This window comes from Rhodococcus oxybenzonivorans (genome assembly GCF_003130705.1).
Taxonomy (GTDB): domain Bacteria; phylum Actinomycetota; class Actinomycetes; order Mycobacteriales; family Mycobacteriaceae; genus Rhodococcus_F; species Rhodococcus_F oxybenzonivorans.
This window is the reverse complement of record NZ_CP021354.1, coordinates 514009-567300: the sequence shown is the minus strand read 5'-3', so window position 1 is coordinate 567300 and position 53292 is coordinate 514009. Positions and strand designations below refer to the sequence as shown.

General features: G+C 65.8%; 62 protein-coding genes and 5 tRNA genes (1 of these 67 only partly in view). 35 read left to right on the top strand and 32 right to left on the bottom strand.

Translation table 11 applies throughout. The features are described from left to right. The 4 genes from CBI38_RS02865 to CBI38_RS02850 all read left to right on the top strand — a co-directional run. A protein-coding gene (locus CBI38_RS02865) for a hypothetical protein (protein WP_109326210.1) crosses the window boundary here: on the top strand, positions 1-210 show its 3' end. Its footprint begins 285 nt before the window's first position; only the last 210 of its 495 coding nucleotides appear in the window; its start codon lies off the left edge, out of view; the stop codon is at positions 208-210. Positions 211-270: 60 nt separating this feature from the next. Continuing rightward, positions 271-358 (top strand) — tRNA-Ser (locus CBI38_RS02860). 145 nt (positions 359-503) lie between these two features. After that, positions 504-1460: an alpha/beta hydrolase gene (locus CBI38_RS02855; protein ID WP_109326209.1), complete on the top strand. Its 957-nt coding sequence runs from the start codon at positions 504-506 to the stop codon at positions 1458-1460. Between the two features lie 164 nt (positions 1461-1624). After that, on the top strand, positions 1625-2275 hold the full coding sequence (locus tag CBI38_RS02850) for a YoaK family protein (protein WP_109334818.1): 651 nt from the start codon (positions 1625-1627) through the stop codon (positions 2273-2275). Here the strand turns inward: CBI38_RS02850 and CBI38_RS02845 are convergent. Next, the gene (locus CBI38_RS02845; protein ID WP_109326208.1) at positions 2250-2765 is read right to left on the bottom strand and encodes a COG4315 family predicted lipoprotein; all 516 of its coding nucleotides are present in this window, start codon (positions 2763-2765) and stop codon (positions 2250-2252) included. The genes CBI38_RS02850 and CBI38_RS02845 overlap by 26 nt on opposite strands. 157 nt (positions 2766-2922) lie before the next feature. Here CBI38_RS02845 and CBI38_RS02840 point away from each other — a divergent pair, with 157 nt between their 5' ends. Genes CBI38_RS02840 through CBI38_RS02830 form a run of 3 tightly spaced genes read left to right on the top strand, consistent with a single transcriptional unit; the run spans position 2923 to position 5867 of the window. Next, positions 2923-3732, top strand: a complete 810-nt coding sequence (locus CBI38_RS02840) for a helix-turn-helix domain-containing protein (protein ID WP_109334817.1) — start codon at positions 2923-2925, stop codon at positions 3730-3732. Further along, complete coding sequence (locus tag CBI38_RS02835) at positions 3729-4289, top strand: TIGR03086 family metal-binding protein (RefSeq protein ID WP_109326207.1); 561 nt, start codon at positions 3729-3731, stop codon at positions 4287-4289. Before CBI38_RS02840 ends, CBI38_RS02835 begins: the two co-directional genes overlap by 4 nt. Before the next feature lie 39 nt (positions 4290-4328). Beyond that, positions 4329-5867 (top strand): metallophosphoesterase, encoded by a 1539-nt coding sequence (locus tag CBI38_RS02830; protein ID WP_109326206.1) that lies wholly within the window; start codon positions 4329-4331, stop codon positions 5865-5867. A gap of 66 nt (positions 5868-5933) precedes the next feature. Here CBI38_RS02830 and CBI38_RS02825 read toward each other — a convergent pair whose 3' ends face one another. Further along, positions 5934-6506: a winged helix-turn-helix transcriptional regulator gene (locus CBI38_RS02825; RefSeq protein ID WP_230990068.1), complete on the bottom strand. Its 573-nt coding sequence runs from the start codon at positions 6504-6506 to the stop codon at positions 5934-5936. Further along, on the bottom strand, positions 6442-6846 hold the full coding sequence (locus CBI38_RS02820; RefSeq protein ID WP_109326205.1) for an alpha/beta fold hydrolase: 405 nt from the start codon (positions 6844-6846) through the stop codon (positions 6442-6444). Before CBI38_RS02820 ends, CBI38_RS02825 begins: the two co-directional genes overlap by 65 nt. 76 nt (positions 6847-6922) lie before the next feature. Here CBI38_RS02820 and CBI38_RS02815 point away from each other — a divergent pair, with 76 nt between their 5' ends. Beyond that, entirely contained in the window at positions 6923-7537 is a 615-nt protein-coding gene (locus tag CBI38_RS02815) for a TetR/AcrR family transcriptional regulator (RefSeq protein WP_109326204.1), read from the top strand. A gap of 16 nt (positions 7538-7553) precedes the next feature. Beyond that, a complete protein-coding gene (gluQRS, locus tag CBI38_RS02810) occupies positions 7554-8528 on the top strand; it encodes a tRNA glutamyl-Q(34) synthetase GluQRS (protein ID WP_109326203.1) in 975 nt (324 codons plus the stop codon). On the opposite strand, the gene CBI38_RS02805 is transcribed toward gluQRS, so the two are convergent. Continuing rightward, positions 8494-9093, bottom strand: a complete 600-nt coding sequence (locus tag CBI38_RS02805; protein ID WP_109334815.1) for a DUF4190 domain-containing protein — start codon at positions 9091-9093, stop codon at positions 8494-8496. The genes gluQRS and CBI38_RS02805 overlap by 35 nt on opposite strands. A 207-nt stretch (positions 9094-9300) precedes the next feature. Here CBI38_RS02805 and CBI38_RS40515 point away from each other — a divergent pair, with 207 nt between their 5' ends. The 3 genes from CBI38_RS40515 (at position 9301) to CBI38_RS02790 (ending at position 11914) form a co-directional block, all read left to right on the top strand. Next, a complete protein-coding gene (locus CBI38_RS40515) occupies positions 9301-10293 on the top strand; it encodes a DUF2189 domain-containing protein (protein ID WP_204164867.1) in 993 nt (330 codons plus the stop codon). A gap of 156 nt (positions 10294-10449) precedes the next feature. After that, positions 10450-11058 (top strand): RDD family protein, encoded by a 609-nt coding sequence (locus tag CBI38_RS02795; RefSeq protein ID WP_109326199.1) that lies wholly within the window; start codon positions 10450-10452, stop codon positions 11056-11058. Between the two features lie 121 nt (positions 11059-11179). Then, positions 11180-11914: a queuosine precursor transporter gene (locus CBI38_RS02790; RefSeq protein ID WP_109326198.1), complete on the top strand. Its 735-nt coding sequence runs from the start codon at positions 11180-11182 to the stop codon at positions 11912-11914. Here CBI38_RS02790 and tgt read toward each other — a convergent pair. After that, a complete protein-coding gene (gene tgt / locus CBI38_RS02785; protein ID WP_109334813.1) occupies positions 11896-13158 on the bottom strand; it encodes a tRNA guanosine(34) transglycosylase Tgt in 1263 nt (420 codons plus the stop codon). The genes CBI38_RS02790 and tgt overlap by 19 nt on opposite strands. Before the next feature lie 146 nt (positions 13159-13304). Here tgt and CBI38_RS02780 point away from each other — a divergent pair, with 146 nt between their 5' ends. Further along, complete coding sequence (locus CBI38_RS02780) at positions 13305-14171, top strand: cyclopropane mycolic acid synthase family methyltransferase (RefSeq protein WP_109326197.1); 867 nt, start codon at positions 13305-13307, stop codon at positions 14169-14171. A gap of 9 nt (positions 14172-14180) precedes the next feature. On the opposite strand, the gene CBI38_RS02775 is transcribed toward CBI38_RS02780, so the two are convergent. The 4 genes from CBI38_RS02775 to CBI38_RS02760 all read right to left on the bottom strand — a co-directional run bounded on the left by CBI38_RS02775 (position 14181) and on the right by CBI38_RS02760 (position 20965). Continuing rightward, entirely contained in the window at positions 14181-16136 is a 1956-nt protein-coding gene (locus tag CBI38_RS02775; RefSeq protein WP_109326196.1) for an ABC transporter ATP-binding protein, read from the bottom strand. After that, positions 16133-17866: an ABC transporter ATP-binding protein gene (locus tag CBI38_RS02770; protein WP_109326195.1), complete on the bottom strand. Its 1734-nt coding sequence runs from the start codon at positions 17864-17866 to the stop codon at positions 16133-16135. The genes CBI38_RS02775 and CBI38_RS02770 overlap by 4 nt, the downstream gene beginning before the upstream one ends. 93 nt (positions 17867-17959) lie before the next feature. Then, entirely contained in the window at positions 17960-20314 is a 2355-nt protein-coding gene (locus tag CBI38_RS02765) for an MMPL family transporter (protein ID WP_109326194.1), read from the bottom strand. Between the two features lie 48 nt (positions 20315-20362). Then, positions 20363-20965, bottom strand: a complete 603-nt coding sequence (locus CBI38_RS02760; RefSeq protein WP_109326193.1) for a TetR/AcrR family transcriptional regulator — start codon at positions 20963-20965, stop codon at positions 20363-20365. A gap of 120 nt (positions 20966-21085) precedes the next feature. Here CBI38_RS02760 and CBI38_RS02755 point away from each other — a divergent pair, with 120 nt between their 5' ends. Further along, positions 21086-21901 (top strand): methyltransferase domain-containing protein, encoded by an 816-nt coding sequence (locus CBI38_RS02755; protein WP_109326192.1) that lies wholly within the window; start codon positions 21086-21088, stop codon positions 21899-21901. A 10-nt stretch (positions 21902-21911) separates the two neighbouring features. Here CBI38_RS02755 and CBI38_RS02750 read toward each other — a convergent pair whose 3' ends face one another. Further along, positions 21912-22409: an RrF2 family transcriptional regulator gene (locus tag CBI38_RS02750; protein WP_109326191.1), complete on the bottom strand. Its 498-nt coding sequence runs from the start codon at positions 22407-22409 to the stop codon at positions 21912-21914. A 110-nt stretch (positions 22410-22519) separates the two neighbouring features. Between CBI38_RS02750 and CBI38_RS02745 the strand changes: the two genes are divergently transcribed. Then, positions 22520-23488: a sterol desaturase family protein gene (locus CBI38_RS02745; protein WP_109326190.1), complete on the top strand. Its 969-nt coding sequence runs from the start codon at positions 22520-22522 to the stop codon at positions 23486-23488. Here CBI38_RS02745 and CBI38_RS02740 read toward each other — a convergent pair. The 5 genes from CBI38_RS02740 to CBI38_RS02720 all read right to left on the bottom strand — a co-directional run bounded on the left by CBI38_RS02740 (position 23420) and on the right by CBI38_RS02720 (position 27026). Further along, positions 23420-24106, bottom strand: coding sequence for a YceI family protein (locus CBI38_RS02740; RefSeq protein WP_109326188.1), 687 nt, complete (start codon positions 24104-24106; stop codon positions 23420-23422). The genes CBI38_RS02745 and CBI38_RS02740 overlap by 69 nt on opposite strands. 135 nt (positions 24107-24241) lie before the next feature. Further along, positions 24242-24829: a DUF3618 domain-containing protein gene (locus CBI38_RS02735; protein WP_109326187.1), complete on the bottom strand. Its 588-nt coding sequence runs from the start codon at positions 24827-24829 to the stop codon at positions 24242-24244. Next, a complete protein-coding gene (locus CBI38_RS02730; protein WP_109326186.1) occupies positions 24826-25251 on the bottom strand; it encodes a phage holin family protein in 426 nt (141 codons plus the stop codon). The genes CBI38_RS02735 and CBI38_RS02730 overlap by 4 nt, the downstream gene beginning before the upstream one ends. Next, positions 25248-26147: a hypothetical protein gene (locus CBI38_RS02725; protein ID WP_204164866.1), complete on the bottom strand. Its 900-nt coding sequence runs from the start codon at positions 26145-26147 to the stop codon at positions 25248-25250. Before CBI38_RS02725 ends, CBI38_RS02730 begins: the two co-directional genes overlap by 4 nt. A 213-nt stretch (positions 26148-26360) precedes the next feature. Then, a complete protein-coding gene (locus tag CBI38_RS02720) occupies positions 26361-27026 on the bottom strand; it encodes a TetR/AcrR family transcriptional regulator (RefSeq protein ID WP_109326181.1) in 666 nt (221 codons plus the stop codon). Between the two features lie 210 nt (positions 27027-27236). Here CBI38_RS02720 and CBI38_RS02715 point away from each other — a divergent pair, with 210 nt between their 5' ends. After that, complete coding sequence (locus CBI38_RS02715; protein WP_109326180.1) at positions 27237-28175, top strand: metal-dependent hydrolase; 939 nt, start codon at positions 27237-27239, stop codon at positions 28173-28175. Continuing rightward, positions 28175-29332, top strand: coding sequence for a hypothetical protein (locus tag CBI38_RS02710; RefSeq protein WP_109326179.1), 1158 nt, complete (start codon positions 28175-28177; stop codon positions 29330-29332). The genes CBI38_RS02715 and CBI38_RS02710 overlap by 1 nt, the downstream gene beginning before the upstream one ends. 53 nt (positions 29333-29385) lie before the next feature. Here the strand turns inward: CBI38_RS02710 and CBI38_RS02705 are convergent. From CBI38_RS02705 to CBI38_RS02690, 4 genes are all read right to left on the bottom strand, one after another. After that, positions 29386-29476: transfer RNA gene (locus CBI38_RS02705), tRNA-Ser, on the bottom strand. Between the two features lie 56 nt (positions 29477-29532). Beyond that, entirely contained in the window at positions 29533-29724 is a 192-nt protein-coding gene (locus tag CBI38_RS02700; RefSeq protein WP_109326171.1) for a CsbD family protein, read from the bottom strand. 138 nt (positions 29725-29862) lie between these two features. Then, positions 29863-30321, bottom strand: coding sequence for a nucleoside deaminase (locus CBI38_RS02695; protein WP_109326169.1), 459 nt, complete (start codon positions 30319-30321; stop codon positions 29863-29865). 10 nt (positions 30322-30331) lie between these two features. Next, positions 30332-30871: a tRNA adenosine deaminase-associated protein gene (locus tag CBI38_RS02690; protein ID WP_109326167.1), complete on the bottom strand. Its 540-nt coding sequence runs from the start codon at positions 30869-30871 to the stop codon at positions 30332-30334. A 49-nt stretch (positions 30872-30920) separates the two neighbouring features. On the opposite strand from CBI38_RS02690, the gene CBI38_RS02685 reads away from it, so the two are divergent. Beyond that, positions 30921-31889 (top strand): prephenate dehydrogenase, encoded by a 969-nt coding sequence (locus tag CBI38_RS02685; RefSeq protein WP_109326166.1) that lies wholly within the window; start codon positions 30921-30923, stop codon positions 31887-31889. Between the two features lie 49 nt (positions 31890-31938). Here CBI38_RS02685 and CBI38_RS02680 read toward each other — a convergent pair whose 3' ends face one another. Both CBI38_RS02680 and CBI38_RS02675 read right to left on the bottom strand, forming a co-directional pair. Beyond that, complete coding sequence (locus tag CBI38_RS02680; RefSeq protein ID WP_109326165.1) at positions 31939-32526, bottom strand: putative glycolipid-binding domain-containing protein; 588 nt, start codon at positions 32524-32526, stop codon at positions 31939-31941. After that, positions 32523-33617, bottom strand: a complete 1095-nt coding sequence (locus CBI38_RS02675; protein ID WP_109326164.1) for a hypothetical protein — start codon at positions 33615-33617, stop codon at positions 32523-32525. The genes CBI38_RS02680 and CBI38_RS02675 overlap by 4 nt, the downstream gene beginning before the upstream one ends. A 180-nt stretch (positions 33618-33797) precedes the next feature. Here CBI38_RS02675 and CBI38_RS02670 point away from each other — a divergent pair, with 180 nt between their 5' ends. The 5 genes from CBI38_RS02670 to CBI38_RS02650 all read left to right on the top strand — a co-directional run bounded on the left by CBI38_RS02670 (position 33798) and on the right by CBI38_RS02650 (position 36789). Then, on the top strand, positions 33798-34943 hold the full coding sequence (locus CBI38_RS02670; protein ID WP_109326161.1) for a DNA cytosine methyltransferase: 1146 nt from the start codon (positions 33798-33800) through the stop codon (positions 34941-34943). A 19-nt stretch (positions 34944-34962) separates the two neighbouring features. Further along, complete coding sequence (locus CBI38_RS02665; RefSeq protein ID WP_109326160.1) at positions 34963-35376, top strand: very short patch repair endonuclease; 414 nt, start codon at positions 34963-34965, stop codon at positions 35374-35376. A 108-nt stretch (positions 35377-35484) separates the two neighbouring features. Beyond that, positions 35485-35751, top strand: coding sequence for a hypothetical protein (locus tag CBI38_RS02660; protein WP_230990067.1), 267 nt, complete (start codon positions 35485-35487; stop codon positions 35749-35751). Positions 35752-35817: 66 nt separating this feature from the next. Continuing rightward, positions 35818-36474: a class I SAM-dependent methyltransferase gene (locus CBI38_RS02655; RefSeq protein WP_109326159.1), complete on the top strand. Its 657-nt coding sequence runs from the start codon at positions 35818-35820 to the stop codon at positions 36472-36474. Between the two features lie 57 nt (positions 36475-36531). After that, positions 36532-36789, top strand: coding sequence for a nitroreductase/quinone reductase family protein (locus tag CBI38_RS02650; RefSeq protein WP_230990066.1), 258 nt, complete (start codon positions 36532-36534; stop codon positions 36787-36789). Positions 36790-36825: 36 nt separating this feature from the next. Here CBI38_RS02650 and CBI38_RS02645 read toward each other — a convergent pair whose 3' ends face one another. The 4 genes from CBI38_RS02645 to CBI38_RS38795 all read right to left on the bottom strand — a co-directional run bounded on the left by CBI38_RS02645 (position 36826) and on the right by CBI38_RS38795 (position 40913). After that, positions 36826-37632: an NmrA family NAD(P)-binding protein gene (locus CBI38_RS02645; protein WP_109326151.1), complete on the bottom strand. Its 807-nt coding sequence runs from the start codon at positions 37630-37632 to the stop codon at positions 36826-36828. A 59-nt stretch (positions 37633-37691) separates the two neighbouring features. Beyond that, the gene (locus tag CBI38_RS02640; protein ID WP_109326150.1) at positions 37692-38999 is read right to left on the bottom strand and encodes a serine hydrolase domain-containing protein; all 1308 of its coding nucleotides are present in this window, start codon (positions 38997-38999) and stop codon (positions 37692-37694) included. A gap of 105 nt (positions 39000-39104) precedes the next feature. Further along, positions 39105-40673, bottom strand: a complete 1569-nt coding sequence (locus tag CBI38_RS02635) for an MFS transporter (RefSeq protein ID WP_109326144.1) — start codon at positions 40671-40673, stop codon at positions 39105-39107. Between the two features lie 3 nt (positions 40674-40676). Then, positions 40677-40913, bottom strand: a complete 237-nt coding sequence (locus CBI38_RS38795) for a hypothetical protein (RefSeq protein ID WP_230990065.1) — start codon at positions 40911-40913, stop codon at positions 40677-40679. Positions 40914-41066: 153 nt separating this feature from the next. Here CBI38_RS38795 and CBI38_RS02625 point away from each other — a divergent pair, with 153 nt between their 5' ends. Then, complete coding sequence (locus CBI38_RS02625) at positions 41067-41495, top strand: DUF6325 family protein (protein ID WP_109326143.1); 429 nt, start codon at positions 41067-41069, stop codon at positions 41493-41495. A gap of 24 nt (positions 41496-41519) precedes the next feature. After that, positions 41520-41852 (top strand): SHOCT domain-containing protein, encoded by a 333-nt coding sequence (locus CBI38_RS02620; RefSeq protein ID WP_109326142.1) that lies wholly within the window; start codon positions 41520-41522, stop codon positions 41850-41852. A gap of 9 nt (positions 41853-41861) precedes the next feature. Here CBI38_RS02620 and CBI38_RS02615 read toward each other — a convergent pair whose 3' ends face one another. Next, positions 41862-42767, bottom strand: coding sequence for a LysR family transcriptional regulator (locus tag CBI38_RS02615; protein WP_109326141.1), 906 nt, complete (start codon positions 42765-42767; stop codon positions 41862-41864). 115 nt (positions 42768-42882) lie between these two features. Between CBI38_RS02615 and CBI38_RS02610 the strand changes: the two genes are divergently transcribed. Continuing rightward, positions 42883-43227 carry a YybH family protein gene (locus CBI38_RS02610; protein ID WP_109334811.1) on the top strand — a complete coding sequence of 115 codons (345 nt, stop codon included), beginning with the start codon at positions 42883-42885 and terminating at the stop codon, positions 43225-43227. 67 nt (positions 43228-43294) lie between these two features. Here CBI38_RS02610 and CBI38_RS02605 read toward each other — a convergent pair. The 3 genes from CBI38_RS02605 to CBI38_RS02595 all read right to left on the bottom strand — a co-directional run bounded on the left by CBI38_RS02605 (position 43295) and on the right by CBI38_RS02595 (position 44318). Then, positions 43295-43367 (bottom strand) — tRNA-Arg (locus tag CBI38_RS02605). A gap of 40 nt (positions 43368-43407) precedes the next feature. After that, positions 43408-43499, bottom strand: a tRNA-Ser gene (locus tag CBI38_RS02600). Positions 43500-43592: 93 nt separating this feature from the next. Beyond that, positions 43593-44318 (bottom strand): dienelactone hydrolase family protein, encoded by a 726-nt coding sequence (locus CBI38_RS02595; RefSeq protein WP_109326140.1) that lies wholly within the window; start codon positions 44316-44318, stop codon positions 43593-43595. A 60-nt stretch (positions 44319-44378) separates the two neighbouring features. On the opposite strand from CBI38_RS02595, the gene hisC reads away from it, so the two are divergent. Both hisC and CBI38_RS02585 read left to right on the top strand, forming a co-directional pair. Further along, positions 44379-45455, top strand: a complete 1077-nt coding sequence (gene hisC, locus CBI38_RS02590; RefSeq protein WP_109326139.1) for a histidinol-phosphate transaminase — start codon at positions 44379-44381, stop codon at positions 45453-45455. Between the two features lie 90 nt (positions 45456-45545). After that, on the top strand, positions 45546-47243 hold the full coding sequence (locus tag CBI38_RS02585; RefSeq protein ID WP_109326138.1) for a bifunctional metallophosphatase/5'-nucleotidase: 1698 nt from the start codon (positions 45546-45548) through the stop codon (positions 47241-47243). Here CBI38_RS02585 and CBI38_RS02580 read toward each other — a convergent pair whose 3' ends face one another. Further along, the gene (locus tag CBI38_RS02580; RefSeq protein ID WP_109326137.1) at positions 47244-48251 is read right to left on the bottom strand and encodes an alpha/beta hydrolase; all 1008 of its coding nucleotides are present in this window, start codon (positions 48249-48251) and stop codon (positions 47244-47246) included. A gap of 219 nt (positions 48252-48470) precedes the next feature. Between CBI38_RS02580 and CBI38_RS02575 the strand changes: the two genes are divergently transcribed. The 7 genes from CBI38_RS02575 (at position 48471) to CBI38_RS02545 (ending at position 52506) form a co-directional block, all read left to right on the top strand. Continuing rightward, entirely contained in the window at positions 48471-48929 is a 459-nt protein-coding gene (locus CBI38_RS02575; RefSeq protein WP_109326136.1) for a YbaB/EbfC family nucleoid-associated protein, read from the top strand. Then, positions 48926-49240, top strand: coding sequence for a WXG100 family type VII secretion target (locus CBI38_RS02570; protein ID WP_109326134.1), 315 nt, complete (start codon positions 48926-48928; stop codon positions 49238-49240). Before CBI38_RS02575 ends, CBI38_RS02570 begins: the two co-directional genes overlap by 4 nt. Further along, positions 49240-49929: a WXG100-like domain-containing protein gene (locus CBI38_RS02565; protein ID WP_109326133.1), complete on the top strand. Its 690-nt coding sequence runs from the start codon at positions 49240-49242 to the stop codon at positions 49927-49929. Before CBI38_RS02570 ends, CBI38_RS02565 begins: the two co-directional genes overlap by 1 nt. A gap of 75 nt (positions 49930-50004) precedes the next feature. Further along, positions 50005-50319 carry an ArsR/SmtB family transcription factor gene (locus CBI38_RS40510; RefSeq protein WP_230990064.1) on the top strand — a complete coding sequence of 105 codons (315 nt, stop codon included), beginning with the start codon at positions 50005-50007 and terminating at the stop codon, positions 50317-50319. Further along, positions 50319-51287 carry a TIGR03086 family metal-binding protein gene (locus CBI38_RS02555; protein ID WP_109326128.1) on the top strand — a complete coding sequence of 323 codons (969 nt, stop codon included), beginning with the start codon at positions 50319-50321 and terminating at the stop codon, positions 51285-51287. Before CBI38_RS40510 ends, CBI38_RS02555 begins: the two co-directional genes overlap by 1 nt. A gap of 23 nt (positions 51288-51310) precedes the next feature. After that, positions 51311-52102, top strand: a complete 792-nt coding sequence (locus tag CBI38_RS02550) for a VOC family protein (protein WP_109326125.1) — start codon at positions 51311-51313, stop codon at positions 52100-52102. Between the two features lie 26 nt (positions 52103-52128). Continuing rightward, on the top strand, positions 52129-52506 hold the full coding sequence (locus tag CBI38_RS02545; RefSeq protein ID WP_109326124.1) for a TfoX/Sxy family protein: 378 nt from the start codon (positions 52129-52131) through the stop codon (positions 52504-52506). A gap of 60 nt (positions 52507-52566) precedes the next feature. On the opposite strand, the gene CBI38_RS02540 is transcribed toward CBI38_RS02545, so the two are convergent. Next, a tRNA-Ser gene (locus CBI38_RS02540) sits at positions 52567-52653 on the bottom strand. Between the two features lie 42 nt (positions 52654-52695). After that, entirely contained in the window at positions 52696-53178 is a 483-nt protein-coding gene (locus CBI38_RS02535; protein ID WP_109326123.1) for a MarR family winged helix-turn-helix transcriptional regulator, read from the bottom strand. Positions 53179-53292: the final 114 nt, after the last annotated feature.

Here is a 53292-nt window from a genome sequence, read left to right as displayed (position 1 = left end):
AAGCCCCTGCGCATCATCGAGGTGCTCGGAAACGAAGGTCGCGCCCTCGCCGAGAGCAAGTACCAGTGCATCCTCGAGTTCACCACCGACTCGGGCACCCTCCTGATCGACACGACTTTCGGCCTGGACGCCGTCGCGGACCCGGACACCTCGTGCAACCGGTCAGTGCCGCTGGCCGAACACTCGCTGACCCTGCTGCACTGGGCGTAGAACCGCGCTTTCACCTGGCCGTTTAACACCGAGGCGGGGTCGTTGGGTATGCTCCTCCACGGAGGATTCGCCTAGTGGCCTATGGCGCTCGCCTGGAACGCGGGTTGGGTTAACGCCCTCAGGGGTTCAAATCCCCTATCCTCCGCCACAGGAACCCCTGTGAACTGCTGAAAAGCGGTTCACAGGGGTTCTTTTCGCTTCACATCCAGGCCTTCTTGAATACGCAGAGTAGTTATCTTCCTGTTATCGTTCGTGGCGCAGTGTGTGTCGGTACGAGATAAAGGGACAATTCCATGGCGATTCGTCGCACCCGCGCGTTGATCGTGGGCCTCGTCGCAGTGTTGGCGTCGGGCCTCGCATCCGCTTTGACCGGAGCCGGCATCGCCCATGCCGACTCGGCCCTGATCTCGGTGTATTCACCCTCTATGGACAAGCACATTCCCGTGAAGGTGCTGAAGGCCGCGGGCGGTGGTCCTGCCCCTACCCTGTACCTGCTCGACGGGCTGCGGGCACCGGACGACAACAACGGCTGGCTGATCGAGACCGACGTGGAGAGCTTCTTCGCCGGCAAGCACGTCAACGTGGTCATACCGTTCGGCGGCGGCGGCACCTTCTACTCGGATTGGCAGCGCGACGATCCCAAGCTCGGCCGCGTCAAGTGGGAGACCTTCCTCACCAACGAGCTGCCCCCGGTGATGGCGTCGCAGTTCGGCAGCGACGGGGTGAACAACGCCGTGGCCGGTCTGTCGATGAGCGGCACCTCCGCGCTGAACCTCGCCATCCATCGTCCCGACTTCTACAAAGCGGTCGCCTCCTACAGCGGATATCCGACGGCCAGCTCCCCCGGCTTCGCCCAGGGCATTCAGGTTTCCGTCGCCCAGATGGGCGGCAACGCGTCGAACATGTGGGGCTTCTGGCCGTCACCGGCGTGGATTCGCAACGACCCGCTGCTCAACGTCGGCGCCCTGCGCGGCAAGTCCGTCTACATCTCCTCCGGTGCAGGCGCGGCGAGCGATCCCACCGTCGACCCGGACAGCGATCACTTCGACCCGGTGAAGTTCTCGCAGACCGTTCCCCTCGAGACCGCCGCCGGCCTGAGCAGCAGGACCTTTGTCCCCGCCGCGCAGCGCGCCGGCGCCAAGGTGCAGACGCGCATCACCGATGAAGGCCTCCACACCTGGAACTACTGGCAGGACCGGCTGCACGAGTCCTGGGCCGGCACGATCGCGCCCGCCCTCGGCACCTCCTGAGCCGAGCGTTCCCCTCGCCTGACCTTCCACCACAGTGGCCCCCGATCTCGGATCGGGGGCCACTGTGTTTTCCCGTCACTGTGTTTCTACGCAAATGAGTTTCTACGCCACAGTGTTTCTGCACGGTGTTGGATAGTGCTGTGCCGATCGACGACAGCAGGCGGATGCTCACCCTCGCCGTCGTTCTGTCCGTCCTGGCCGGATACGTCGACGCTCTCGGATTCATCACCCTCGGTGGGTTCTTCGTCGCGTTCATGAGCGGCAATCTCACCCGCTTCAGCGTCGGATTCGCCGAAGGAACCTGGGCGCATGCGCTGACGGCCGCCGCCGTCATCGGCGTGTTCGTCCTGGGGACCGTGCTGGGTGCAACGATCGTCCACCTCGCAGACCGGCGGAACCTGCCGGTGAAGAGCACCGTGCTCGCGGCGGTGTCGGGCCTGCTCCTCGCAGGGTCTCTCGCCGCGAGCCTCGATGCGAGCACGGTGGCTGTCGGTGCCATGCTGCTCGCGATGGGGGCCGAGAACTCCTTCTTCCAGCGCGATGGCGAGGTGACCGTCGGACTCACGTACATGACCGGTGCCCTCGTAAAGATGGGGCACCGACTCGCGGCCGCCATGTTCGGCGGCTCCCGCTGGGCGTGGCTACGTCACTTCGCGCTGTGGATCGGGCTGGTGGCGGGCGCGGTGACGGGCACCCTCGCCCACCGCTGGGTCGGATTGGACGCCCTGTGGTTCGCGGCGGTGCCGGCCACTGCGCTGACCGTCCTCGTCCACCGGACGGTTGACAGCGCTACTCGCCGCCGGCAGTCGTCGTGACAGGGTTACCCGAGGAGTCGAGGGTCCACCAGACACTGCCCACGGCTTGTCCGAACGCGTCCCCGGGCTCGTTGTCGTCCTTGTAGCGGTACACCGGCCGCCCGTTGACGGTCAGCTGGTGGGTACCGTCCGCCGCCGGGATGGTGTCGACGACGACCTCCTGCAAACCCTGGACGACAGGATTCTCGGTGACGCTGGTAACCGGCGGCCATGATTCGAGGCAGGGGCCACGGCACGAACTCGCGCCCGACCCGACCTCGTCGTTGTCGTACACATAGACCGTCATCCCACCGGTATCGACAACCACTTCACCGATGGTCGTCGGGCCCATCTTCAGGACGGGTTCACTGGGGGACGCAGGTGGCGATGTCGGAGTCGGCGACACGGGTGCGTTCCCGCCCGTATCGCCGGAGTCGGTGCTGTCGTACGCGCAACTCGAGAAAGCCAGGCTGACGGCGGCGATTGCGGCCAGCGCCCATGTTCGTCTCATGGAGTCCTCGTTCTCTGTGACGGCGGTATGGCGGGCCTCCGGGGAACCTCGACGGACCCGTGCCTACAGTTCACCTCGAGTTGTCCGCCGGTGCGGGCAGTTTCGCGTGATGCCGCGACAGCGGCAGATGTCGGTGCGCGTGACTACGCTCCCTGTCATGGGCTGGTACACGCCGACCTCACCGTCGTGCGACCTCACCGACACCCTGGTGTGCGGTTGGTCGGCGCGCACCGAGGGCGAGCACCTGCTGGTGCCGGACGGTTGCATGGACATTCTGTGGATTCGCGGGATCGGCATCCGGCTCTGCGGTCCCGAAACATCGGCCTGGTCGTTCACCCTGCCGCCGGGCACCGAATCGGTGGGCGTGCGTTTCCGGCCGGGCGCCGCTTCGCCACTGTTCCGAACCCCGGCGTCCGAGGTACGTAACATCCGCGTCGGGCTGGGCGACGTCCTCGGCTCGAGCTGGGAACGAGCACTCACCGACCGGCTGGACAACGCGGCGGGAAGCGACGAGCGAATCACGTTGTTCGAGAACGCCGTGCGATCCTTGCGCGGCAGCCGACGCGAAGCGGATCCGCTGATCGGCCACGTGCGCCGGGCGCTGGCTCGTCACTCCTGGACCGTGGGCGCGCTCGCCGACGCCACGTCAGTCACCGAACGGCAACTACAGCGGCGGTGCAACGACGCGTTCGGATACGGCCCAGCGACCCTGCGCGGAATCCTGCGGCTTCAACGGTTCATGGCGCTGGCCCAGTCCGGAAAGCGAAGGAGCCTGGCCGAACTCGCCGCCACCTCGGGTTACAGCGATCAGGCGCATCTGTCCCGCGAGTGCCGCCGGATCTCCTCACTGACCCCCTCCGACCTGCTTGCGAGCGAGGCACCCGGCTGGCACGGCAGCGCCTCCGTCGTCGATGTCGGAAATGTTCAAGCCCTCGACCGCTTCGGAGGGGAAGAATCGGCAGCATGACTTCGACAACGGACACCCCCGCCGCCCATTACCGAGATCTGGCCGAGAAGTTCACCGCTCGCGTCGAATCCGTGCCCGCCGACCGGTGGAACAATGTGTCGCCGTGCGAGGGCTGGACCGCCCGCGACCTCCTGCGCCACGTAATCGACACCCAGCGGTACATCGTCACCGTGGTCGACCTCGAGCTGCCCGCCGGACCTTCCGTCGACGAGGATCCGACCGCCGCGTGGGCGGCCACCCGCGACGGCATGCAGGACATCCTCGACGACCCCGAGCGCGGAAGCCGCGAATACGAAGGACACTTCGGCCTCACCACCCTCGCCGACACGGTCGGCAGCTTCTACTGCTTCGACCTGGTGGTCCACGGATGGGACCTCGCGCGGGCCACCGGGCTCGACGAGACGATCCCCGCCGATGACCTCGCGTGGGTACGTACCGTCGCCGAGCAACTGGGCGACAACATCCGTATGGCAGGTGTATGCGGGCCGGCCGTCGAAGTGCCCGCGGACGCGGACGAGCAGACCCGACTTCTGGGCTTCCTCGGGCGCAAGGCCTGACGATCGGCGCCGTCCCGGCCACACTTGTAACCTCAGGTCATGAGTGTGCCGGGCAGGTTAGCCACGTTGATGGCCGTGTCGCTGGTTGCCGGTGTGCTCAGCGGCGACGGGGTCGCCGGAGCAGAACCGGAGCCGCGCGGCGCCCAGGGCCTGGCGTCGCGCGGGCTGCTCAATTCGACTCCACTGCACTCCGCGGTCATGTTCGCCGGCATCACCGACGACCTCACGCCGTCCGGTCGTGTGCCCGGTGACGAATCGGACCGCACATCGGCCACCACCCACCGCTTCGACGAGTACCCGTACATGCGATACGAGGTCACGTTCGCACCGGGCACTCTTGCCAACGAGGTGGTCTGGGAGGGCCGTTCGGTCAACCTCGACGACGTGGCACTGCACGTCTGGGATGAGCAGGCGGGCAGCTGGGGTGAGCCGGTGGCCACCGCGCGACCCGACGTTCCGGGCGGTCCGGTGAGGCTGAGCACCCGCATCGAGGGTGCCGATTCGGCCCAGATCCTCGTGATCGACAGTCCACGCCGCGACCGTTCCTTCCGCGATGCCAACTCCGAGGCCGACCAGCAATTCGCAGATCCGGCGTCCTACGACTTCGCAATTCAGCACATCACCGACACCCAGTACGTGTCCCGAGACAATCCCGCGGTGTTCGACAGCATGACCCGCTGGACGGCCGACAATGCCGCGGACCGGAAGATCGCGTACTCGATGCACACCGGCGACCTGGTCCAGAGCTGGATTCGGCCGGGCGCGCCCGACACTCGCGCCCGCCCCGAATTCGAAGTGGCGGACAATGCGATGTCGAGGCTGGAAGACGCCGGCATCCCGCACGGCGTCCTGCCCGGCAATCACGACAATCTGTGGAATGTCGGCGGCCGCCTGATCCCGGGCGAGCATGAGAAGAACCACGCCCTCTACAACGAGTTCTTCGGCCCGTGGCGATACCGGGACAGGCCGTATTGGGGCGGGTCGGTGACGGACACCGACAATTCGGCCCATTACGACCTGCTCGACCTCGCAGGTGCGAAGTTCTTGATGCTGTACATCGGCTACAACCCGCCCGAGCGGGTACTGCAGTGGGCGGAGGACGTTCTCGCCGCGCACCCGGATCGCAATGTGATGATCGGCAGCCACTACTACCTCGACGAGGACGGCTCCCTACGGATGAGCGGCTTCGGCGACATTGGCGGAAGCGCCGGACAGCAGATCTGGAACCGGCTCGTCGTGCCGTTCGACACGGTGTTCCTCGTCCTCGCCGGACATGTCGACGGGCAGACGACCGTTACCGACAGAAAGGTCGGGGACACCGACCGCACCGTGGTGGAATTGCTCGCCGACTACCAGAACTTCCGGGTCGACAACCGCCGGGAGACCGGTTTCCAGCGGCTGCTCCAGTTCGACCTCGACGGCGGCACCCTCGCCGTGACGACGCACTCACCCGCGTTGAACAGTTTCCGCGTGGAAGATTTCGACCCGCAGCGACGCTACGAGCCCGGTGACGGTGATTTCGTCACCGATGTGGAGTTGCGGGCCGACATGCCCCGCGCCGTCATTCCGGCCACCTGACATGCACGTCGGACTCGAGGCGCACGTCGATCATCCGGGTCCCACTCCTACCCCATCGCGCGCAAGCTAACCGGCAGCAAGGGGGGCTGTTCGTAGTCCGGGCCCCGGCAGTTCCAGTTCGGTGCCGGAAACAGTCTCGCCCCACTGCCCGCACACCAGCTCGGCGTGCAGCTGACCACCGCACTCACGGTGCCGGGTCAGCCGCGGTAGGCCGTCCGGCCCCGACCGGTGCCGGTCGCCCCAATGCATGAGTCCGACCACCGGCGTGCAGAGTTCGAGGCCGACCGCGGTGAGCCGGTACTTGAAGCGAGGCGGACGCTGCTGATACTCGACGCGCTCCAGCACACCCGCCTCCACCAACCGCTCGAGCCGGTCGGTGAGCACGTTACGGGCGACGCCCAGGCTGTCGCTGACGCCGAAGATGATCCGCACGGGACGGTGGAAATGCTGCAGCTGGCGGGCCTTGAACCGCCGGGAAACCACCTGGCCGAGCATGCCGGAGGTGTGCCGCCAGAACGCCGGACGTGACGCGCGAAACTGCTCGAACAGCTGCGGGACGAGTTCAGCTCGTGCGTCACCGTCGCGGATGAATGAGCCCACCTGGTAGTGGAAGAGGCGCCGCTCGAGGTCGGGTCGCATCGCCGACAGCCGACGGGCGACGGGCGACGGGCGACGGGCGACGGGCGATCGGGCGATCGCGTTGAGCCCGGGAGTCGAGTACAGCACGATGGCATGTGGCCCGTCGAAGGCCGATCGTCCACTCGTAGTAGGTGTTGAGCAGGACCAGCTCCTCGACCCGCTCAGGGTTCCGCAGCGCCCAGTCGATGGCCGGCGGACCGGACGCGTCGTGCGCGACCAGTACGACTCGCTCGTCCGGCAAGTTGTTGACCACCACGTCGATGTCGCCGACCTGGTTGGGGTAGACCGTGCACCCCATCGGTGTGATCTGTTTCCGGCCTACGAGCAGCGCTGAACCCATTGGTCACACGCGACACTTTGCGACACAGGGGCACCTGACATGTGTATTGATTCAATACGCAAGTAATGTTCTATCCATGCGCGAACGCCGATACTCCTCGACCAGTCCAGAGCACCTCGCGGCAGCCCTGTTCGATGTCGCGGCCCAGGCAGGCCTCGAGGGTGCCAGCGTGCGGGAGGTGGCCAAGCGGGCGGGCGTGTCCATCGGCGCCGTGCAGCATCACTTCTCCACCAAGGACGAGATGTTCGCCTTCGCCCTGAGGACTCTCGTCGACAAATTGCTCACCCGTTTGGCGGACGTGGATCAGGACGGCGAACCCGCCCGCGGCCTGTTCTCGGCCTTGTCACAGCTACTTCCGCTCGACGAGGCCAGGTCCCGTGAGGCCCACGTCATGGCCGGGTTCGCCGTCCGTGCGGCCACCTCGGCCTCGCTCGCCGAGATTCGCCGCACGACCCTGTTCACCATCCGTACCAAGCTGTCCGCGGTGTTGATCGGCATGGGCGTCCACGAGGCCGAAACACGCGCGGCGTTGCTGCTCGCCGCCGTCGACGGCCTCGCGCTCCATGCGCTCGGAAGCCCCGGCCTGTACCCGCCGGAGTACCTCGAGCACGCCCTCGACATCCAGATTGCCATGGTTCTGCAAGGCGCCGAGGTCGTGCCGACGACGTCGGCGATCGAACTGGCCAGCTGACCCCACCGCCTCGCCGATGTCCCAGTCGCCGCACCCGATAACGCCGCTCTCCCAGGCGGAGCCGAACAACGCCACCGCCGGTGCGGGCCGATTCGCGCCCAGCCCGTCGGGAGACCTGCACCTCGGGAACCTCCGCACTGCCCTGTTGGCGTGGCTGTTCGCGCGGTCGACCGGCCGTCGTTTCCTGATGCGCGTCGAAGACCTCGACCGCGTCCGCCCGGGCGCCCGCGAGCAGCAACTGGCAGATCTCCGCGAACTCGGCCTCGACTGGGACGAGGACCTCATGGTGCAGTCGGACCGGCTCGAGCACTACCGGGACGCGGTCACCCGACTCGAGTCGGCCGGCCTCACCTACGAGTGCTTCTGCACGAGAAGGGAAATACTGAAGGCCCCGTCCGCACCCCACGCACCGCACGGTGCGTATCCCGGCATCTGCCGAAACCTGACACCGGAAGAACGCGACGCCCGGCGGGCCGGTGGCCGTCCCCCCGCCCTGCGCCTGCGCGCCGAGGTCGGGTCGTTCACGATCGACGATCTGCTACACGGCAGCTATTCCGGGATGGTCGACGACCTCGTGCTGCGGCGCGGTGACGGCACACCCGCGTACAACCTCGCGGTGGTGGTCGACGACGCAGCCCAGGGCGTCGACCAGGTGGTGCGCGGCGACGATCTGCTGTCGTCGGCGCCCCGTCAGGCCTACCTGGCCGGACTGCTCGGACTGACGGCGCCCCAGTACGCCCACGTCCCCCTGGCCCTCGACCAGGAAGGCCGGAGACTGGCCAAGCGCGCCGGTGCCGTCACGCTCGGCGACCAGAAGGCTTTGGGGCGCACCCCTCGTCAGGTACTCGCCATGCTGGCCACCTCGTTGCGACTCACCGCGCCCGACGAGGAAGTGGACCTGGCCGGGCTGCTCGACCGTTTCGAACCGGCTCGGCTGCCGCGCGAGCCGTGGGTGATCACACTCCCGACGACGCCGCCGCAATCACCATGACGAGGAAGAACAGAATCCACCCGAGGATGTACGCCGCGCCGAGGGCGATGCCGGCGATCGCGAGTCCCCGGCCCTGTTCCCCGGACCGCTTGATCTGACCGAGTGCAACGACCCCGAGAATGATGCCGACGATGGCCCCGAGACCGTAGACGCAGCCGCCCACGATCGAGACGACCAGTGCGGCGATCGCCAGCCCGTTGGTTCCAGGCTGCTGCGCATACGGCGCGCCATACGCATTCGGGGGCCCGTACCCCGAAGTCGGGGCACCGTACTGGTTCGGGGCGGCATACTGATTCTGCCTGCCGTACTGTGCCTGCCCGCCGTACTGGTTCGGTGCCGCGTATGGGTTGGGTGTCCCGTACGGCTGAGGCGAACCGCCGTACTGATGGGTGCCACCGTACTGGTTCGGCGTGGCAGGGGGATTGGGGCTTCCGTACTGCCCCTGGCTTTCCGGCGCCGGCGACGTTCCGTAGGCGCCCGGCTGCTGGTAGTCGGGATACTTCTCGGTAGGTGCCGAATACGTGGGGTTGCCGGAGGCGTCGACCCCGTATCCGTCCCGCGGCAAACCCGGTACCTCGCCGTAGCCGGGCGGGTATTGGCCGCCGTCCGGATTCGAGTTGTCCGATCCCCCAGAATTAGTCACGTTTACCAGCGTAAGGCATGAAATCGCCTCGAGAAGAAGCGGTCCAAAGGTGGGCAAGTAAAGGTTCGTCCACGTAGTGTCTATTCGCACTGTCATACGCAAGCACTCAATTCTTGCTGAGGGGAACACATGACGACTGGTGGATACGACCCGAACGACAAACCAGAGGGCGGTGATCAGGGCGGATACCCTCCGCAGGGCAATCCCCCACCACCTCCCGGCGGATATCCGCCACCGCCCGGGAATTACCCACCGCCGCCGCAGGGACCACCTCCCGGCGGATATCCGCCGCCCCCCGGCGGAAACTACCCGCCGCCTCCCGGGAATTACCCACCTCCGCAGCAGGGGGGAAATTATCCACCCCAACAGGGCGGAAATTACCCACCGCCGCAGGGTAATTACCCACCGCCTCCACAGGGTCCGCCGCCGGGTGGATATCCGCCGCCTCCGCCCGTAACGGGTTACGGCGCCCCCGGCCAGACACCGGGACAGCTGTCAGTGGGCAACGCGATCAGCTACGGCTGGAACAAGTTCAAGGACAACGCGCTCATCTGGATCGGGATCATGCTGGTCGCGGCGGTCATCCAGGTCGTCTTGAACCTGATCTTCGGCGGTTTCAGCACGTCCTCCGACCTCTCCGACACCTTCACGGTGTGGCGAATCATCGGAACGCTCGTCACCACGGTGGTTGGCTACCTGATCAATGCCGCCCTCGTGCGGGGAGCGCTCCACGAGGTGGACGGCAACAAGCCTGCCTTCGGATCGTTCTTCCAGTTCACGAATGTCGGTGCGATCATCATCGCGAGCCTGATCGTCGGTGTGCTGTCCACCATCGGTTTCATCCTGCTCGTCATTCCGGGTCTGATCGTCGTCTTCCTGACGTGGTGGACGCTGCAGTTCGTGATCGACCAGAATCAGGACGCCGTCACCGGTATCAAGTCCAGCTTCGGAATCATTTCCCAGAACGTGGGACCGCTTCTCCTGCTGGCTCTCGCTTTGGTCGGTATCAATATTCTCGGCGCGATTCCGTGCGGACTGGGACTGCTCGTCACGATTCCCCTCACGATCATCGCCTCGACGTACGCATACCGCGTGCTCACCGGTCGTTACGTCTCGGCCTGACGGCCTGAACTCACCGCGGGTGAGCGTGCTTCCCGTCCACATGGACGGCAAGCGCGCTCACCCGTTTCGCTATCCGTCACATGAACCCCCCTCTCGCCATGCGTAATGTGCTCGGCGTCATCCGAGACACACTGACTCGAGATTCGAGGGGGAAATATGACTACTGGCGGATTCGATCCGAACCAGGTGCACCAACCGTTCGGTGCCCAGCCGCAGGGGGAGCACCGGTACGGGCAGCAATCCAGTGAGCAGCAGTTCGATTCGGGGCAGGCTTTCGGTACTGCACCGTTCGCCCAGCCCGATTTCGGGTTCGACACGTCCCGCCCGGGCGAGCTGCTTCCACGCCTGGGTGCGCGCGTAATCGACGGCCTGATCGTGGGGATTCCTACCGCCATCGTCACGACGATCATCTCGCTGGCACTCGGTTCGGTTCTCGGTAGCGTCGTCGGTGCCCTTCTCACCGCGGCCGCAGTGGTCGGGTACTTCGTGCTGCTGGAGACCACGCGCGGGCAGACCCCGGGAAAGCAGCTCTTCGGCCTTCGGGTTGTAGGACCGAACGGTGGACTGCCCACACAGCAGCAGTCGCTGGTCCGGAACAGCTTCTACGTCCTTTCGGCGCTCGGCGGGCTGCCGCTGATCGGGCTTTTGTTCGGGCTCCTCGGCACGGTCGCGGCCATCGTCATCGGTGTGACGATCAACAGCAGCCCCACGAAGCAGGGCAAGCACGATGAGCTCGCCGGCGGTACGCGCGTCGTTCAGGGCTGACCGCTGCCACTGGTGTCGCGCCTGCGGATGAACGTACCTTTCGTCGCTTCAGATCGGACAAAAGGTACGTTCACCCGTTCCTGATTCGCGCCACTCCACCCGCAAGTGCTTGGATTGCGGCGTGACAGCCTCAGATCAGCACGTAGAGCAAGCCGACCATGCCACGTTCGCGCACGTCAGTCGCGGGTACTACCCCACGTTCGTCGCATTGTTCACCGCGACGCTGCTGATCTCGAATATCTGCGCGACCAAGGGGGTCGCATTCTTCAGTGATTCTTCGCTGACCCTCGGGCCGCTGCAGATCCTGCCCCTCATCACCGACGGCGGCTTCTTCCTCTTCCCACTCGCCTACATCGTCGGCGACGTCCTCAGCGAGGTGTACGGGTTCAAGTCGACGCGTCGGGCCATCTATCTGGGATTCGGCGCGCTGATTCTCGCCGCGTTCTGCTTCTGGCTCCTCATCGAGCTCCCCGCCGCCGATTTCTACGAAAACCAGGACGCCCTCAGCGCCGTCGTCGGTGTCTATCCCCGACTGTTGCTCGCCGGACTGGCCGGTTACCTGGTGGGCCAGATGCTGAACTCGGCGACGCTGGTCCTCATCAAGGAGCGCACCAAGGAAAAGCACCTGTGGGCACGGCTGATCGGCTCCACCGTCGTCGGGGAATTCGCCGACACGCTGATCTTCTGCTCCATCGCCGCCGGCGCCATCGGCATCACGACGTGGACCGATTTCGTCAACTACGTGATCGTCGGTTTCCTGTGGAAGACCTTGGTGGAGGTACTGGTCATGCCCATCACGTATCGGGTCATCGCCTACGTGAAGAAGCGCGAACCGACCTACGTCCTCGCGGCGTAGAAGCGGCCCAGGGTCTCGGCCTTGAACTCGTCGAAGTAGCCGCCCTCGATGCTTCCCCGGATCTGGTCGACCAGCCGCACGGTGAACCGTTCGTTGTGGATGGTGCAGAGGGTCGACGCCAGCATTTCCTTGGCCTTGAACAGGTGATGGAGGTACGCCCGCGTGTAATTGGCGCAGGTGTAGCAGTCGCAGTTCTCGTCGATCGGCGTGAAGGCCCGACGGTTCTTGCTGGTGTTGATATTGAAGCGGCCGTCCGGGTGATAGATCGCCGCGTTGCGCGCCACACGTGACGGGTTCACGCAGTCGAAGGTGTCGGCGCCGTTCTCGATGGCCACGAAGAAGTCGTCCGGTTCGCTGATGCCGAGCATGTGCCGGGGCTTGTGCTCGGGCAGTTCCTCGTTACACCAGCGGACGATGGTGCCGAGGTTCTGCTTCTCCAAAGCGCCACCGATGCCGTATCCGTCGAATCCGCGTCCGCTCTCCCCGCGAATCGACTCGAGTCCGCGGCAGGCCTGCCTGCGCAGATCCTCGTACTGCGCGCCCTGAACCACACCGAAGAGGGCCTGATAGGGACGGTGCGCCCGCTCGGCAGTGAGCTTCTCGTGTTCGGCGATGCAGCGCACCGCCCACGCCTGGGTGCGCTCCACGGACCTCTCCTGGTATCCGCGGGTGTTCAGCAGGGTGGTGAGCTCGTCGAACGCGAACATGATGTCTGCGCCGAGCTGATGCTGGATCTGCATCGACACCTCGGGCGTGAACCGATGCCGCGACCCGTCCAGGTGCGATTTGAAGGTGACGCCGTCGTCGTCGACGGTGGCCAGACGTTCCTTGCCCTTCGCGATCACGTCGTCGGATCGCACGCCGACGGCCTCCATGGCGAGGACTTTCTTGAAACCCACCCCCAGCGACATCACCTGGAAGCCACCGCTGTCGGTGAAGGTGGGGCCGTCCCAGTTCATGAACTTGCCCAGGCCCCCGGCCTCGTCGACGATGTCCGGTCCCGGCTGCAGGTACAGGTGATAGGCATTGGCGAGCACGGACTGCGCGCCGAGGTCCTTCATGCTTTCGGGCAGCACCGCCTTCACCGTGGCCTTGGTGCCGACGGCCACGAACGAGGGTGTCGCGATGTCCCCATGCGGCGTGTGAATGGTCCCGGTCCGGCCCAGCCGACCCTCGAGTCGCGTGCCTACGGTGAAGAACGGATCGGGCGGGTGGGGACTACAGCATTCACTGGTGTATCCAATCACGGCCGGCCGTGCGTACTTCCTCACCTCCGGTATGCGCGGGTGAGTCAGCAGGGAAAGTTTGGGTATCCCCTCGGCAGAGTCGGCGCGAGGAGTCCTCCGGATCGCCCGGGAGGCGGCCGGCCCGAGGAGACAAGGGGTCAGGTATGTCGCACACAGCGTTGAAACCCTTCTATCGGCAGGTGCAGTCGCACTACGACCTTTCGGACGACTTTTTCGCACTGTTCCTCGACCCGACCATGACGTACAGCTGCGCGTACTTCGAACGCGAGGACATGACCCTGGAGGAGGCTCAGCGCGCGAAGATCGATCTGTCACTGGGCAAGTGCGATCTGCACCCCGGAATGACCCTTCTCGACATCGGGTGCGGCTGGGGCGCGGCGATGTTGCGGGCGATGGAGAAGTACGACGTCAACGTCGAAGGCCTCACGCTCAGCCGTAACCAGTACGACCACGTGAGCAGGCTGCTGGCGGACCATCCCGGTCCCCGGACGGGCCGAGTCCATCTCCGGGGATGGGAGGAATACCACGAAAAGGTGGACCGCATCGTCAGCATCGGCGCCTTCGAACACTTCCGGCGCGAACGGTACGACACCTTCTTCTCCAACTGCCACGACATGCTGCCTGACGACGGCCGGATGCTCCTGCACACGATCATCGGCCATCCCCTGTCGGCCCTGAAGGAGATGGGTATCCCGGTGACCCGCGAGAACGCCCTCTTCCACATCTTCATCAAGCGGCAGATCTTCCCCGGTGGCCAACTGCCCCAACCACAGTGGATCGAAGAAGCCGTCGACAAGGCGAACTTCCGGATCGAGCGGATTCAATCCCTGCAGAAGCACTACGTGCGGACGCTCGAGCACTGGGCCGACGCTCTGACGGCGCGCCGCGCCGAGGCGATCGAGCTGTCCTCATCCGAAATGTATGAACGGTTCATGAAGTATCTTCTCGGCTGCGCCGCCCATTTCCGGTCCGGGCACATCGACGTCATGCAGTTCACCCTCGTCAAATAGGGAGACCGGTCAGACGTCGGCACCCACGAACTGGCTGTTGTACAGCCGGTAGTACGCACCGCGGGCGATCAGCAGATCTTCATGGCTGCCTTGCTCGACGATGCGTCCGTCCTCCATGACGACGATCAGATCGGCGTCGCGAATCGTCGACAGCCGGTGTGCGATCACGAAGCTGGTGCGGTCGCTGCGCAGGACCGCCGTGGCGTGCTGCACCAGCAGTTCGGTACGGGTGTCCACGGAACTCGTCGCCTCGTCGAGGATCAGGATCGACGGCTGCGAGATGAAGGCGCGCGCAATCGTGATCAGCTGCTTCTCACCCGCGCTGATGTTGCTGCCTTCCTCGTCGATGACGGTGTCGTAGCCGTCGGGCAGCGAGTGGACGAACCGGTCGACGTAGGTGATCCGTGCCGCCGCGAGGATCTCCTCCTCCGTGGCATCGGGCCGGCCGTAGGCGATGTTGTCGCGGATGTTGCCCCCGAACAACCAGGCGTCCTGCAACACCATGCCGATCCGGGACCGCAGGTCGTCCCGAGACATCTCGGCGATGTCGACACCGTCGAGGAGGATTCTGCCGCCGTCGAGGTCGTAGAACCGCAGAATGAGGTTGACCAGCGTGGTCTTTCCCGCGCCGGTCGGCCCCACGATCGCGACCATCTGTCCCGGCTCGGCCACCAGTGACAGGTCTTCGATCAGCGGCTTCTCCGGCGAGTAGCTGAAGGAGACGTTCGAGAACTCCACGTGTCCCTTCGCCAGCTCTGGGGTCCGGGCGTCGAGCAGATCCGGCTCTTCCTCGTCCTCGTCGAGGATCGCGAACACCCGCTCGGCGGACGCCACCCCCGACTGCATGAGGTTGACCATGGCGCCGATCTGGGTGAGCGGTTGCGTGAACTGGCGGGAGTACTGGATGAACGCCTGCACGTCACCGAGACTCATCGTGCCGGACGCCACCCGCATGCCGCCGAGGACTGCGATGGCCACGAAGTTGAGGTTTCCGAGGAACATGATCGCGGGCATGATGAGGCCCGAGATGAACTGCGCCCGGTAACTCGCTTGGTAGAGGTTTTCGTTCTGTTCCTCGAACCGGGCCTCCACCTCACGGCTGCGGCCGAACACGGTGACCAGTTCATGGCCGGTGAAGGCCTCTTCCACCTCTGCGTTGAGCGCCCCGGTCGATTTCCACTGCGCGACGAAATGCGTCTTGGACCGTTTCGCGATCTGCGCTGTCACCAGCACCGACAGCGGGACGGTGAGGACGGCGATGAGTGCGAGCAACGGCGAGATCACGATCATCATCACCAGGATGCCGATCACGGTCATGGCCGACACGATCAGCTGGCTCATGGTCTGCTGCAACGACTGCGACACGTTGTCGATGTCGTTGGTGACGCGACTGAGTAGGTCACCGCGGGAATGGGAATCGAAGTAGCGCAGTGGAAGCCGGTGGATCTTCCGTTCCACCTCGGCGCGCAGGTTCTTCACCACTCCCTGCACGACGATGTTGAGGAGGTACCCGGACAGCCACATGAACACCGACGACCCGACGTACAACGCGAGGACGATCGCGAGGACACGACCGAGCGCACCGAAGTCGATACCGACACCGGGTATCACGGCCATGCCGGACACCATGTCCGCGAACGTGCCCTGCCCGTCGGCCCGCAGTGCGGCGACGGCCTGGTCCTTCGACAGTCCCGCCGGCAACTGTTTGCCGACGATGCCGTCGAAGATGATGTTGGTGCCCTGACCGAGCAGGCGCGGCGCGATGGAGGTGAGTACCACCGCCACCCCGGCGACCAGGATGACGGTGCTCACGGCGATGCGATGTGGCCGCATCCGCCCCAGCAGCCTCTTGGTGGACGGCCACAGAGCGTGCGGTTTGGAGCCGGGCGCTCCCGGCGCGACCGGCCCCGGGATCCGGGGGCCCGCCGGCTTCTCGGCGGTGGCGGTGCTCGTGCGATCGCTCATAAGGCTTCCTGAATCGATCGTTGGGATTCGACGATTTCGACGTAACAGGGGCAGGTGTCGAGCAGGTGATCGTGGGTACCGATTCCGACGATGGCGCCGTCCTCGAGCACCACGATCTGGTCGGCCTCCACGATGGTCGACACCCGTTGCGCCACAAGGATCACGCAGGCGTCCGCCGTTTCCGGTTCGAGTGCGGCGCGCAGGCGAGCGTCGGTGGTGAGGTCGAGAGCGGAGAACGAATCGTCGAAGAGGTAGATCGACGGGCGGCGTACCAGAGCCCGCGCGATGGCCAGTCGCTGTCGCTGCCCACCCGACACGGTGGTGCCCCCCTGCGCGATGGGGGTGTCCAGGCCCTCCGGCATCGCCCGGACGAAGTCGGCGGCTTGCGCGATCTCCAGCGCGTGCCACAACTCCTCGTCGCTCGCGTCGGGTTTGCCGTACCGCAGATTGGTGGCGACGGTGCCCGAGAACAGATACGGCCGTTGCGGAACCAAACCGATCCCCGACCGCAGAACGTCGAGGTCGAGGCGCCGGACGTCGACATCGGAGACGGTGACGGTGCCGGCCGTGGCGTCGATGAGGCGGGGGATCAGCGAGAGCAGCGTGGTCTTACCGGATCCGGTGCCGCCGATGATGGCGGTGGTTTTGCCCGGTTCTGCCCGGAAGCTGATGTCGCGGAGCACCGGTTCGTCGGCGCCGGGAAATTTGAATTGCGCGTCGCGCAGCTCCACCACCCCCGGATGCTCGATCCGGGTGACAGGTTCGGCCGGCGGGACCACAGTCGACTCGGTGGCCAGAACCTCACCGATGCGTTCTGCACACACCGTCGCCCGCGGTGCCATCATCGCGATGAACGAGGCCATCATCACCGACATCAGGATCTGCATGATGTAGCTGAGCATCGCCGTCAGCGAACCGATCTGCATACTGCCGCTGTCGATTTCGTGCCCACCGAACCAGATGACGGCCACGCTGGTGATATTGGCGATCACCATGACCAGAGGAAACATGATCGCGGTGAGGCGGCCGACGCGGAGGGCGGTCTGGGTGAGTTGTTCGTTGGCCGTCTCGAAACGTTCGATCTCGGAGCGTTCACGGACGAACGCCCGGACCACGCGGATGCCGGTGATCTGCTCGCGCAGGACGCGGTTGACACCGTCGATCCGGGTCTGCATCTCACGGAAGGCGGGCACCATCCGCGAGATCACGAACCCCATGGACAATCCGAGGACAGGCACGGTGACGGCGAGAATCCACGCGAGCCCGACGTCCTCGCGTATCGACATCGCGATGCCGCCGATGCACATGATCGGCGCCATCACCAGAATCGTGCAGCTCATCACGACGAGCATCTGCACCTGCTGCACGTCGTTGGTGTTCCGGGTGATCAGCGACGGTGCACCGAACCGGCCGAATTCGCGGGACGAGAAGCTACCGACCTGATGCATCACTGCCCGGCGCACGTCACGCCCGAAGCCCATGGCCGCGCGCGCACCGAAGTACACGGAACCGATGGAACACACGATCTGGACGACGGTGACGAGCAACATCACCCCACCCGTCCACAGGATGTAGCCGGTGTCGCCCTTCGTGACCCCGTTGTCGATGAGGTCGGCATTGAGGCTGGGGAGGTAGAGCGCGGCCGCCGTCGCGACCAGTTGGAACAGGACCACCAGCATCAGTTCCCGCTTGTACGGGCGAAGGTAGGTGGAGAGCAAGCGGTTCAGCATGGGCTGCGATCCTGACGCGTCATCATGATCTTCGAAGGTTACCGGGCCTACGGCCCCGTGAGTGGTTGAGGAGTCCAGAGACTCCCTAACCACTCACGGGCGCGGAGCGCCTACTAGCGCGTCGTCCGACTCGGGGAGCGCCTGGCGCAGCTTCTCGCCCTCGATGTCGACGTTGGGCAGGATCTTGTCGAGCCACTTGGGCATCCACCAGGCCTTGTCGCCGAGGAGCGCCATGACCGACGGGATGATCACCATCCTGACCACGAAGGCGTCGAAGAACACCGCCACCGCCAAAGCGAAGCCGATCGACTTGATGAACGAGTTGGGTTCGGCGATGAAGGCGGCGAACACCGACATCATGATGACGGCCGCTGCGCTGACGACGCGGGCGCCGTGGTTGAAGCCGACGGTGACGGCCTGCTTCGCGGTCGCACCGTGGACGTACTCCTCACGCATCCGGGTCACCAGGAACACCTGGTAGTCCATCGCCAGTCCGAAAACCACTCCGATCAGGAAGATCGGCATGAAGCTCACGATCGGCTGCGGGTTGGCGATGAGGCCTCCCCAGCCTTCCTGGAACACGGCGACCGTGGCACCGAAGGTGGCGGCGACGCTGAGCAGGAAGCCGAGCGTTGCCGTCAGCGGCACCAGTATCGAGCGGAACACCAGCAGCAGGAGGAGGAAGGCGAGACCCACGACCACGGCGAGGTACGGAATCAGCGCATCCTGCAGCGTCTCGGACACGTCGCCTTCGAGGGCGGTCTGCCCGGTGACGCCGTAGCTGACGCCGATCGAATCGTGCAGTGCGGTTTCCGCACCGCGAATGTTGTTGACCAGGTCCATCGTTGCCGGGTCACTGGGTGCACTGGTCGGCGTCACCAGGATTTGCGCGGTGTCACCCGCCCGGTTCACGCCCACGATCTGAGCGTTCGACACGTCGTCCTGCGCCGAGATGGTGTTCACCACCTCGTCGAACGCGGCAGCCGGTGTGCCGGAGGTGAGGTCCTTGGCGTCGACGACGACGAGCAGGGGCCCGTTCTTGCCGGGACCGAATCCTTCGCCCACCAGGTCGTAGGCCTGCCGTGAGCTGGTGGCGGGGTCGCCTGTGCCCTCACTCGGAAGAGCGAGGCTGAGTCCCGTCGCGGGAATGGCGAGTGCGCCCAGCAGCACGACACCGGCGATCAACGGAATGGCGGGTCTGCGCACCACTGCGCTGATGTAGCGCAGCGCGAAGCTCGGCTTGCCCTCGTCGTCTTCGAGGTCACGACTCTGCAGAAAGGGAATCTTTCCGGCAAATGCCTTGCGCCCGAACAACCCGAGGATGGCCGGCAGCAGTGTGAGCGCGATCATGACGGCGATGAGCACCGTGAACGCGGCGGCCGCACCCATGTCCGTGAGGAACGGGATTCCGACGACGCGCAGCGCGATGAGCGCGATGATGACCGTGAGACCGGCGAACACCACGGCGGAACCGGCCGTGCCGACGGCGCGTCCCGCCGCTTCCGAGCGGTCCGACGTGAGGGAGAGTTCGTGTCGGAAACGCGACACGATGAACAGGGAGTAGTCGATGGCGACTGCGAGGCCGATCATGATGGCCAGGGTGGGCGTCATCGAACTCAGGTCGGTGAACCCGGTGGCCACGGTGATTCCGAGGCTGCCGATCATGATTCCGATGATCGCGGTGATCAAGGGGAGACCGGCTGCGACGAGCGAGCCGAAGGTCAAGGCCAGAACCACGGCCGCCACACCGATTCCGACGAGCTCGGTGGCACCGCCCGGCGGTTCGGCGTCGTTGGCGGCCGATCCACTGATCTCGACGGTCAGGCCGGCATTGCGGCCGGCGTCAGCCGCCGACGAGATCTGTTCGCGCAGAGCCTTGTTTACGTCGCCCATGTCGCCCTTGAAGGGCACCTCGACGTAGCCGACGGTCTTATCCGCGTTGAGCGGCGACAGCGCCTGTGCGTTCGCGACGGCTGCCTCTTCGCTGATCCCCTTGTCCGCGGCGGAGGACTTCGCCATGTCGAGGAGCTGCGTGTTCGCCTCGACCGGATTGACCAGTGCCTGCGCGGCGTCGGCTCCCGAAGCGACCGCGGGATCGACCTTGGCTGCATCCTGGACCTGTTCGATTCCCCGCACCTTGGCGAGCACTGCGTCCATCGCCTGCCGGCTCTGTTCACTCTCCAGGGTCTGCCCCTCGGGTGCGGCGAAGACGAACCTGGCGCTCACCGCGTCCATGGGGTTGTTGCCGGCCGCTTCGGGGAAGCGCTCGGCCATCAAGTCCTGCGCCTGCTGCGCCGGGGTGCCGGGAATGGAGAACGAGTCCTTGGTGGGACCCGACAGGGTTGCCGCCCCGACACCCATGAGGACGAGGATCACCAACCAGACGCTGATGACCGCACCTTTTCGCCGGTACGCGAATCTGCCGATCCGATAGAGATAGGTGGCCACTGGAGGCTCCTTCTGAGTCGGTGGAACGAGGGGTTCGGGCGCAACCGGTTACGGCTGCGGGATTCCCTGACGGAGTTGACGCATGGCGTCGCGGACCAGTTCTTCGGGTCCGCTCGCACCCGATTTGCCGCTCATCCACAGATCGAGCGACACCTTGCATGCCGAGCCGACTGCCATGTGCAGCAGGTTGGGGTAGAGGTCGGTGTCGATATTGGTGCCCGTCCGTTCGGCGATCACCTCACCGACCAGGCGGGTCACCCGAAGGTGCACCTCGAGCTTCTTCGCGAGCAGCGCGGGGCTGGTCTCGACGAGCTCCATCATCACGACGGTCTCTTCGAGGGGTTTCGCGGGATCGGTGACGATCTGGACCACCACGTGTTCGAGGGAATCCCAGATCGGCTCGTCTTCCGGACGAGCGCGGAGCAGGTTCACCCAGTCGTGAACGGACTCCTCGAAATGCGCCAGTACCGCCTCTTCCTTGCTGGAGAAGTAGTTGTGGAACGTCCGAGTCGACACACCCGCCTCGGACGCGATGGCGTCGGCGGTGACGCACTCGATGCCCAGCGCCCGGGCCAGGCGCGCGGCGGCACCGCTGAGAGCCGCGCGAGTGGCGGCTTTCTTCCGGTCGCGCAGTCCCATTTCCGAAATCACTCCATCCACCCTACAGAACTTGCAGAGCTCTGCAATTTTGCAGAGGAGTGCAATTTCTATGACGTTGACCACTCGACCGTTCGGCTGTGCTCGCCGTCACCGCTGAACTACCGTGGATTCATGGCAGATTCGGCCGTGCCGCTGTCGTTCCGGTCCGACGAGATAGACCGAGACGCCCTCGAACAACTCGCCTCCGTCCTCGACATCCAGGCCGAGCGGCCGGGAATCCGGCGTCTGCGCGCCTGGGCCCACGACGCCCTCCACCTCGAACCGGGCGAACACACGCTCGACATCGGCTCCGGAACCGGATCGGAGACGCGAGCAATGGCTGGTGCCGTCGGCGCGGCGGGGCGAGCGATCGGGCTGGACCCGAATCCCGGAATGGTGCTCCTCGCGCGCGAACGGACGGAGGCGGCGCGGTCGACGGCGCAGTTCGTCGTCGGCACCGCCTATTCCCTACCCTTCGCAACGGGCAGTCTGGACGCCGTGCGCTGCGAGCGGGTCTTCCAGCACTTGACCGAGCCGGAACGAGCGGCAGCGGAAGTGGCGCGCGTCGTGAAACCGGGCGGAAGAGCCGTGATCCTCGACAGCGACTGGGGAACGGCGATACTGCACCCGGGTGATCCCGATGTTCTCGCGCGCATCACCGACGTGATGCTGACGCACACCGCGAATCCGTATTCGGGCCGGCTTCTGCCGGGTCAGTTGACGCAGGCCGGACTCGTCGTCGAGCACACAGGTTCGCAGGCACTGATGCAGGAACCCGGCGACGCCACGGGTCCGCTGGTCACAATGATGATGGATGCGGCGGTGGCCGAAGGTGCGATCTCCCCCGCCGAACGGAGAGCCCTTCTCGAGCAGCTGGAGTCCGGCGCCCGCACCGGCGACTTTCACATGTCCGTGACAATGTTCGGGTATCTCGCGCGCAAGCCCTGATCCCGCACGATCAGCCCCGCTGTGCGTCCTCGTCCGCCGGTGCAGCCGCGCGGGGGCGGCGCTCCCACGCGCCGGGATCCGCGGTGAGTGCGGTGAGGAAGTCCGGGAGCCGCTGCTCCGCGATGTCGGCCACACTCACGTTCTCGAGTACCGCACGCAGGTTCACTCGCACGGCGATCCACACGTCTTGCAGCTTGGCCGCCGGCCCGCCGTATTCCACGTCCTCGGGCCTCTCGCCGCGCACCGAGGCCAGCGGGCCCTCGACGGTACGAATCACGTCGGCGATGGAGATGTCGGACGCCGGACGGGCCAGCCAGTAGCCGCCGTCGGGGCCGCGCCTGCTGTTCACCAGTCCCCCACGCCGGAGGTCGGCGAGCACGGCTTCGAGGAATTTGTGCGGAATGGTCTGCGCGTGCGCGAGAAACTCGGCTTTGGACGGTGAGGGCCCGGCCGCGGCCAATTCGATGAGCGTCCGCACGGCGTAGTCCACCTTGGCGGTGATGTGCACACCAAATTCCTATCACCTGAGTATGAAAAGGAGCAAACGCGCACCGAGGGTCCGTGAGTGACCGCCATCACGTACCGTGAGCTGGACGATCGTACTCTGCGGAGGAACGCATGTGGGACACCGTGATGTCGGCGTGGAGTTCGGCCCTGTTCGAGCCACTTCACGAACCTGTGACGCTCGCCGTTCCCGCGTTCGTGGTGTTCCTCACCATCGAGTGGCTGGCCGCCCGCCACCTCGAGGACGCGGCGATCGGGCCCGACGGCAGGTCCCGTCCGGCACCCGGTGGATACGAGCGCCGCGACGCCCGTGCAAGCGTGTCGATGGGCGCGGTCTCCATCGCGACGACGGCGGCATGGAAGCTGTTGGCACTCGTCGGTTACTCCGCGATCTGGGTGTATCTCGCACCGTGGCATTTACCGGCGGACGCCTGGTACACCTGGGTGATCCTGCTGGTCGGAGTGGACCTCCTCTTCTACGCCTACCATCGGATGGCCCATCGCATCCGGCTGATCTGGGCCACCCATCAGGCGCATCACTCCAGTGAGTACTTCAACTTCGCCACCGCGTTACGGCAGAAGTGGAACAACAGCGGCGAGATCGTGATGTGGATTCCACTGCCGCTCATCGGCATTCCACCGTGGATGGTCTTCATCGGCTTCTCCGTGAACCTCGTCTACCAGTTCTTCGTGCACACCGAGCGAATCGACAAGCTTCCCCGGCCGATCGAATTCGTGTTCAACACTCCCTCTCATCACCGGGTTCATCACGGCTGCGACCCCGAGTATCTCGACCGCAACTACGCCGGAATCCTCATCGTGTGGGACAGGATGTTCGGCACCTTCCGGGCCGAAACACACCGCCCCACTTATGGGCTCACCAAGCCGGTCGGGACGTACAACATCTGGAAGCTGCAGACTCATGAGTACGCCGCGATCGGGCGGGACTGGCGCAACGCGCGGTCGTGGCGAGACAAAGTCGGCTACGCGTTCGGGCCGCCCGGATGGGCGCCGTCAGGAGCGTGCCAGGCTGATCAGGAAGTCCACGGTGCCGCGGCCGTCCACGGTCACGAAGCCCAGTGACGGCGGCTGCACTCCGAAGTCCGTCCAGGTGACCGGGATGCTGCCCGAGGCGATGAGGTCGTCGCCGGAACGCAGCACCTCGATGTCCACCGTGACCGGACGCGACTGTCCCTTGAGCGTCAGGGTGCCTTGGGCGGTCACCGTCCCCACTGAACCGTCTTCGGGAAGCCCGGACAGGTCGACCGGCTCGTCGACGGTGAATGTGGCTGTCGGATGGGTGTCGGTGTCCATCACATTGCCGCGGAACTGAGCGTCTCGACGCGACTGATCGGTGGTGATGGCGGCGACCTGCACGCTCACCTCTCCGGCGGTCAGCTTCTCGCCCTCGACGGTGGCCGAACCGGCGACTTCACCTGTGGAACCGACCACCGTCACGCTCGCGCCGTTAAGGATTTCGTGGACGGTGTATCCCGCGGCGGTCTGGTTCGGCGCCTTACCGGGTACGACCGTCCACTGCCCGTCGACCGACCCGGAAGCCGCCTGGGCGCCCTCGGTCGACACCGACGCCGCCGGGGCGTCGTCCTCGGCGATGAACCGACCGTATGCCCACGGGCCGACCAGGACCGCGAGCACGAGAACGGCAACGACTCCGCCGATGGCCCACCACAGCTTCTTCATGCAGACAGGGTAGTTGCAGCTTCAATGGCTGTCACTCGGTTCGCGCGGTGGGGTCGCTGGTGCATCGCCGAACCAATCCGGACATACGCGCGCCCCGCTCGGGTGGGAACCCGAACGGGGCGACGGTATTCCGGGTCAGCGTTGCTGTTCTCGGACCGTGTCCTTCGCATCGGCCGCACGGCCCTGCACATCCTGAGCGGCGGACGTTCCCTCCGCCTTCACGGTGTCCGCGGCCTCGGTCACCGTCTCCTTGACCGCCTGGGTGGCGTTCTGGGCAGGCACCTTCAGGTTCTGGGCTGCATCCTTCGCTACATCGGTCAGTTCCTGCGTGAGGGGCTCGGCCTTCTCCTTCACCGCGAGAGCGGCCTCCTGTTCGCGCTCACTCGCGGGAAGCATCGACGCCACCAGCAACCCGGCACCGAAGGCGATCAGCCCGGCCGCCAACGGGTTGCCCTGCGTGTGCTGGCGCACCGCGCGCGGAGCTGACTGAGCGGCGTCGGCGGCGGAACTCTGCGCGTCGGCGAGGCTGGAGCCGGCGTCCTGCGCGGACCCCATCACGCGGTCGCGCACGCCGCCGACCGCGCTGGTCATCCTGCCCACCTTTCTCTTCGCAATGGTGGTGGGGTTCGCTTCCCGAGCGAGGGTGTCCACGTCGGCGCTGAGATTACGGCGGGTGCGTTCGATGTCGGCGCGGATACGGTCGGGTTCCTGGCTGGTGGTCATGGCGACTCCTGGGGGTGAGGGGTGAGCGCGTCGGGAATTTTCTTGGCGGTGTCGGTGGTCTGCGGGAGGCCACGCGCCTTCTTCAGTGCCGCGCGGCCGAGTACGGCCAGAACGGCGGCGATGATCGCCCACACGAGCATGACGACCAGCGCGGACCAGCCGCGTCCGATCGCATTGCCGAGGCTCCACCATGCGGCAACGGACAGGAAGAGCACCGCAAAGTGCGCGGCTACCGCGGCGCCGGCCAGCATGCCCGCGCCCTTACCGACGCGATTGGCGGTCTGCGTCGCTTCGGCTTTCGCGAGCGCCACTTCTTGACGCATCAGGACGGTGAGATCTTCGCTGACGTTCGACAGCAACTCGCCGATGGAGGGCGGCTCTGTGCCGTTCCCTCCGGTGTGGGATCCGTAGGGTGCGCTCATCGCGTCACGTCCGGGCCTGCCGGCGGGTACCCGGTCTCGGGGTAGCCGGATTCTTGCGTGTATCCGGGCTGCTGCGAGTACCCCGGCTGCTGGGTGTAGCCGGGCTGCCCGGTGTATCCGGGTTGGGCGTACCCCGGTTCCGTGTATCCGGGCTGCTGCGAGTACCCCGGCTGCTGGGTGTAGCCGGGCTGTGGCGAAGGTGGATATTGGGAGGGCGGGTACTGCGGCGGCGCGTCGTACAGACGCTGCGGCTCCGGAGGGAGCGCTCCCGCATCCGGAACCTCCGGCGGCCACTGTTCACCCTGACCTGCGCGGGCACGGTTCGGCGCGGCGTCACCGCTGTCGTCGTTCGCCGCCATCAACGAGCGGCCCAGTCGACCGGCGAGCAACCCGGCGCCGGCGGCGAGAGCGAGGAAGGTGCCCGGTTTGCGCCGCGCGAAACGTGTCACTTCATCGAGAACGTGCCCGGGTTCGCGGTCCTCCAGCCACGAGGCGATGGCGTGTGTTTTTTCGGCGACCTGCTTCGTGAGATCGGTCGCCATCCCGGACTGGTCCGAGTTCCTCGCCATCGATCCGAACTCGTCGCCGAGGGCCCGAAGACCCGACGCCACTCGCTTCTGCTGCGTAGCCGCCTGATCCGTCAATTCGCTCCGTGTTTGCTGCAGAAGGTCTTTAGCCTGCTGCGTCGCCTCGCCGGCGACATTCTGCGCTTGTTCACCTGCGACACCGGCGACGTGCTTACCCGCCCCGGCCGCATCACTCGCGACCTCACTCGCCTGCTGCTTCGCGACGTCCGTCGTCGACTCGTCCTGTGTGCGTGTTGTGGGCGTGTGCGTTGCGGGATCGGCCCAGGCACCCGCTTGGTCTTGTGTGGGGTTACCACCGGGAATAGTCATGTGTTGGCCCTGCCTCCTGCGTGAACGTGTGTACGCGTCGGTCCGTACGAAGCGGACGTGTTGTTGCAGTTACCCCACGCCCTCGACCCGAAACAGGCAGCGGCACATCGATCCAGGATCTCGGGAAATATGTCGGCGTACAGAGAATTCACCGGCGAAAGGTGAGATCATGCGGCGCCGAACCCGGCAACGCGCACGAAGCAGCCACCCTTGCTACTGCATGAGCTGAGAGCCGCCGCGGGCATTGCTGTCGGCAGCACGTCGAGTCGGTGCGACGGGCTGCTGCGGGGCGATCGCAGGCCCCATCCAGCGTCGGAGATACCGCCGCATCTCATCGTCGCTCCTCGGCGGGTTTCCCGGGGAAACGAAGAACGACTGCATGGTTCGAAGGAGGTACTCGACGAGATCCGCGAGAGCGGGGTCGTCGTACCCGCAACCCTCCCAGTCGACGTCGAAGCGCTTGATCATCGTCATCCCGAAGGTGCGCGCCTCGTGCGAGGTGATGCCCTCGGGATCGACGTTCGAGTACGAGCTCGACAGCAGTATGCCGAGGTGGGGTGTGCGACGCACCTCGGTCAGCGTGTACACCACGGCCTCGATCATCGCGTCGACCGGATCGTCGATGCCTTTCACCTGCCGGGTCAGGCGATCGAGAAATCCGTCGACGGACGCGATGGCGGCCGCCCTCATCAGTGCGTCGGCGCTGGGAAAGTATCGGTAGACCGTCTGGCGGATGACGCCGAGCGACTCAGCCACATCGGCGATGCTGATTGCCGAACCCGTTTGTCCGATCAATTCGACTGCGGCGGCAACGATTCGGCGGGACGCTTCGTCATCGTCGCCGGGTGGACTACCGCCCCAGCCGCGCCTTCGTGCCACTGCCGCTTCCTCGGGTCGAGTTCTGTCCGTCGGGCGCGCGGAACCACGGCGGGAGCGCGCCCATCCAGATGAACGGCGACGCTACCACAGAGCCCCGCCGCCATTTCGAACCTGAGCCTCGAAAGTAATCATACAGATGCGCCGCCGTATGTATGATCGTCGCCACTGAGGGTTCCACCCAGCCCGTTTCGAAAGACGAGGTATCGCACAGTGACCGATCTACAAGTCCGAAAGATGCGCTTCGCGTTCGCGGATTACGACGTGCCGTTCGTGTGGAACGAGGAGAATCCGGCCTTCTCGAGCATGGCCAACGCGGTCTCGTTCCTGGCGATCGGCTTCGAGAAGATGATCGTGAAAATGATTCTCCAAACCAAGCCGCTGATCACCGATTCCGCCGTTGCCGAGGAGGCGGACGCCTTCATGCGGCAGGAAGGGCAGCACTCGACGGCTCACCGCCAGCACGTCAAGGCACTGATCGATCGATACCCGGGACTTCAGGAGACCCTGGACGACGTGATCGGAGAATTCGACCGGCTCACCGCCCAGACCCCGCTGAACTATCGACTGGCGTACACCGCCGACTTGGAAGCGACCTTCACTCCGGTGTTCAAGCTGATGCTCGACAACGATTCCACTCTGTTCCGGCCCGGAGACGACCGGGTCGCGTCCCTGTTCATCTGGCACTTCGTCGAGGAAGTAGAACACCGAAGTTCTGCGCTCATCATCTTCGATTCCGTTGTCGGGAGTGACATGTACCGGATGCGGATGGCCCCGTCGATCTTCCGGCACGTGCTGAAAGTGATCCGGATCGCCTGCGAAGGCTTCAATCGGCATGTCCCGCTCGAGGATCGCAAGGTCGATGCGCTGTCGATGTTCGCCTCGTACCGGCGTCAGCAGAACCTGCGCAAGCGATTGCCCCTGCTGCACGCCGAGGACAACGGCCCGATGATGCGCGCGTTCGACGATCTCCCGCTCGGCAAGCAACTCACCGCGTTGGTGGGCATCATCCGCAGCCAGCTGCCGCGGCACAACCCGGATCACGAGAAGCTGCCCGCACTCGCCGACGTGTGGTTCGAGCGCTACGAGGCCGGCTACGATGTCACGCACTGGTATTCCGCCGACACGGTCGCGTCTTCGGAGGCGCGCTGATGGCCGATCATTGCTCACCCACATTCGACCAACTCGCGTCGGCGCTCGGCTTCTCGTGCCAGGAAGCCGGTGGGCTCGTCGAGGTCCGCAACCCGCTGGCGTTGGAAAACTGGACACTGCCTGTCCTCGAGCTCACCATCGTTCTCGGCTCTGTGCTCGCGCTCGTCGTCGCGATCGTGCGCTTGCGACGGATGGGCGATCCCACCAACCTGGTGCTCTGGTTCGGCGCAACCGCTTACCTGTTCATCATCGAGCCGCCGCTGTACTTCCCCGCCGCCTTCGGCATCGAGGACCACGTGGACACGATGTTCGCGCACAACGTGTTCACCGTGGACTTTCTCTGGGGCCGACTCCCGCTGTACATCATCGCGATCTACCCGCTGATGGCCACCATGGCCTTCGAGATCGTCAGAATGCTCGGTGTCTTCCGTCGGTACGGAGTGCTCGCCGGCGCAGTCTGCGTGGGCTTCGTCCACCACGCCTTCTACGAGATCTTCGACCATCTCGGACCGCAACTGCGGTGGTGGGAGTGGTCGACCGAGAATCCGATCAATCAACCGCTGTTCGATTCCGTGCCACTGCCGAGTGTCGTCGTGTTCGCTGCGCTGTGGCCGATGTCGCTGGCGTTCTGCGTGCAGTTCTTCGTCGGCCGTCACGTCGACGAGGGCCGGCGCTTCTCCGGTCCCGAACTGGTGTGGCGCACAGTCGTCATCGGTGTCCTGGCGTCACTGGGCACGTTCATCCTGCCGCTCCCGGCGACGGTCTTCGGAATGGGCAGCACCACCGCCCGCGCCGTTCTCTACGCAGCGGAACTTCTCGTCGTCACCGTCGTCGCGATCTGGATTCTCGTCCGTCAATGGTTACGGCTGCGTGGGGAGAACACGGATGATCCCACGTACACCAACTACTTCGTCCAGCGCTACAGCGTGGTGTACCTGAGCGTGATGGCGCTGCTCTGGGCCACGGCGTTGCCCGACTACTTCGGGGCGGTCGACGGCGTCACGGACAACGGCGACCCGGTGGGCAACCTCTGGTACACACTCGCCTGCTTCGCGGTCGCGGTCCTGTGCGTCGTCGCCACATTCACCGTGCCGCGCAGAAATACCGCAGGCAGCGACACTGCTTCCGCCGGCGCACCCGCAGCAACAGGCCCGTAAACGCGAGAAAGCCCCTGACCCGGTCTCGAGGACCGGATCAGGGGCTTTGCCCTTGGCGGTGGCGGAGGGATTTGAACCCTCGGACGGGGGTTACCCGTCACACGCTTTCGAGGCGTGCTCCTTAGGCCGCTCGGACACGCCACCGCCGGTGACTTTACCGGATGTGACGCCCGAGCCTGAAATCGCCAGGTGGAGCCGCTTTACGTGAGCTTGTCCTTGAGGTTGGACGCGGCGTCCTTGGCCTTCTCACCGGCGTCCTTGACGGCGGACGATGCCTGATCGGCCTTGCCCTCGTCGCGAAGGTCCTTGTCGTTGGTGGCCTTGCCGGTGGTTTCCTTCGCCTGACCCTTGAGGTCTTCGGCCTTGTTCGATGCTTTGTCTGCGATTCCCATGAGATACCTCCGTGAATCCGTTTCGGACCCGGTGCCGGGCCCGGCGGCGCCTCGTTCGACGCCTGTCTCCAGAGAAGCACGGATCGTGCCGACCCGGCTACACACTGTCGAGTACCCCACGAAAACGTTTGAAACCGGTCAGCGCCGTTCTCGGAAGAAATCCTCGAGGATCCCAGCACACTCGTCTTCGAGAACACCCCCACGGACCTGCGGCCGATGGGTGAGTCGGCGGTCGCGGACGACGTCCCAGAGGGAGCCGACTGCTCCCGTTTTCGGTTCCCACGCGCCGAAGACGACACGCGACACCCGCGCGAGCACCAGCGCTCCGGCGCACATCGTGCACGGCTCGAGGGTCACGGCCAGCGTCGTGCCCTCGAGGCGCCACCCGTCGCCGTAGACCCTGGCCGCCTCCCGGAGCGCCATGATCTCCGCATGTGCTGTCGGGTCCGACATCGCCTCGCGTGAGTTGACGGCCCGCGACACCTCGACCCCATCGGCGTCGAACACCACGGCGCCCACTGGTACATCGGCGTCGGTGGCGGCGCGCGCAGCCTCGATCGCCACGCGGATCATCCGCTCGTCGTCCTGGAGTGTCACCGGACGAGAACTATCGCGGAAGTTTGTCGAGAACCCCCGACAGCTCCGTGGTGAAGCCGAGCCGCTGAGCGATCATGCCCAGCTGCTCGTCCGGGTACAGGTCGGTTTCGGCGGTGATCACGGCCAGCACCGGTTCGGGGAGCCCGAGGTCGGCGAGGAGCGAGAGATCACCCTCCTCCCACGGCTCGACGTCGTCGAGGTCGTCCGGGTCGATGTCCGGCACCTCGATGTTCAGCGCATCCAGGACATCCGCTGCGATGTCGTAATCGATGGCGGCGGTCGCGTCGGACAGCAGCAGTCGCGTGCCCGACGGCGCCGGCCGCAGAACGATGAAAAACTCGTCGTCCACGTCCAGCAGACCGAAGAACGCGCCCGCGCTGCGGAGGGACCGTAATTCCTCCTCCGCGGCGCTCAAACTGGTCAGAGCAGCCGAGCTGAGGGCCTTGACCTTCCATCGGCCGTCCTCGTGTACTACCGCGACACCGAAGCCCTCCAGATCCTCAGCCCGATCCGACGAGGCGCTGTTGTTTCCCGCGCGCTGTGCACCCATGAGCGCAACGGTAGCCCGCGGGGTGCCGGTAAATGAAGTCCGTACACGAATGTGCCAACCTGAGCAGGTGTCAGATACCGCTTCCGCACCTCCGGTGTGCGTCCTGGGCCTCGGTTTGATCGGCGGATCCCTCCTCCGTGCCGCAGTACGGGCGGGCCGCGACGCGTGGGGCCACAATCGCTCCGCGCAGTCCGTCGAGGCCGCGCGGGCCGACGGATTCGACGCCGACACCGATCTGGTCGCGGTGCTCCAGAGGGCGTCGGCGGAATCGGCGCTCATCGTGATCGCCGTACCCGTCCCCGCCGTGGCAGCCACGCTGACCGCGATCGCCCTCTACGCCCCGAACTGCCCGATCACCGATGTGGTCAGTGTCAAAGCTGAAGTCGCGGCCGCGGCGGCCCGTCAAGGACTCGCCGACCGGTACGTGGGCGGGCACCCGATGGCCGGAACGTCGGCGTCGGGGTGGAGCGTCGGCAGCGCCGACCTGTTCCGGGAGGCGGTGTGGGTGGTCGGCACCGACGACGGCGTCGACCCCGGAATCTGGATGCAGGTGGCGCAGCTCGCCGTGGACTGCGGTTCCGTCGTCGTGCCCGCCGAATCCGCCGAACACGATCGGGCGGTGGCCCGGATTTCGCACCTCCCGCATCTGCTCGCCGAAACCCTCGCCGTGACCGGCGCGGCGGGTGGGCCGCTGGCGCTGGGGCTGGCCGCGGGGTCGTTCCGGGACGGAACTCGCGTCGCCGGAAGCGCACCCGGTCTGGTCCGGGCAATGTGCGAGGGAAACCGGAGTGCGCTGCTCATCGCCCTCGACGAGGCGCTGGAACTGCTGCAGAGCGCACGGACCGAACTGGCCGAGGAGTCGTCCACTGCGACGCTCGTCGACGCCGGACATGCCGCCCGCACCCGATACGACAATCAGGAGACCTGGGACATCACCGGCATCGTGCCCGGCGACGACGGCTGGATCGAGGCGATGCGCGACGCGGGCCGCCGCGGGGGTCGGCTCCGCCGCCTGTGAGTGCTCGACGAGTGCAGAGACTCGTTAACCGCGCACGGGCGCGAGGCGCCTAAATCCGTTCCGCCAGCCCCGGGTAGTTGAGGATGAGCCCTTCGGCGTCGACGGTGACCGACGAGCTGGACACCGGAGACAGGACGTGAATCCCGTCCGGACCGCTGCTGTAGGTGAGGATGGCGCCCTCGACCCGGAGGTCGAGGAGGTTGACGTAGACGACGGGCACCTGAATGTCCTCGGAGCCGAGGTGCATCCCGTACCGCCGGATCGGCAGAGTGTTGAAGAAGGGGCTGAGCACCATGTCCACGTCGAGGGCACCGTCGAATGTGGAGCGCTGATGTTGGGCACCGTGCTGCACCATCCACGTGCCTTCCTCGTCGCGGCTGATCGACATCTGCCGCTCACCTGCGGCGACAGAGGTGCGCAACGACAGCCGGCGGGTGACGCCGCTTTCGTCGGTGACGAGGTCGTAGGAGGCGCTGAACGCGGGGTGCTCGGGACATGCGCCGCCGATGATGCGGCCGGCAGCCTTGATGCGGTCACCGCTGAGCTGGACACGCACAGATTCCATACGGGGTGCGTTTTCCGCCCGCCACGTCAGTACTGCAGGCCAGGACGGGGCACCGGAGTCTTGGATGCTCACCTGTCTACGGTAATCGACGACGGCTCGCGGGGTGGCAATGGGCCGAGTTTCGTTGCAGCAGAGTTGCCGAGGTCGGCTGCACGGGCCCGATCCATCGCCGCGATGCGCGCGGAGAACACGATCAGGGCGCCCAGTCCGACGGCCACGTTGAGCAGCGCGCCGAATTCTTGGGCCACGAAATCGAAGACCTCCGTGAGCAGCACGGTGACGAGCGCCGCGGACCGCAGGAACTGCAACGGCCACATCTTGCCGTTGCGCAGTCGCACCGTCGCGCTCCAGCACAGCACGAATGCGATGGCCGAACCGACGAGCTGACCGACGGTGGTGATGTCCGCTCCTGCGCCGCGCAGGTCGTCGTCGAGGGTGATCACTGCGCTGATCAGACCGAGCGTGGAGAAGACGGTCAGCCCGACCGCAGCCGTCCACAGCATTCCCGGGCCCTTCGCGAACTCGGGTGTCGCACGTCGCGCGAGTTCGCGCACCGACGGCACCACTCGGCCTTGCCGATCGGGACAGCGGTCGAGCAGATCGGCAACGCACGCGACTGTCGACGCATCCGCCCCCGCCTCCCCCGCGCGCCGGAGCTGAGCGAGGGCCTGCTCTCGCCGCACCCGGTCCAGCCCGCGGTCGAGGCCGCCGAGGGCGATGGCGGCCGCGTTGGCGACGTCTTCGGTGACGGTGGGCGGGCGCACGTCGTGCAGCCACCGATTGAGCAGCAGCAACACCACGATCACCACGTACATGATGGCGACGGACGGGCGGTAGAAGTAGTCGTTGGTCTTGGTGACGAACTTGCCGATCTCGTCGAGGAACAAGCCGAAACCGATGCCGCCCACGACGACGGCCACCATGCGCGGTTTCCGGCCGAGGAACGAGAACACCGTCACCAGAGCCACGATCATGCCGAGCCCGCCCCAGAGCACATGCGCGATGTGCAGAGAGGACCCGCCGACCTGGGGATAGCCCGTCAGGTGCAAGTAGGCGCGGGTGAGCAGGATCGTGAGGATGCCGATGATGACGAACGCCTCGACGAGACCGCTGCCCTGGGCGTCGCGCAGAAACAGCGACCTCTCGCGAAACCCGGGAATCATCGCGCCTCCCTGCGTGCCCACCCACCCGAAGTCTAGGTGGCTCCGCCACCCGTGAGTACTTGTTAACGCCCCGCTGTTAACAAGTACTCACGGGTCGTTGGTCAAAGTCGGTGCAGATCTCGAGTAACGTTCTCGGGTGACTGGTTCGTGAGGAAGGGTGCCGTGACGTCAACCGGGAGCATGGTGGGCCTGTTCGCCGGTATCGGCGGGCTCGAGTTGGGTCTCCGAGAGCACGGCTGGAACACCGAACTGCTCTGTGAGATCGATCCGGGCGCCCAGGCGGTTCTGCGTACCCGATTCCAGGATGTGCCGGTGCATTCCGACGTCACGAAGCTGCGGTCACTCCCCCAGGACATCGAATTGGTCGCCGCCGGTTTCCCCTGCCAGGACCTGTCCCAGGCGGGGCGGACGGCCGGGATCACCGGCTCGCGTTCGAGTCTGGTGGACGAGGTGTTCCGACTGGTCAAACGCCGCAAGGGTCCCCGCTGGCTGCTCATCGAGAACGTTCCGTTCATGTTGCAGCTCGGTCGGGGCGCCGCTATGAGGCATATCACCGACGCCCTCGAGGACCTCGGGTACATGTGGGCGTACCGGGTGGTCGATGCCCGGGCCTTCGGACTTCCGCAGCGACGTCAGCGGGTCCTGATGCTCGCTTCGCGTACCGACGACCCTCGTCCGGTGCTGTTCGGTGAGGATGCCGGGGAGCGCCCGGTGGGTGATCCGGCCGACTATCCCTGCGGCTTCTACTGGACCGAGGGCACCCGTGGACTCGGCTGGGCGGTCAATGCGGTCCCGACGCTCAAAGGTGGCTCTTCCGTCGGGATCGCCAGTCCACCGGCCGTGCGGTTGCCGTCGGGCGAAATCGTCACTCCGGGGCTGATCGACGCCGAACGGCTCCAGGGATTCGATCCCGACTGGACCGCTCCGGCCGCGCTCGTCCCGGGCCTGCGCAACAGCAATCGGTGGAAACTGGTCGGCAACGCCGTGAGCGTGCGGATGGCGTCGTGGGTGGGTGGACGTCTGGTGGCGCCGGACGCCTACGAGCGCAGCGTCGAGACTCCCCTGAATCCCGGCGACGCGTGGCCCGCTGCGGCGTGGGGGATGAACCGGCAGGCATTTCGGGTGCACATGTCGACGTGGCCGGTCCAAGAACCCTACGAGGATCTCAGCGGGTTTCTCGAGGACACCCGGCTGTTGTCCGCCCGCGCGACCGCAGGTTTCCTCAAACGGGCGCGGATGGGCAACCTGCGTTTCATTCCGGGCTTCATCGACGACGTCGAAAGTCATCTCGACCGTATGGGCGGGTTTCCGCAGGCTGCGGCCTGACGGACACCAGGCGTTCGCCATGCCCTCCACCGATCCCGCCACCAGCGCCCGGATGCGGGCGCAGCGGCGGCGAGATACCGCTCCCGAATTGGGGTTGCGGCGGGAGCTGCACCGCCGCGGGGTCCGATACTACGTGGACCGGGCCCCGATGAAGGGCATCAGGCGACGCGCCGATCTCGTGTTTCCACGCCGCAAGGTGGCGGTGTACGTGGACGGCTGTTTCTGGCACAGCTGCCCGAAGCACGCCACCTTCCCGAAGAACAACGCCCAGTGGTGGGCCGACAAACTCGCCGGGAACGTCACCCGCGACCGAGATACCGATGCTCGCCTCATCGAGTCCGGCTGGACGGTGGTGCGCATCTGGGAGCACGAGGACCCCATCGAGGCCGCCGACCGCGTGCAAGAGGCTTTGGGCACCGTCGAACTGCCCTGAACCACTCGATGCGAAATTTTGCACCCTCGGGGGTATGGCTGCCCGGGAAAGTTCGGTGCAGGATGGGGTCATCGGAAAAATCCCACGCCTTACTCCCGGAGGAGCATCATGATCCGCCAGTTCTTCGCGGCGGCCTCCATTGCGCTCGCAGCGGCTGCCGTACCTCTGTTCGGTGTCGGCCCGTTCGCGGCGGCCGCACCGGGCGACACCTACATCAGCAATCCCGTGACCGACCCGGCGGATCAGGCTTTCTGTGACGATCAGGCAGCACTCGCCAACAACCTGTCGGCCAAGGGCGACTACGCGCGCGCCGACGGGGTCGCCTCTTCGGCGAACATGAGCGGTTGCCGCATCTTCACGTTCCAGGCCTCGTAGTCGCCGCGCCTTGCCGGTTCGGCAACATAACTTTCATCTAGCGCCGGGTGCCCGCACAGTGGAGCCATGACGCACGTACATGAGCACGACCCCAGCGATTTCTACAGCCAAGAGTTCTGGGACGAGCGGTACAGCTCGACCGGCGCGGTGTGGAGCGGGAACCCCAACCAGCGCCTGGTGGAACAGACAGCGACGCTGACCCCGGGCCGCGCTCTGGACGTCGGGTGCGGCGAGGGGGCGGACGTCATCTGGCTGGCCTCGAACGGCTGGGACGCCACGGGAGTCGACGTATCGACCGTGGCGCTCGAGCGCGCCGCCGCACAGGCAGCAGAGGCCGGCGCTGCGATCGCGGACCACACCACGTGGCAGCAGGTCGACATTCGATCGTGGGAGCCGCCCGCCGGACAGTTCGATCTGGTGTCCGCGCAATTCATGCAACTGCCGGAGCCGGCCCGCGGCGAGCTGCACCGTCGCCTGGCCGCGGCCGTGCGGCCAGGCGGGCACCTGCTGATCGTGGGTCATCACCCCACCGATATGCACGCCTCGGTGGGCAGGCCCGATGTGCCGGACATCATGTTCACCGCCGAACAGGTGGCCGCCGTGCTGGACCCCGAGAACTGGGAAATTCTCGTGTGCGCGGCCCCGGCGCGCGAGATCACCGACCCGGACGGAAACCTCGTCACCATCAAGGACGCGGTCCTGCACGCCGTCCGGCGTCACTGACCGCCGTCCCTCTACTGCGGGGCAATATGTAGCTCCCTTGCCCCGGAACGAGGAACGATGGCCGATCTGTTCGTCAATGCGGCGGATGGCTCGGCCATCGTCTGCTGTTTCGGTGTGCCGACTCTGTTGTTGCACACGGTGGGTTGCAAGTCGGGTGCGCCCCGAACGTCTGCATTGACCTATGGCCGGTGCCGACTATCTGCCCGGCGATCCCGACTACGACCGCATGTGGGCCACCATGAACGCCGCTACAGCGACTGCCAGAAAAAGACGATGCGCCCCATATCCGTTGTGACTCTTACCCCCTCACGCTGATCCGGTGACGGGACAACCGATCGGGATCCCAGATACTTATCCGCCGAACTCGTGGACGTGCTCCGCCGCCCACCGGGTGAAGGTGGTGGCCGCTCGGCCGACGATGTCCTCGAATACAGAATTGGACTGCTGGGGATGGTCGACGAGGGTCGCCATGCCTTCGAGATACCACCGCGCGTACTCGCCCATCGCGGGGGTGAGGACTTCGACCGCCTCCTCGAACGAGACCTGCCGGTACTCGATGTTGCGGCCGAGGGCCGCACCCAGCCGGCGAACCAGCTCCGCGCGAAGTAACGTCTCCGGACCCGTCAGCTCGTACGACTTGCCGATGTGTCCGTCCTCGAGCAGCGTCACCGCCGCCACCTCGGCAATGTCGTCCATGGCGATGGGGGCATTGCCCGCCGTCGGGAACGGCTCGCGAACCACCCCGGTGTCCTTGATCTGCGGCGCGAGTATTCCTGCGTTTTCCATGAATTCGCCGGGCCACAGGTGGGTCCACGGTATGCCGGACGCCTCGACCGCCCGCGCCACGTCACCCCAATGTCCGTCGTGCGGACCGGACAGGTCGACGACGTGTCGGACTCCGGCACGCGTCGCCACGGCGAGCACATCCTCGACCGTGTCTGGTGTCGGCGCCAGATACACGGACTCGACGCCGTCGAATGCGGCGGGAAGGGTGTCGAGCCTACGGAGATAGCCGTGCGCGACCTCGACTCCCTCGGGCAGGTGCGCCTTCTCTGGATGGTTGGTCAGTGCCCGGACATCGGTCGCACCCCGCGCGAGGAGATGATCGACGAGCATCCTGCCGATGTTCCCGGTAGCCCCGGTCACCAGAATCGTCACGGCACCACCGTACGCGCCGGCGGACGACGGGTCCGGGGATCTCGGTGTCGTGGTTGCGATCAGCTGGTGGGAGCCGGGGCGGACGTCGACGGCTGCGGCGTCCCCGGCGTAGTCGAGGGCGTAGACGTGGCACTGGGATCCTGCACGTCGGCGCGCAACCGGTAGACGTGATCGGGTGAGATGATCTCCGTAATGGCAGTAGCCAGCGCTGTACTCGGCTCGCTGCCCTCGTAGGGGACGTCGGTGTTGATCATGATCGCGAGCGTCATTTCCTTCTCCGGCAGATACACGCTGACCGTCTGATAGCCGGGGATGCTGCCGTTGTGCCCGATCCAGCCGGCGATGTCGAAGATGCCCAGGCCGTACCCGACATCGGTCGACAGACCCGGCGCGGTCACCGTCTGCAGTCGCTGCTCCTGGGTCGCCGGTTGCAGCAGCGTTCCCGTGGCCAACGCGGGGGCCCAGATGTGCAGGTCCTCGAGGGTGGAGATCATGGCACCCGCGGCCCACCCCCAGGACGGGTTCCAGTCGGTGGCCGTTGTTTCCTTGCCGTCCGCCGTTTGCTCGGTGTAGCCCTGCGGATGCGGTTCGGGGATGGCGTTCGAGTTCGGGAAGCTCGTGTCGGCCATCTCGAGCGGGTCGATGATCTTCTGCGTCACATAGTCGGCAAGCGACATTCCACTGACCTTTTCGACGACCAGTCCCAGCAGCGTCGTGTTGGTGTTGGAGTACTCGAATCCCTGCCCCGGCGGGAAGGTCGCGGGCTGTGCGTATGCGTAGTCGAGCAGCTGCTGGGGCGTGAAGTTCGCTTTCGGGTCGGCGATCAGGGCCTTCTGGAAGTCCTCGCTGGCCGAGTAATTCGCCAATCCGCTCTGCATCCGCGCCAGCTGGCGGATCGTGATTTGATCCCCCAGGGGAACACCGTCGATGTACTTCCCGATGGGGTCGTCGAGGCCGACCTTTCCCTCGTCGACCAACTGCAGTACGCCGGTGACAGTGAAAGTCTTTGTCACACTGCCAATCCTGCTGTAGAAGTCGGTTTCCATCGGGGCTCCCGATGACTTGTCGGCAACACCGAACGCTTTCACGTAGTTGCCGTCGGCGCCCCATACTCCGACCATCACCCCGGGTATCGAGGCCCTCGCCATCGTATTCTCGATGGCCTCGTCGAGACGCTGCGCGACAACGGAATCGATCTGCGTGCCATCCCCGGCCGCCGACGTGCCCGCCTGCGTCGTCTGCGTCACCGACGTGGTCGATCCGGTGGAGGAGTCGTCCGAGCACGCTGCCGTGGCGACCAGCAGCACGGCCGCGGCCGCGACCAGCCCTCGCTTACGATTCGCCTTGGTCACGACCCGAGCTGTCATCGTGCTGGTCCCCTCGTCGATGTGCCGATTGTCGGGAATTTACCCCGCTGACACCGGGCGAATGTACCTTTCGACGCTTCCACCGCGCCGAAAGGTACATGCGTCCTACGTGCCGCGCTGTTCCGCGTACTCCGCCATCAATCGCTTCTCCTCCTCCCGGTGCGGATAGAAGAAGAACACCACCACAGCGCCCGCGCCCACCACCAGGATTGCGGCGAGGTACGCCTTGGTGTCCCCGTCGAGAAAGGCGTTGCGGGCGGCAGCGATGATCTGGTCCGCGTATTGCGGATACCGTTCGGCCAGCACTTCTGCACTGGAATACGACTTCGTCAGCGCCGCTTGCGTTTCGGGCGTCACCTGACTCGCATCAGGTGACGCCGCGATCGCCGACGACAGCGACTTGGCGTACCCGGCGGTGAGTACCGCGCCGAGAATCGACTGCATGATCGCACCGCCGAGGTCACGCTGAAGGTCGGAGGTGCCGGACGCCATCCCCGCCCGCGACACCGGCACCGATCCGGTGAGCGAACGCGACGCCGGCGTGCCCGCGAACCCGACACCGATTCCGACGAACGCGTACGCCACCCCCACCTCGAGGTAATGGGCGTTCTCGTTCCACAACAACAACGCGACAAGTAACCCGAGGACCACGAACAGGTATCCGAGCAGGAGGGTGAAGCGCGCACCACGCGATTCGACGAGTTTCGCCGAACGGGGCGCGACGATCACCATCGCGACAGCGGCCGGAATGATCGCAGATCCCGCAGCCAGCGTGGAGTACCCGAGGACATTCTGCAGAAACTGCTGTCCGATGAACATGGCCCCCATCAGCGCACCGAACACGATCACCCCGCCCACGGCGGCGACCCAGAATGTGGGCCTCGCCGCCACGTGGAGGTCGAACAACGGGTGCGCCGCGCGACGCTGCTGCAGGAAGAACGCCGCACCGGCCGCCAAGGCGATCACGCCCAGCCCGATGGCCGTCGCCCCGGCGCCGTCGACCGGCGCGAAGTTGATCGCGAGGATGAGCGCTGCGATGAAGACCACTGAAATGACACCGCCGAGGTTGTCGACCGGGTCGGTGGTCTCGTTGACGTGGGCGGGCACCCAGACGGCGGCGCAGACGAGAGCGAGGCCGGCGAGGGGAAGCGTCACGAAAAACACCGAGCCCCAGTGAAAGTGCTCGAGGAGCGCACCCGACACGATCGGGCCGAGCGACGAGATCGCCCCGCCGAGAGCCGACCACAGTGCAATGGCCTTGGTGCGCGGTGGACCCGACCACAGGGCGGTGATGATGGCCAGCGTGGTGGGGAAGGCGAGACCCGCGGAGATCCCTCCGAGAACGCGTGCGAGAAACAGTATTTCGACACTGCCCGCGAACCCGGCAATCGCCGACGCCGGCAATGACAGCGCCATTCCCAGCACCAGCATCTGCTTGCGCCCGTACCGGTCGCCGAGCGCACCGAGATAGAGCACCGAGGCCGCCAGACCCAAGGAGTACGCCACCGCGACCAGGTTCAGCTGGGTCTGACTCGCATCGAAGGCGCGACCGATGTCGGGCAACGCGACATTGGCCACCGAGAGATTCAAGTTCGCTACGGCGGCAACGAGTATCAGTGTCGCCAGGATAAGCGTTGCCCGGGCCGGCGCCTGTGTCGATGCGGTTCTGGTCACCGGTCAGCTCCTCGGTTTGTCATCACTCGTCGTTGCACGGTCGGTCGCCTCGGCGGGCCCGACCGGCCCGGTCCCGGGCAGTCCGGTGCCGGCGTACAGCGCCAGCCGAGTGCGTTCACGGACGGTGAACGGTGGTTCGTTGCGGGCGGCCCCGTGGTCGAATCTTCCCGCGACGAACACTGGCACTGACCGCACTGCGATGATCAGCGCCACGAACGCTGAGGCACCGAGTGAAGGCATGCACCACCCCGTCTCTTCCGGCATTTCATCCGACAACGCTATCGACGAGCCTCGCAGAGGCCGGGCCTGCCGACATCACCCGTCGTGGATGATGCGCACCCTGCCGCCTGTCGCGATCATCGTTATCAGAACATCCCCGGCACAGGGAGAGACATGACGAATACAGCTGCTGACGTCGGACCGGTCGCGTTCCTGTTCCTGACATTCCCTGGGGATCGAGCCGACCCCGCGGTGATCGAGTCGTTCCGAGAGCTCGTCGAGCGGGGCACCGTCACCATCCTCGACCTCGTCTTCCTCGCCAAGTCGGAGGACGGGACGCTGCGACAGGTGGAGGTTGACGAAGAGCTCGACAATGTCGGTCTCGCCGCATTGTCCATCGAAGCCAAGGAGCTCATCAGCGACGAAGACCTCGATGTGGTCCGCGAATCACTCGAACCGGGCACGTCGGCGGTTGCCTTGGTGTACGAGCAGACGTGGGCGCGCAAGCTGGCCGCCGCTTCCCGTGAAGCCGGCGGCGAGGTGGCACTCCATCTGCACATTCCCCGCGACGTGGTCGAGGCCGCGATCGCCGCGGCGACCTGACATCTCAGAGAACGGAGTACGCACATGGTGTTTCGAGGTCCACGTCGTGTGGGACGGCCCGGCCTGCTCGGTGTGGTGGCCAGGACCGCGGTGATCACCGGCACTGCACAGGCGACGTCCAACGCGATGAACCGCCGCGCAGCCAACAAGGATGCGGAGCAACAGGCTCGCGCCGACCAGGCTGCCCAGCAGGCGTACGCCGAACAGCAGGCGGCGCAGGCACCGCCACCGGCCCCCACCTCCGCGGGCGGCGACGACCTCGTGTCGCGTATTCAGGAACTCGCGCGCTTGAAGGATGCCGGCGTTCTCACCGACGAAGAGTTCGCCGCAGCGAAGGCGAAGCTTCTGGGCTCGTGAGCCCGGCCGCTACCGCGGCGCGGGAATCTGCGGCGCTTCTGCCTCAGCGAACGCACGTCGGGTGTGCCTGACCAGTTCGCGAACTGCAGGACTCGCAGCGCTTTTCCACACCAGTGCCAGCACCGCCGGGATCTCGACGTCGTCGAGGACGAGCGCCGTCAGCCCATCGAAGGCGGCGGCCATCGATTCGCTGAGGATCGCGACCCCGAGTCCGCGGAGCGCAAGATCCGCGACCGTGTCCGGGGCGCTGGCCTGCAACGCGATATCGGGCCGGATATCCGACGCGGCACACGCCTGGTCGAAGACGGTCCGGATTCCTGTTCCGGCGGGCATACATACGATCGCATGGTCGCAGAGTTCGGTCAGTGCCACGCCGGTTCGACCCGCGAGTGGGTGATTCGGCGGCACGGCCGCCACCAACCGTTCGCGAATGATCGGAAAGGCCTCGAGCCCGTCGGGCGGTGCGGTGGCCGTGCCGACGAGTGCCAGGTCTATGTCGCCGCCACGGACTCGATCGACCAGCTGATCCGAGCTCTCTTCGAGAAGGGTGATCTCGACGCCGGGGTGCGCGTCGTGGAACGTCGCCAACGCATCGAACAGACCGGTGACGGTACACGCGGTGACCATGCCGACCACCAGGCGTCCACGAACCAGCTGGTTCACGGCGTCGACGGCGTTGCGCACCGCAGCGGCGGCGGCCAGCGCCTCTCTGGCATGAACGAGCGCGGCCTCTCCCGCCGCCGTCAACGTGGCCGTCCGAGTCGAGCGGTCGATGAGCGTGGTCCCGAGGTCGTGCTCGAGTTGGCGAATCTGCGCGCTGATACCCGGCTGACTGATATGCACACGCAACGCGGCCCGCGTGAAATTGGCCTCTTCTGCCACGGCGACGAAGTACTCGAGCTGACGCAGTTCCATAACCTCTGATTCTAGAAGTAAGCAGAACTATCTGTTGGACTTCCGCTTCTCCGGACACGACGCTGGGATTACTTCGAACGATCCGAACGAGAGGACTGCTGTGTACGAGAAGGCCATGAAACCCGAGGACCTGACCCGCCTGTTCGTCGAGCGGAGCAACGCCGGCGACGCAGTCGGAGTCGCGGCACTGTACGAAGAGAACGCCGTTATGGCCTATCCGCCCGGAAGTCGGACCGTCGGCCGCGAGGCGATCCGGCAGTTGTGGGAATCCGTCCTCGCCCATGCGCCGCACTTCGAGCCGGAAACTCCCCTACCCACCCTGATCAGCGAGGACATCGCTCTCACCGCCACCCTGCCCAAGGACGGTTCGGGGGCGCGCGCCCAAGTGGTGCGTCGCCAGCCCGACGGGTCGTGGCTTCGCCTGCTCGACCAGCCGGAGTTCGTGCCGCCGACCGCCTGACGCCGCCTCGAGTGCGACCGCAGACACGAGAAACCCCCTCACCACTATGGTGAGGGGGTTTCTGTTGTGCGCCCGAAGGGATTCGAACCCCTAACCTCTTGATCCGTAGTCAAGTGCTCTATCCGTTGAGCTACGGGCGCAAGTCTTCAGTTATAGCTGTACCGGCAACTAGCACCGGCGTGGCGGAGGCGAGAGGATTTGAACCTCCGGTCCCTCGTAAAAGGGACAACTCATTAGCAGTGAGTCCCATTCGGCCGCTCTGGCACGCCTCCCTGGGGTGGTTCCGATCCCTTCGGACCGCCGGAGCGAAAGATTACACACCTTTCCACGACAAGACAAAACGGCTGGTCAGAGCGGCGAGCGGGCTATCTCAGGTTGCTGTCGAACCAGTCGAAGATTCTGCGTTGAGCGTCGACGATGTTCTCGACGCCGGGGGCGTCGTCCTGCCCGTCGGGCACCTGGGGTGGTTCGTCCGCCCGGTGCGCCAGTCCGGCGTAGCTGACGACGAGGGCCGCAACCGATGCCTTTCCCGTCGCGTCCCGCAGCTGCTCGACGTGCTCCGGCGGGGTGGACGGATCGTCCTCGCCGTACAAACCGAGCCACGGAGCCTGCAGCAACGGCGCCGCGTCGATCAGGGCGGGGGCATCGTCCGACAACGGCTCGACGATGCCGCGGGCGGAGACACTGACAGCGGCTCCGATCGGCCGGTTGGTGGCGACGAGCAGCGCGGCAGTACCGGCGTCGTCGAAACCGAGAACCCCGACACAATCGGAGAGGACTCCGCGGCTCGTCAGCCAGTGCACGGTGGCGTCGAAGTCGGCGAACAGCGACTCGCCGAAGACCTCGGTTGCGCTGTGCGCGGGACGACCGTGGAAGAGGTGCGGGGCCGCCGCCACCCACCCTTCCTCGGCCAGTGAGCGCATCAAGTCGAGGAGCGGCTCGCTGAACACACGCGACTCGTGCAGCACCACAATCGCGCCACGTGCGGGGCCGTCCGGCTCTGCCACGGTGAGCGGAACCCGCGCCTGCGGATCGGCCGGTGCGCCGCCGACCGTCTGCAGGACCGCGGTGTCCCTGAAGATTCCCGACATGTCCCCACCTTGGCACGGACTGGCCGTCGACGCACCGGATCGGAGGCGCATAATCGCCTGGTGACTCCGCGAACAAGGGCAGACCTCGACACGATCCCGGCCTACGTACCCGGTAAGAACTTTCCGGGTGCGATCAAGCTGGCGAGCAACGAGACCACTCTCGGTCCGCTGCCGAGTGTCCGGGACGCCATCGCGGCAGCAGCGGGCAACGCCAACAGGTATCCGGACAACGGTCACGTGGCCTTGATCGAGGCGCTGGCAGGCCACCTCGGCGTCCCCACCGACAACATCGCCGCAGGCAATGGTTCGGTCAGCCTGTGCCAGGAACTCGTTCAAGTCACCTGCCAGGATGGTGACGAGGTGATCTTCGCGTGGCGCTCCTTCGAGGCGTACCCCGTGGTGACCCAGGTAGCCGGCGCCGTTCCCGTGACGGTTCCGCTGACCGCCGACCTCGGCCACGACCTCGACGCCATGGCGGCCGCCGTCACCGACCGCACGCGCCTGATCTTCGTCTGCAATCCGAACAACCCGACGGGTAATGCCCTGACGAAGGCCGAACTCGAACGGTTCCTCGACGCCGTACCCGATCGTGTCGTCGTGGCACTCGACGAGGCCTACTTCGAGTACAACAGATCCGACGCAGACGGCATCGAGCTGTTTCGTGGGCGCCCCAACGTCGTCGTGCTGCGCACATTCTCGAAGGCCTACGGGCTGGCGGGTCTCCGCGTGGGTTACGCCGTGGCCGATCGGACGATCGTCACCGCGCTCGGCAAGGTTCACATCGCTTTCGCCGTCAACACCGTCGCGCAGGCCGCCGCCATCGCATCGTTGGCCGCCGCCGACGAATTGCTCGCCCGCACCGACAGCGTCGTCGCCGAACGGAACCGCGTCCGTGACGCCCTCCTCGACGCCGGATATGACGTACCGGAATCTGCGGCAAACTTCGTCTATCTCCCGCTGGGAACAGAATCCCGACCGTTCGGCGCGGCCAGCGCAGAAGCGGGTGTTCTGCTTCGGCCCTACGGCGACGACGGGGTGCGGATCACCATCGGCGACCCCAACGAGAACGACGCATTCCTTGCCTTCGCGACGAGCGCGGAGGCTCGCTCGATCGCCAAGGTCGGTGTTCGCGCGTAAGTCCTGAGATGTAAACGTTACGTGCAGGTATAGCTCCCGTGATTCCCCCTTGGCAGACTCAATGCGGTTTGCCGAAGGGAGCCACCCACAATGCGCCATCGCGTCGCGGTCCGGAGTGCTGTCGTGGCCGCCGCGGTGTCGTTGACACTCGCCACCTCCGTGACCGTCGGCCTTCCCGACGTGCAGGCGCAGGAGCCGCCGGTGTCGTTGCGGTTCCTCGCCTTCAACGACCTGCACGGCAGTCTCATGCCTCCCCTCGGCGTTCGTAGTGAGGTGAAGCAGGCGGACGAATCACGGGTGTCCGCGGGCGGCGCCGCGTATCTCGCGGCCTACGTCGATCAACTCCGTGGTCAATCCCCGCACTCGTTGCTGTACTCGGTGGGCGACAACTGGGGATCGTCAGCTCTCGAATCAGCTGCTTTTCACGACGAGCCGACGGTGCAGCTACTCAACCGGATGGGCGTCGACGCCTCCGCCATCGGCAATCACGAGCTCGACGAGGGGTACGCCGAGTTCCTGCGACTCCAGCGCGGCGGCTGTCACCCCATGGACGGTTGCCGTTTCGACGACACGTTCGAGGGCGCCAATTTCCCGTTGTTGGCTGCGAACCTGCAGTTCGAGGACGGCGCACCCGCGACGTTGCCTTTCGCGGTGAACTACGTCGAGGGCATCCCGATAGGGGTGATCGCGACGATGCCCGCCGATACCGCACACATGGTGACGTCGGGTGGTGCGGACGGGCTGCGGTTCACGGACGAGCTCGCTGCCGTGAACCGGACGGCAGACCTACTCGACTTCTTCGGGGTGCGGGCCGTCGCCCTCCTCATGCACCGAGAGACCGAAGTCGACCAGGACAATCGGCCGGACGAGTGCGACGTGGAATCCCGCCGCACCCACGACGTGGCCTTGCGCGCCTCCCCGAAGGTGGACGTCATCTTCACGGCCGACGGGCACCAGCAGTACAACTGCACCTTTCCCGACCCGGCCGGAAACCCGCGGGTGCTGATGCAGGGCGCCTCGCACGGCCGTATCGTCTCGGTGGTCGACGTGGCGATCGACCGCGCCACCCGCGACCTCCTGCGGGATCGCACGTCCTCGTTCAATCAGGTGGTCACGCACGACATACCTCCCGACCCCGACACTCGGTTGCTTGTCGACCGAGCGGGCGAACGGGCGGGCGAGGTCAGCCGAACGTGGGTGGCGTCGCTGCAGCACGACCTCACCCGGGAGACGACCGCCAGCGGCGAGTCTCCGCTGGGCAACGCTGTCGCCGATGCCCAGCTGGCCGCCGGAACAGCGTTCGGCGCTCAGGTTGCACTCACCAATCCCGGCGGTCTCCGCGCAGACCTGGTCGGAGACGCCGTCACCTATGGTCAGGTGTATGCCGTCCAGCCCTTCGGTAACTCGCTCGAGGTTCTGACGCTTCCGGGCGCCACCCTCCGCAGCGTGCTCGAGCAACAATTCCAGCCCCGCGGGGATGGCAGCGTCACCGAGCGAATCCTGTCGCCGTCGAGTTCGCTGACGTACACGATGGATCGGTCGGCGACTGTCGGCGACCGCATCTCGGATATCCGCGTGAACGGAGAACCGGTGTCGCCGGAGGGTGTCTACCGTGTCGCGGTCAACAGGTTCCTCGCCGACGGCGGGGACGGGTTCGATGCCTTCCGCACCCACACGGAGGCTGTCCACGCGGGTTGCGATCTCGACGCCTTCATCACCTACCTCGGCGCGGGCTCGCCCGTGTCACCTCCGAGAACCGATCGGATTGCAGTGGTCGGCCGGCCCTGATCAGATGCCGAGCGCGCCCCTGAGCACCGGCCACGACGTGCGGAGCTCGTCCTGCCAGTACGGCCACGAATGCGTGCCCGAGTTGCGGTAGACGAAGGTGGCGGGAATGGCGAGCGCGTTCAGCCGCTGCTGGAACGTCTGCGTGCAGAGGTTCGCCGCCGCTTCGAGGGGCCCGCCGACCGCGATGGTCGAGGCCAGGTCTCCCCCTGTCGCCATCTCGTACGGTCCGGGAAGGCCGTTACCCGTCGAGATGTAGATCTGCTTGCCGCGCAGGGCTTCGGCATTGACCGTCGGGTCGTGGGCCGCCCAGGCCGGGTCGAAGTCCGGTCCCCACATGTTGGCCGGATTTCCGCCCTTGAAAGCGACCGTGCCGCGGACCGAATCACGTGAACTGGGCTGAGTGTTGTCGAGGCAACCGCTGTAGGCGGCGAGGCCACGGAAGAGGTGCGGGTGGCGGGTCACGAGGTTGGCCGCACCCATGGCACCCATGGACACGCCGGCAACTGCGTTGGTTCCGTTTCCGCTGAACTGGGCATCGATGATCGGTGGCAGTTCGTCAGCGAGGAAGGTTTCCCACTTGTTGACCCCGAGGGTGGGGTCCGGCAGATGCCAGTCGGTGTAGTAGCTCGCGGTGCCGCCCACGGGCAGGACCACGTTCACCTTCTTGTCGGCGAAGAACTGGACCACGTCCGTCTTCTGCGTCCAGGTACTTTCCCGGAAGTCGGACTCGGCGCCTGCGCTCACCCCGTCGAGCAGATACAGCGACGGGCGCGCACCGCTACCGGCCGGATGAAGCACCTGCACCTGAATCACCCGGTTCATGGCGGGCGAGTTCACGAAGATCGCACTGCGGGTAGGGGTGATCTTCACAATTTTGTCGACACTGGCAGCACTGCTCGCCCGGGGGGCCGCCGGAGAAGGCGTCGGATCGGCCGTAGCAGTGAACGCCGGCCCAGACAGGGTCAGTGACACTGCCACTCCGACAGCAGCGAATGCTAGGCGACGCATAAAGAAATCCCTCTTCCCGGACCGTGTGAATCCCGATTGCACAGTACAAAGTGCGGCCGGTCAAGCAGAGCTTAAAGGTTTTGTGATTGCTGTGTGATTCGGGTGCGTGCGCTTGTGGCCAGACCGATATGAGAGCGAGGGGAACCGATTGCGGGATCGCTGCGTCCAACCTCGTGAGCAGGCACTGACGCCGAGCTGACCGCATGGAGGAGGAACTCGATGGTCGACCAGGCCGCACGCCACGAACTGCGTGCCCGCAACGAAGAATTGCGTCACCAGATCGATTCGATGCTGGACGCCGTGCGACGGCAGGCCGACAGCCTGGCCCAGGCCAAGTCCGAGGTCGAGCGCACGAAGGGCTCGGGTACCTCGGGCAACGGAGTGGTCCGGGTCTGCGTCGATGCCGGCGGAAACGTGACGGCGGTCGAACTGTCGCCGGACGCGTTCAGGCGCACCAGCCCCGAGGCGCTGGCGTCCTCGATGGCAGAAGCGGCACGTCTGGCCTTGGCGGATGTACGCGAGCGAACTGCCCAGGTCCTGGCACCCGTATTCGACGCCCGCGCCGACCTGCCTACCCTCTCCGAACTGATGCCGGATGCTCCGCGCCCGGGTGACCCGCCGCCTTCCGCCGACGAACCCGGATGGAACGCCTCGATTCTGCGCGGAGCGGACCGATGAGTCGAGCACTGTGGGTCGACCCTCACCATCTCCGGACCGTGGCGCCACGATTCGATGCACTCGCGGACACAGCCGACGCCCTGCTGACCGAGCTGACGAGCACGCTGGACGCCGAAAGAACTGCGTGGGGCTCCGACGAGGATGGGACGGCATTCGCCCGGCACTACGTTCCCGCGGCGGAGTCAGCGGTCCACGCCGCCTTGTCTATCGTCGCGCTGTTCTCCGCGATCGGTGACGGGATGCGAGCGACGGCCGAATCTTTCGAAGCAACGGATACGCGGTTCTCACGGCGACTGGGCGAGGCTTTCTGATGGGCATCGAACTTCCCGAGGTCGTGAAGCCGGTGGCCTGGCTGGCGTCCGGTTCCAGTTGGCCCGCGGCCGACGAGACGTCACTGCGCCGACTGGCCGACGCCTGGGGCACAGCCTCCACGGGGCTGAAGAACCTCGCGGCGGACGGTGACGCCGCACTGCGCGACGCGTTGTCCGCCGTCGAAGGCGACATCGCCACTGCCATGTCGCAGCACTGGCAGAAGTACGGCGGAGACGCCGGCGCCCTCCACGATCTCGCGGCACTCTGCGAGAACCTGTCCGCGATGTGCGAGTCGACGGCGACCGAGGTCGAGTACGCGAAATTGTCGATCATTGCGGCACTGGCCGTATTGCTGGCGGAGCTCGTGGCGATGGCCGCTGCAGCGGTACCGACGCTCGGCGTGAGCGCTGCAGGTGCAATGGCGGCGGAAGCAGCAACGCAGGTCACCATCCGCATGATCATTCGGGATCTGATCATTGCGGTTCTCGAACAAGCCGCAGTCGCTGCAGCACAGAGCGTCGCGCTCGACGGCGGAATCCAGGCACTGCAGATCGTAACCGGCGGCCGAAACGGATTCGACGTCGGCATGCTCACGAACTCACTGATCACGGGAGCCACCGACGGCGCCACCAGCGCACTGTTCGGCGAGTTCGGAATCGAGGTGCACGAGCCCGCGACCGACCGGTGATCCGGTCGACTCGTGGCGACATCGGCACCGTGTGACCCATTGCACAACGCGTTAGCCGCGACTAACGTATTGGACGTGCTCGACCAGTTGGAAGTTGCAGCCGAGCCAACCCGGAGACGCTTGATGCATCTGCTGATATCTGGGGAACAGACCGTCAACACGCTTGCGGCGCACTTTTCCGCGAGCCGGTCGGCCATTTCTCAACATCTTCGGGTGCTCATGGACGCGGGGCTGGTCACCGCACGTAAAGACGGACGTTTCAGGTACTACCGGCTCGATCCACAGGGCCTTGCCCAACTCCGCACGCTGTTCGATTCGTTCTGGATCGACGAACTCGACCGGCTCGTCGCGGACGCCACCGAGGAAGCAGCTTCCAAAGGAGACCGCTGATGCCATTCGACAAAACCGTTGTCGTTCCGCTCGACCCGGACGCCACCTTCGCACTCGTCACCGAGCCCGAACGGTTACGCAGGTGGCAGACGGTCGCAGCGCGGGTCGATCTCCGAACGGGCGGCGGATACCGCTGGACCGTCGTGCCCGGACACTCGGCCGCAGGAACATTCCAGGAAGTCGACCCCGGTCGGCGAATTGTCTTCACGTGGGGTTGGGAAGAGAGCGAAGACCTTCCGCCCGGCACCTCGACCGTCACTCCTACCGCAGGTGGAACCGAAGTGCGACTGGTTCACGAAGGACTGAGCGACGAACAGGCAGCCCGCCACGCCGAGGGCTGGACCCACTACCTCGATCGCCTCGCCGCAGCCGCCGTCGTGGGCGACGCCGGACCCGACGAATGGGCGGCGCTCCCGCAGCCTCTCGACGAATTGTCGAGCGCAGAGGCAACTCTGGCAGTCGTGCAGCGGGCGCTACGCGATCTCACTGCCGACGACATGTCCGCCCAGACGGTGTGCACCGAGTTCACCGTCGCGCAGCTCGCCGACCACCTCGCCGGATCGATCACGACCATCGGCTCCGCCGCCGGTCCGAAGATTGACGACGAACCGGGGAAACCGGTAGAAACCAGGATCGCCGACGAAGCCCAACAGGCATTGGAAGCGTGGCGGCGCCGCGGACTGGACGGGACCGTGCTCATCGGGGGGAACACAGTCCCGGCACCTATCGCCGTAGGAATATTGTCCATCGAATTCTTGGTGCACGCCTGGGATTTCGCAGCAGCCGTCGACCGGAACGTCACCGTCGATCCTGCACTCTCCGAGTACGTACTCGGACTGGCGCACACCATCATCCGGCCGGAAGCCCGGGGTACCGTCGGATTCGCCGACCCGGTACCTGCCGGGCACACCGCCGACCCCTTCGAGCGTTTGATCGCCTTCACCGGTCGCCCACTCCCGACGGCCTGATCTCCTCACCGAAAGGAACTGCCATGCCGATCAAAACGAAATACCCTCAGGGAACACCGAGCTGGGTAGATCTCCAGACCAGCGATCAGGACGCGGCCAAGAAGTTCTACGCGGAACTGCTCGGCTGGAAATACGACGACCGGCCGATGCCCGAAGGCCCTGTCTACTCGATGGCGACCGTGCGCGGTGAGAACGTCGCCGCCATTGCGCCACTACAACTCGACGCGGCCCAGTCCGGGGCGCCGGCGAATTGGAACACCTACATCGCAGTCGACGACGTCGACGAGACGGTCGCGAAGGTCCCCGGCGCCGGCGGCCAGGTTCTGATGCCGGCGTTCGACGTGGGGGAAGCCGGCCGCATGACCTTCGTCACCGACCCGACCGGGGCGAGCGTCGGGCTGTGGCAAGCGAAACAGCACATCGGCGCCGGCCTCGTCGGAGACCCGGGGGCCTGCCTCTGGAACGAACTGAACACCACCGACGTCGACACGGCGGTCCGCTTCTACAACAGCATCCTCGGGACCACCACCACACAGATGTCCATGGGACCCGACTACACCTACACCCTGTTCCAGGTCGGTGACGAGCAGGTCGGCGGCGCCGGTGCACCGCTCCATCCGAATACGCCGAACCATTGGCGCGTGTATTTCGCAGTGGAGGACGTCGACGCCAGCGCCGCAAGAGTGGTCGAACTCGGCGGCGCGATCGTCGAAGAGGCCATGGACATTCCGACGGTCGGACGGATGGCCGGAGTCGCCGACCCCCAGGGCGCCGTCTTCAGCATCATGACCCCCGAAGAGCGCCCGGAACAGTAGATCCGGGCGCTGCGAAAGGACTGTCCATGGAGATGCCGAAGCCGACCGAAGCGGACAAGGAATTCTTCCGGTCGCTGATTCCCGACCGACCCGGTGTCCAAGTGAAGCCGATGTTCGGCAACCTCGGCGCCTTCGTCAACGGCAACATGTTCGCGGGACTTCTCGGACCGAGCGTCGGGGTCCGGCTCCTCAGCGAGCAGGCGAACGACGAGCTGTCGTCTGCGGACGGCGTCGGCCCGTTCGGACCCGGAGAAAAGCCGATGCGCGAATACCTCGCCCTGCCGGACCACTGGCGCGACACCCCGGATCAGGCCAGGCGGTGGCTCGAACGCGCGCTCGCGGAGGTGGCGGAACTGCCGCCGAAGGCGCCCAAAGCGCGGAAGGCTGCACGCCCTCGCGGGTAGAGGAATGAGAAAAGACCCCGACCCGGCACGTGTGGTGCCGGGCCGGGGCCGTTTCTTCGGCGGAAGCGGAGGGATTTGAACCCCCGGTGGGTTTAACGCCACGCTCGCTTTCAAGGCGAGTGCATTCGGCCGCTCTGCCACGCTTCCGTGCGCGATCCTATCGGTAACGGTGTCGGCGGCTGCAACCGGTCAGCGGTCGCCGATGGCTTTGTCTACCCGCTCGAACACCTCGGCGAGTACTTTGAGCTGCGATTTGGTGAGCTGATCGACGAGGTTGCGCCGGACCCCGGCTACGTGGGTGGGTGCCGCCTCGGCCAGTCGCGCGCGACCTTCATCCGTGATGACGGCGAGAACACCCCGGCCGTCCTCCAGACAGGTGTCCCGGGTGACCATGCCTTGCGCTTCCATGCGCCGGATCTGATGCGTGAGGCGACTGCGCGAGGACAGGACCCCGTCGGCGAGATCGGACATCCGTAGTGAACCGTCGGGCGATTCGGACAGCAGCACGAGAATTCGGTAATCGGCGAGCGACAGATCGTGCTTTTCCTGCAGATCCCTGTTGAGGACGTCCATGAGCCGCTGGTTGCCGTCCATATAGCCGCGCCATGCGCGCATCTCGGCCGGGGTCAACCAATTGGTCTCGACTTCGGCGTCGGAGGTTTCTGCTGTCACAGGTTCATATTCTAGTAGTCTGACGTTACTTTCCAGTAGCGTCGGGGCCCCAATCCCTCGGTCCGTCAAGCGGGATCGCATGCAGTGACCGTGCGTCGCCTCGATTCGCTAACG

Excerpts from the sequence above, each read along its gene's own strand:
- CBI38_RS02855 (WP_109326209.1), top strand. The coding sequence starts at position 504 with ATGGCGATTCGTCGCACCCGCGCGTTGATCGTGGGCCTCGTCGCAGTG.
- CBI38_RS02850 (WP_109334818.1), top strand. The coding sequence starts at position 1,625 with ATGCTCACCCTCGCCGTCGTTCTGTCCGTCCTGGCCGGATACGTCGAC.
- CBI38_RS02845 (WP_109326208.1), bottom strand. The coding sequence starts at position 2,765 with ATGAGACGAACATGGGCGCTGGCCGCAATCGCCGCCGTCAGCCTGGCT.
- CBI38_RS02840 (WP_109334817.1), top strand. The coding sequence starts at position 2,923 with ATGGGCTGGTACACGCCGACCTCACCGTCGTGCGACCTCACCGACACC.
- CBI38_RS02835 (WP_109326207.1), top strand. The coding sequence starts at position 3,729 with ATGACTTCGACAACGGACACCCCCGCCGCCCATTACCGAGATCTGGCC.
- CBI38_RS02830 (WP_109326206.1), top strand. The coding sequence starts at position 4,329 with ATGAGTGTGCCGGGCAGGTTAGCCACGTTGATGGCCGTGTCGCTGGTT.
- CBI38_RS02825 (WP_230990068.1), bottom strand. The coding sequence starts at position 6,506 with ATGCGACCCGACCTCGAGCGGCGCCTCTTCCACTACCAGGTGGGCTCA.
- CBI38_RS02820 (WP_109326205.1), bottom strand. The coding sequence starts at position 6,846 with ATGGGTTCAGCGCTGCTCGTAGGCCGGAAACAGATCACACCGATGGGG.
- CBI38_RS02815 (WP_109326204.1), top strand. The coding sequence starts at position 6,923 with ATGCGCGAACGCCGATACTCCTCGACCAGTCCAGAGCACCTCGCGGCA.
- gluQRS (WP_109326203.1), top strand. The coding sequence starts at position 7,554 with ATGTCCCAGTCGCCGCACCCGATAACGCCGCTCTCCCAGGCGGAGCCG.
- CBI38_RS40515 (WP_204164867.1), top strand. The coding sequence starts at position 9,301 with ATGACGACTGGTGGATACGACCCGAACGACAAACCAGAGGGCGGTGAT.
- CBI38_RS02795 (WP_109326199.1), top strand. The coding sequence starts at position 10,450 with ATGACTACTGGCGGATTCGATCCGAACCAGGTGCACCAACCGTTCGGT.
- CBI38_RS02780 (WP_109326197.1), top strand. The coding sequence starts at position 13,305 with ATGTCGCACACAGCGTTGAAACCCTTCTATCGGCAGGTGCAGTCGCAC.
- CBI38_RS02775 (WP_109326196.1), bottom strand. The coding sequence starts at position 16,136 with ATGAGCGATCGCACGAGCACCGCCACCGCCGAGAAGCCGGCGGGCCCC.
- CBI38_RS02770 (WP_109326195.1), bottom strand. The coding sequence starts at position 17,866 with ATGCTGAACCGCTTGCTCTCCACCTACCTTCGCCCGTACAAGCGGGAA.
- CBI38_RS02755 (WP_109326192.1), top strand. The coding sequence starts at position 21,086 with ATGGCAGATTCGGCCGTGCCGCTGTCGTTCCGGTCCGACGAGATAGAC.
- CBI38_RS02745 (WP_109326190.1), top strand. The coding sequence starts at position 22,520 with ATGTGGGACACCGTGATGTCGGCGTGGAGTTCGGCCCTGTTCGAGCCA.
- CBI38_RS02740 (WP_109326188.1), bottom strand. The coding sequence starts at position 24,106 with ATGAAGAAGCTGTGGTGGGCCATCGGCGGAGTCGTTGCCGTTCTCGTG.
- CBI38_RS02735 (WP_109326187.1), bottom strand. The coding sequence starts at position 24,829 with ATGACCACCAGCCAGGAACCCGACCGTATCCGCGCCGACATCGAACGC.
- CBI38_RS02730 (WP_109326186.1), bottom strand. The coding sequence starts at position 25,251 with ATGAGCGCACCCTACGGATCCCACACCGGAGGGAACGGCACAGAGCCG.
- CBI38_RS02725 (WP_204164866.1), bottom strand. The coding sequence starts at position 26,147 with ATGACTATTCCCGGTGGTAACCCCACACAAGACCAAGCGGGTGCCTGG.
- CBI38_RS02710 (WP_109326179.1), top strand. The coding sequence starts at position 28,175 with ATGGCCGATCATTGCTCACCCACATTCGACCAACTCGCGTCGGCGCTC.
- CBI38_RS02700 (WP_109326171.1), bottom strand. The coding sequence starts at position 29,724 with ATGGGAATCGCAGACAAAGCATCGAACAAGGCCGAAGACCTCAAGGGT.
- CBI38_RS02690 (WP_109326167.1), bottom strand. The coding sequence starts at position 30,871 with ATGGGTGCACAGCGCGCGGGAAACAACAGCGCCTCGTCGGATCGGGCT.
- CBI38_RS02685 (WP_109326166.1), top strand. The coding sequence starts at position 30,921 with ATGTGCCAACCTGAGCAGGTGTCAGATACCGCTTCCGCACCTCCGGTG.
- CBI38_RS02675 (WP_109326164.1), bottom strand. The coding sequence starts at position 33,617 with ATGATTCCCGGGTTTCGCGAGAGGTCGCTGTTTCTGCGCGACGCCCAG.
- CBI38_RS02670 (WP_109326161.1), top strand. The coding sequence starts at position 33,798 with ATGGTGGGCCTGTTCGCCGGTATCGGCGGGCTCGAGTTGGGTCTCCGA.
- CBI38_RS02665 (WP_109326160.1), top strand. The coding sequence starts at position 34,963 with ATGCCCTCCACCGATCCCGCCACCAGCGCCCGGATGCGGGCGCAGCGG.
- CBI38_RS02660 (WP_230990067.1), top strand. The coding sequence starts at position 35,485 with ATGATCCGCCAGTTCTTCGCGGCGGCCTCCATTGCGCTCGCAGCGGCT.
- CBI38_RS02655 (WP_109326159.1), top strand. The coding sequence starts at position 35,818 with ATGACGCACGTACATGAGCACGACCCCAGCGATTTCTACAGCCAAGAG.
- CBI38_RS02650 (WP_230990066.1), top strand. The coding sequence starts at position 36,532 with ATGGCCGATCTGTTCGTCAATGCGGCGGATGGCTCGGCCATCGTCTGC.
- CBI38_RS02640 (WP_109326150.1), bottom strand. The coding sequence starts at position 38,999 with ATGACAGCTCGGGTCGTGACCAAGGCGAATCGTAAGCGAGGGCTGGTC.
- CBI38_RS38795 (WP_230990065.1), bottom strand. The coding sequence starts at position 40,913 with ATGCCTTCACTCGGTGCCTCAGCGTTCGTGGCGCTGATCATCGCAGTG.
- CBI38_RS02625 (WP_109326143.1), top strand. The coding sequence starts at position 41,067 with ATGACGAATACAGCTGCTGACGTCGGACCGGTCGCGTTCCTGTTCCTG.
- CBI38_RS02620 (WP_109326142.1), top strand. The coding sequence starts at position 41,520 with ATGGTGTTTCGAGGTCCACGTCGTGTGGGACGGCCCGGCCTGCTCGGT.
- CBI38_RS02615 (WP_109326141.1), bottom strand. The coding sequence starts at position 42,767 with ATGGAACTGCGTCAGCTCGAGTACTTCGTCGCCGTGGCAGAAGAGGCC.
- CBI38_RS02610 (WP_109334811.1), top strand. The coding sequence starts at position 42,883 with ATGAAACCCGAGGACCTGACCCGCCTGTTCGTCGAGCGGAGCAACGCC.
- CBI38_RS02595 (WP_109326140.1), bottom strand. The coding sequence starts at position 44,318 with ATGTCGGGAATCTTCAGGGACACCGCGGTCCTGCAGACGGTCGGCGGC.
- CBI38_RS02585 (WP_109326138.1), top strand. The coding sequence starts at position 45,546 with ATGCGCCATCGCGTCGCGGTCCGGAGTGCTGTCGTGGCCGCCGCGGTG.
- CBI38_RS02580 (WP_109326137.1), bottom strand. The coding sequence starts at position 48,251 with ATGCGTCGCCTAGCATTCGCTGCTGTCGGAGTGGCAGTGTCACTGACC.
- CBI38_RS02575 (WP_109326136.1), top strand. The coding sequence starts at position 48,471 with ATGGTCGACCAGGCCGCACGCCACGAACTGCGTGCCCGCAACGAAGAA.
- CBI38_RS02570 (WP_109326134.1), top strand. The coding sequence starts at position 48,926 with ATGAGTCGAGCACTGTGGGTCGACCCTCACCATCTCCGGACCGTGGCG.
- CBI38_RS02565 (WP_109326133.1), top strand. The coding sequence starts at position 49,240 with ATGGGCATCGAACTTCCCGAGGTCGTGAAGCCGGTGGCCTGGCTGGCG.
- CBI38_RS02555 (WP_109326128.1), top strand. The coding sequence starts at position 50,319 with ATGCCATTCGACAAAACCGTTGTCGTTCCGCTCGACCCGGACGCCACC.
- CBI38_RS02550 (WP_109326125.1), top strand. The coding sequence starts at position 51,311 with ATGCCGATCAAAACGAAATACCCTCAGGGAACACCGAGCTGGGTAGAT.
- CBI38_RS02545 (WP_109326124.1), top strand. The coding sequence starts at position 52,129 with ATGGAGATGCCGAAGCCGACCGAAGCGGACAAGGAATTCTTCCGGTCG.